At 60.4% G+C, this 57,671-nt stretch carries 50 protein-coding genes and 1 riboswitch; of the genes, 16 read left to right on the plus strand and 34 right to left on the minus strand.

Annotated features, from left to right (window positions below; all coding sequences use genetic code 11):
* From BLP23_RS25705 to BLP23_RS25760, 12 genes are all read right to left on the minus strand, one after another.
* Positions 1–1,388: ATP-binding cassette domain-containing protein (locus BLP23_RS25705; protein WP_092587579.1), on the minus strand; the 1,388-nt coding region annotated here is incomplete at its 3' end.
* Positions 1,389–1,417: 29 nt separating this feature from the next.
* Positions 1,418–2,173 (minus strand): DUF1028 domain-containing protein, encoded by a 756-nt coding sequence (locus BLP23_RS25710; protein ID WP_092587580.1) that lies wholly within the window; start codon positions 2,171–2,173, stop codon positions 1,418–1,420.
* A gap of 3 nt (positions 2,174–2,176) precedes the next feature.
* The gene (locus BLP23_RS25715) at positions 2,177–3,961 is read right to left on the minus strand and encodes a gamma-glutamyltransferase family protein (protein WP_092587581.1); all 1,785 of its coding nucleotides are present in this window, start codon (positions 3,959–3,961) and stop codon (positions 2,177–2,179) included.
* 12 nt (positions 3,962–3,973) lie between these two features.
* Positions 3,974–4,846, minus strand: a complete 873-nt coding sequence (locus tag BLP23_RS25720; protein WP_092587582.1) for an ABC transporter permease — start codon at positions 4,844–4,846, stop codon at positions 3,974–3,976.
* Positions 4,843–5,790, minus strand: coding sequence for an ABC transporter permease (locus BLP23_RS25725; protein WP_092587583.1), 948 nt, complete (start codon positions 5,788–5,790; stop codon positions 4,843–4,845). Before BLP23_RS25725 ends, BLP23_RS25720 begins: the two co-directional genes overlap by 4 nt.
* Before the next feature lie 66 nt (positions 5,791–5,856).
* Positions 5,857–7,362 carry an ABC transporter substrate-binding protein gene (locus tag BLP23_RS25730; protein WP_092587584.1) on the minus strand — a complete coding sequence of 502 codons (1,506 nt, stop codon included), beginning with the start codon at positions 7,360–7,362 and terminating at the stop codon, positions 5,857–5,859.
* A gap of 66 nt (positions 7,363–7,428) precedes the next feature.
* Entirely contained in the window at positions 7,429–8,160 is a 732-nt protein-coding gene (locus BLP23_RS25735) for a FadR/GntR family transcriptional regulator (RefSeq protein ID WP_092587585.1), read from the minus strand.
* Positions 8,161–8,313: 153 nt separating this feature from the next.
* The gene (locus tag BLP23_RS25740; protein WP_092587586.1) at positions 8,314–9,714 is read right to left on the minus strand and encodes a CehA/McbA family metallohydrolase; all 1,401 of its coding nucleotides are present in this window, start codon (positions 9,712–9,714) and stop codon (positions 8,314–8,316) included.
* 11 nt (positions 9,715–9,725) lie between these two features.
* Positions 9,726–10,826: an ABC transporter ATP-binding protein gene (locus tag BLP23_RS25745; RefSeq protein WP_092587587.1), complete on the minus strand. Its 1,101-nt coding sequence runs from the start codon at positions 10,824–10,826 to the stop codon at positions 9,726–9,728.
* A gap of 16 nt (positions 10,827–10,842) precedes the next feature.
* Positions 10,843–11,673 carry a carbohydrate ABC transporter permease gene (locus BLP23_RS25750; RefSeq protein WP_092587588.1) on the minus strand — a complete coding sequence of 277 codons (831 nt, stop codon included), beginning with the start codon at positions 11,671–11,673 and terminating at the stop codon, positions 10,843–10,845.
* A complete protein-coding gene (locus BLP23_RS25755) occupies positions 11,673–12,581 on the minus strand; it encodes a carbohydrate ABC transporter permease (RefSeq protein ID WP_092587589.1) in 909 nt (302 codons plus the stop codon). The genes BLP23_RS25750 and BLP23_RS25755 overlap by 1 nt, the downstream gene beginning before the upstream one ends.
* Before the next feature lie 80 nt (positions 12,582–12,661).
* Positions 12,662–14,023: an extracellular solute-binding protein gene (locus BLP23_RS25760; RefSeq protein ID WP_092587590.1), complete on the minus strand. Its 1,362-nt coding sequence runs from the start codon at positions 14,021–14,023 to the stop codon at positions 12,662–12,664.
* 301 nt (positions 14,024–14,324) lie between these two features.
* On the opposite strand from BLP23_RS25760, the gene BLP23_RS25765 reads away from it, so the two are divergent.
* The 10 genes from BLP23_RS25765 to BLP23_RS25810 all read left to right on the plus strand — a co-directional run bounded on the left by BLP23_RS25765 (position 14,325) and on the right by BLP23_RS25810 (position 24,513).
* Positions 14,325–15,365, plus strand: coding sequence for a LacI family DNA-binding transcriptional regulator (locus BLP23_RS25765; RefSeq protein ID WP_092587591.1), 1,041 nt, complete (start codon positions 14,325–14,327; stop codon positions 15,363–15,365).
* Between the two features lie 11 nt (positions 15,366–15,376).
* Positions 15,377–17,302, plus strand: a complete 1,926-nt coding sequence (locus BLP23_RS25770; RefSeq protein ID WP_092587592.1) for a DUF5054 domain-containing protein — start codon at positions 15,377–15,379, stop codon at positions 17,300–17,302.
* Positions 17,303–17,517: 215 nt separating this feature from the next.
* The gene (locus BLP23_RS25775; RefSeq protein ID WP_233426817.1) at positions 17,518–18,261 is read left to right on the plus strand and encodes a GntR family transcriptional regulator; all 744 of its coding nucleotides are present in this window, start codon (positions 17,518–17,520) and stop codon (positions 18,259–18,261) included.
* Positions 18,258–19,094, plus strand: coding sequence for a 5-dehydro-4-deoxy-D-glucuronate isomerase (kduI, locus tag BLP23_RS25780; protein WP_092587594.1), 837 nt, complete (start codon positions 18,258–18,260; stop codon positions 19,092–19,094). Before BLP23_RS25775 ends, kduI begins: the two co-directional genes overlap by 4 nt.
* A 5-nt stretch (positions 19,095–19,099) precedes the next feature.
* Entirely contained in the window at positions 19,100–19,855 is a 756-nt protein-coding gene (gene kduD / locus BLP23_RS25785; protein WP_022717600.1) for a 2-dehydro-3-deoxy-D-gluconate 5-dehydrogenase KduD, read from the plus strand.
* Between the two features lie 63 nt (positions 19,856–19,918).
* A riboswitch (TPP riboswitch) is annotated at positions 19,919–20,030 on the plus strand.
* A 92-nt stretch (positions 20,031–20,122) separates the two neighbouring features.
* A complete protein-coding gene (thiC, locus tag BLP23_RS25790) occupies positions 20,123–21,949 on the plus strand; it encodes a phosphomethylpyrimidine synthase ThiC (protein ID WP_092587595.1) in 1,827 nt (608 codons plus the stop codon).
* Position 21,950: 1 nt separating this feature from the next.
* Entirely contained in the window at positions 21,951–22,934 is a 984-nt protein-coding gene (thiO, locus tag BLP23_RS25795; protein ID WP_092587596.1) for a glycine oxidase ThiO, read from the plus strand.
* Complete coding sequence (gene thiS, locus BLP23_RS25800; protein WP_092587597.1) at positions 22,931–23,128, plus strand: sulfur carrier protein ThiS; 198 nt, start codon at positions 22,931–22,933, stop codon at positions 23,126–23,128. The genes thiO and thiS overlap by 4 nt, the downstream gene beginning before the upstream one ends.
* A 3-nt stretch (positions 23,129–23,131) precedes the next feature.
* Positions 23,132–23,905 (plus strand): thiazole synthase, encoded by a 774-nt coding sequence (locus BLP23_RS25805; protein WP_092587598.1) that lies wholly within the window; start codon positions 23,132–23,134, stop codon positions 23,903–23,905.
* Entirely contained in the window at positions 23,902–24,513 is a 612-nt protein-coding gene (locus BLP23_RS25810) for a thiamine phosphate synthase (protein ID WP_092587599.1), read from the plus strand. The genes BLP23_RS25805 and BLP23_RS25810 overlap by 4 nt, the downstream gene beginning before the upstream one ends.
* A gap of 179 nt (positions 24,514–24,692) precedes the next feature.
* Here BLP23_RS25810 and lpdA read toward each other — a convergent pair whose 3' ends face one another.
* The 7 genes from lpdA to BLP23_RS25845 all read right to left on the minus strand — a co-directional run bounded on the left by lpdA (position 24,693) and on the right by BLP23_RS25845 (position 32,788).
* Complete coding sequence (lpdA, locus tag BLP23_RS25815; RefSeq protein ID WP_092587600.1) at positions 24,693–26,090, minus strand: dihydrolipoyl dehydrogenase; 1,398 nt, start codon at positions 26,088–26,090, stop codon at positions 24,693–24,695.
* A gap of 5 nt (positions 26,091–26,095) precedes the next feature.
* Positions 26,096–27,355, minus strand: a complete 1,260-nt coding sequence (locus BLP23_RS25820) for a dihydrolipoamide acetyltransferase family protein (protein ID WP_092587601.1) — start codon at positions 27,353–27,355, stop codon at positions 26,096–26,098.
* Between the two features lie 3 nt (positions 27,356–27,358).
* A complete protein-coding gene (locus BLP23_RS25825; protein WP_092587602.1) occupies positions 27,359–28,372 on the minus strand; it encodes an alpha-ketoacid dehydrogenase subunit beta in 1,014 nt (337 codons plus the stop codon).
* A 1-nt stretch (position 28,373) separates the two neighbouring features.
* Positions 28,374–29,606, minus strand: a complete 1,233-nt coding sequence (locus BLP23_RS25830) for a 3-methyl-2-oxobutanoate dehydrogenase (2-methylpropanoyl-transferring) subunit alpha (protein WP_092587603.1) — start codon at positions 29,604–29,606, stop codon at positions 28,374–28,376.
* Positions 29,607–29,671: 65 nt separating this feature from the next.
* The gene (locus BLP23_RS25835) at positions 29,672–30,799 is read right to left on the minus strand and encodes an acyl-CoA dehydrogenase family protein (protein ID WP_092587604.1); all 1,128 of its coding nucleotides are present in this window, start codon (positions 30,797–30,799) and stop codon (positions 29,672–29,674) included.
* Positions 30,800–30,811: 12 nt separating this feature from the next.
* Positions 30,812–31,999 (minus strand): acetyl-CoA C-acyltransferase, encoded by a 1,188-nt coding sequence (locus BLP23_RS25840; protein WP_092587605.1) that lies wholly within the window; start codon positions 31,997–31,999, stop codon positions 30,812–30,814.
* Positions 32,000–32,020: 21 nt separating this feature from the next.
* Complete coding sequence (locus BLP23_RS25845; protein WP_092587606.1) at positions 32,021–32,788, minus strand: 3-hydroxyacyl-CoA dehydrogenase; 768 nt, start codon at positions 32,786–32,788, stop codon at positions 32,021–32,023.
* A 144-nt stretch (positions 32,789–32,932) separates the two neighbouring features.
* Between BLP23_RS25845 and BLP23_RS25850 the strand changes: the two genes are divergently transcribed.
* Complete coding sequence (locus BLP23_RS25850; protein ID WP_208603203.1) at positions 32,933–33,991, plus strand: AraC family transcriptional regulator; 1,059 nt, start codon at positions 32,933–32,935, stop codon at positions 33,989–33,991.
* Here the strand turns inward: BLP23_RS25850 and BLP23_RS25855 are convergent.
* Positions 33,969–35,231 carry a glycerate kinase type-2 family protein gene (locus tag BLP23_RS25855; protein WP_092587607.1) on the minus strand — a complete coding sequence of 421 codons (1,263 nt, stop codon included), beginning with the start codon at positions 35,229–35,231 and terminating at the stop codon, positions 33,969–33,971. The two genes, BLP23_RS25850 and BLP23_RS25855, sit on opposite strands and share 23 nt — an antisense overlap.
* A gap of 207 nt (positions 35,232–35,438) precedes the next feature.
* Positions 35,439–36,296, minus strand: coding sequence for a helix-turn-helix domain-containing protein (locus BLP23_RS25860; protein ID WP_092587608.1), 858 nt, complete (start codon positions 36,294–36,296; stop codon positions 35,439–35,441).
* Positions 36,297–36,445: 149 nt separating this feature from the next.
* On the opposite strand from BLP23_RS25860, the gene BLP23_RS25865 reads away from it, so the two are divergent.
* A complete protein-coding gene (locus BLP23_RS25865; RefSeq protein ID WP_092587609.1) occupies positions 36,446–37,348 on the plus strand; it encodes a DMT family transporter in 903 nt (300 codons plus the stop codon).
* Between the two features lie 44 nt (positions 37,349–37,392).
* Here the strand turns inward: BLP23_RS25865 and BLP23_RS25870 are convergent, their stop codons facing one another.
* The 3 genes from BLP23_RS25870 to BLP23_RS25880 all read right to left on the minus strand — a co-directional run bounded on the left by BLP23_RS25870 (position 37,393) and on the right by BLP23_RS25880 (position 40,933).
* A complete protein-coding gene (locus BLP23_RS25870; RefSeq protein ID WP_092587610.1) occupies positions 37,393–39,156 on the minus strand; it encodes an adenylate/guanylate cyclase domain-containing protein in 1,764 nt (587 codons plus the stop codon).
* 206 nt (positions 39,157–39,362) lie between these two features.
* Positions 39,363–40,310, minus strand: a complete 948-nt coding sequence (locus tag BLP23_RS25875; RefSeq protein ID WP_233426818.1) for a pyridoxamine 5'-phosphate oxidase family protein — start codon at positions 40,308–40,310, stop codon at positions 39,363–39,365.
* A gap of 11 nt (positions 40,311–40,321) precedes the next feature.
* Entirely contained in the window at positions 40,322–40,933 is a 612-nt protein-coding gene (locus BLP23_RS25880; RefSeq protein ID WP_092587723.1) for a glutathione S-transferase family protein, read from the minus strand.
* Between the two features lie 123 nt (positions 40,934–41,056).
* On the opposite strand from BLP23_RS25880, the gene BLP23_RS25885 reads away from it, so the two are divergent.
* Positions 41,057–41,974 (plus strand): LysR family transcriptional regulator, encoded by a 918-nt coding sequence (locus tag BLP23_RS25885; RefSeq protein ID WP_092587611.1) that lies wholly within the window; start codon positions 41,057–41,059, stop codon positions 41,972–41,974.
* Between the two features lie 60 nt (positions 41,975–42,034).
* On the opposite strand, the gene BLP23_RS25890 is transcribed toward BLP23_RS25885, so the two are convergent.
* The 9 genes from BLP23_RS25890 to BLP23_RS25935 all read right to left on the minus strand — a co-directional run bounded on the left by BLP23_RS25890 (position 42,035) and on the right by BLP23_RS25935 (position 52,186).
* Positions 42,035–43,522 carry a sulfatase gene (locus BLP23_RS25890; protein WP_092587612.1) on the minus strand — a complete coding sequence of 496 codons (1,488 nt, stop codon included), beginning with the start codon at positions 43,520–43,522 and terminating at the stop codon, positions 42,035–42,037.
* 81 nt (positions 43,523–43,603) lie between these two features.
* Positions 43,604–44,425 carry an inositol monophosphatase family protein gene (locus BLP23_RS25895; RefSeq protein ID WP_092587613.1) on the minus strand — a complete coding sequence of 274 codons (822 nt, stop codon included), beginning with the start codon at positions 44,423–44,425 and terminating at the stop codon, positions 43,604–43,606.
* Positions 44,425–45,429 (minus strand): LacI family DNA-binding transcriptional regulator, encoded by a 1,005-nt coding sequence (locus tag BLP23_RS25900; RefSeq protein WP_092587614.1) that lies wholly within the window; start codon positions 45,427–45,429, stop codon positions 44,425–44,427. The genes BLP23_RS25895 and BLP23_RS25900 overlap by 1 nt, the downstream gene beginning before the upstream one ends.
* The gene (locus tag BLP23_RS25905; RefSeq protein WP_092587615.1) at positions 45,413–46,192 is read right to left on the minus strand and encodes a glycerophosphodiester phosphodiesterase; all 780 of its coding nucleotides are present in this window, start codon (positions 46,190–46,192) and stop codon (positions 45,413–45,415) included. The genes BLP23_RS25900 and BLP23_RS25905 overlap by 17 nt, the downstream gene beginning before the upstream one ends.
* Positions 46,192–47,247 (minus strand): ABC transporter ATP-binding protein, encoded by a 1,056-nt coding sequence (locus BLP23_RS25910; protein WP_092587616.1) that lies wholly within the window; start codon positions 47,245–47,247, stop codon positions 46,192–46,194. Before BLP23_RS25910 ends, BLP23_RS25905 begins: the two co-directional genes overlap by 1 nt.
* Entirely contained in the window at positions 47,247–48,089 is an 843-nt protein-coding gene (locus BLP23_RS25915; protein ID WP_092587617.1) for a carbohydrate ABC transporter permease, read from the minus strand. Before BLP23_RS25915 ends, BLP23_RS25910 begins: the two co-directional genes overlap by 1 nt.
* A gap of 2 nt (positions 48,090–48,091) precedes the next feature.
* Positions 48,092–49,393: a carbohydrate ABC transporter permease gene (locus BLP23_RS25920; protein WP_092587618.1), complete on the minus strand. Its 1,302-nt coding sequence runs from the start codon at positions 49,391–49,393 to the stop codon at positions 48,092–48,094.
* 55 nt (positions 49,394–49,448) lie between these two features.
* The gene (locus BLP23_RS25925; RefSeq protein ID WP_092587619.1) at positions 49,449–50,795 is read right to left on the minus strand and encodes an ABC transporter substrate-binding protein; all 1,347 of its coding nucleotides are present in this window, start codon (positions 50,793–50,795) and stop codon (positions 49,449–49,451) included.
* Positions 50,796–51,496: 701 nt separating this feature from the next.
* Positions 51,497–52,186: a TetR/AcrR family transcriptional regulator gene (locus BLP23_RS25935; protein ID WP_092587621.1), complete on the minus strand. Its 690-nt coding sequence runs from the start codon at positions 52,184–52,186 to the stop codon at positions 51,497–51,499.
* Between the two features lie 145 nt (positions 52,187–52,331).
* On the opposite strand from BLP23_RS25935, the gene BLP23_RS25940 reads away from it, so the two are divergent.
* The 3 genes from BLP23_RS25940 to BLP23_RS25950 are packed head-to-tail and all read left to right on the plus strand — an operon-like array spanning position 52,332 to position 55,265.
* Positions 52,332–53,339: an efflux RND transporter periplasmic adaptor subunit gene (locus tag BLP23_RS25940; protein WP_092587622.1), complete on the plus strand. Its 1,008-nt coding sequence runs from the start codon at positions 52,332–52,334 to the stop codon at positions 53,337–53,339.
* 7 nt (positions 53,340–53,346) lie between these two features.
* On the plus strand, positions 53,347–54,588 hold the full coding sequence (locus BLP23_RS25945; protein ID WP_092587623.1) for an ABC transporter permease: 1,242 nt from the start codon (positions 53,347–53,349) through the stop codon (positions 54,586–54,588).
* A complete protein-coding gene (locus BLP23_RS25950) occupies positions 54,585–55,265 on the plus strand; it encodes an ABC transporter ATP-binding protein (protein WP_092587624.1) in 681 nt (226 codons plus the stop codon). The genes BLP23_RS25945 and BLP23_RS25950 overlap by 4 nt, the downstream gene beginning before the upstream one ends.
* Before the next feature lie 282 nt (positions 55,266–55,547).
* Here BLP23_RS25950 and BLP23_RS25955 read toward each other — a convergent pair whose 3' ends face one another.
* A complete protein-coding gene (locus BLP23_RS25955; RefSeq protein WP_407691808.1) occupies positions 55,548–57,485 on the minus strand; it encodes a PBP1A family penicillin-binding protein in 1,938 nt (645 codons plus the stop codon).
* Positions 57,486–57,671 lie beyond the last annotated feature (186 nt).

The following is a 57,671-nucleotide window of genomic DNA, read 5'->3' on the forward strand; positions in this document are numbered from 1 at the left end:
CAGATGCGCTGACGCTGACCACCGGAGAACTCGTGCGGAAAGCGCGACGCCATATCGGCTGAAAGGCCGACCTTTTCCAGAAGGTCGGCAGCCTTGTTGCGCGCCTCGACGCGGCTCGCGAGGCCGTGCTCGATGATCGGCTCTGCCACCGCTGCACCCACAGTCATCCGCGGATTGAGGCTTGCAAACGGATCTTGAAAAATCATCTGGATGCTGCGCCGCATGCGGCGCAGGCTCGATGAATCAAGGGTTGTCACATCACAGCCGTCAAGGATGACCCTTCCCGCGTTCGGTTCGACGAGGCGGGTGATGGAGCGGCCCGTGGTCGATTTGCCGCAACCGGATTCGCCGACAAGCGACAGGGTCTCGCCCTGAAAGAGATCGAAGGAGACATTCTCGACCGCATGGATGGCGCCGGTCTTTGCGCCGAAAAGCCCGCCGCGAACAGCAAATCGCGTGGTGAGGTTCTTGACCTCGAGGACCGGCGTCTTGCTGACGACCGTATCGGCCACTGCTTGCGGCTCGCTCCGCTCACCAGTCGCGGTATCGACAACAGGAAACCGGAGCGGCCATTTTTGTCCGGCCATTGAACCGAGTCGCGGCACGGCGGAAAGCAGCGCGCGCGTATAATGGTGCTTGCCGCGCCGGAAGATGTCACTGGTCGGGCCTGTCTCGACGGCCTCGCCGCGATACATTACGATCGTCCGGTCCGAAACTTCGGCGACGACGCCCATGTCATGGGTGATGAAGAGAACGGACATGCCTTCCTCTTCCTGCAGCGATTTAATGAGATCGAGAATCTGGCCTTGGATCGTCACGTCGAGCGCCGTCGTCGGCTCGTCGGCAATCAAAAGTTTCGGCCTGGAGGCAAGCGCCATGGCAATCATCACCCGCTGGCGCATGCCGCCGGAAAACTGGTGAGGATATTCGTCGAAGCGCGAGGAAGCATTCGGGATGCGGACCTTTTCCAGAAGACGGATCGTTTCACCCCGCGCCTCGGACCGGGTCATCTCGCCGTGACATGTGAGCGCTTCTGAAATCTGCCGGCCGATCGTGAAAATCGGATTGAGGCTCGTCATCGGCTCCTGGAAGATCATTGCGGCGTCGTTGCCGCGCACGCGCCGCATCTCCCTGTCGGAAAGTGCAAGGATATCCTTGCCGTTCAGGACGATCTTGCCGTCGATGCGGCTCTGGTTCCTGGCCAGCAGTCGCATGATCGAGAGCGATGTGACGCTCTTGCCGGAGCCGCTTTCGCCCACGATGGCCACCGTTTCACCTGGCATCACATCGAAGGCGATGTCGCGGACGACCGGCTTCCACTGGCCATCGAGGAGGAACGATGTCGTCAGGCCCTTGACCGAGAGCACGGGTTTTGCGGCTTCGCCCATTTCGTTTCCCTGCTTTATTGTTTCGCGTTTCAAAGCTTGAGCGGCGTTGCAAAGGAGGCCGAAGCGCGGCCTTCGGCGATACGTGCAGCTTCAAGGGTGGCGATCTTTTCGTCGATCACGCGGCGGTCAATCAATCCGCTCGGGTTCTGGCGCGTCGCCATCGTCTCGGCGACATGCAGATAGCGCTCCTGGGCGACGGCATAGAGGCGGCGAAGTTCGCAAATCGGATCGCCATGGTCGTCGACGCGGATATTGAGCCAGGCGTAATCCTGATCGCGATAAACGAGCAGGGCAGCCGATTGCCTGCCGCGCTTGTCTCCGCCTGCATCTTCGCCGGCCTGCATGGCCTCGAGCAGCCGCTCGGCGAGCGGCAGCCGGGACGTCTTGCGATAGCTGGCGAGCGTCTTTTCGAGCACCTGCGGTCCGCTCAGCATATTTCCGGCGACGGATATGTCGTCGCCAATAAGATGGCCTGCCCAGTCGATACATCGGGCGCCCGTAAAAGCTGCACTCCGCCCCTTGGCGTCGACTAAATGGAACTGCCGATGATCGCGGCCTTCGTCGCGGGCGGTCAGTTCACGCAAGATATCCGCCGGAGCCTGTCCTGATGCAAGTGCGGCAAGCCCGTCGATGCCGTAAAGCGGGCTGACGAAAGCCTGCGTCGCAACCGCGCCGATGCGGCCGCGAATATGCGGGACGAGGCCGCCCACGGCGAAGAAGCGGCTGGCAACGGCAATGCCCAGGTGGCCGGTTTCAGGATCGCGGGCAATGATCGACCAGGTCATGGCTTATCTCCCCACAGCATAGGCCTGCATCAGGCGCGGCGTTGCGGCTGCCCGCATCAGGCCATCGGCGTCGCGGCGCGCAGCGGTGAGGCGGCCGACGGTCCATGGGTCGGCGACCGTCAGATTATGACCCTTCCTGCGCAGCGCATCGAGAACCTCGGTGCCGAAATTCGCCTCCGCCATCAGGCTGCCCGGCTCGCGGGTACGCGGATAAAAGGAGCCCGGGAAATGCGATGTGTGGAAGAGAGGCTGATCGATTGCAGCCTGCAGGTTCATCCTGTGATGCACATAGCGCATGAAGAAGGAGAGCTGCCATTGCTCTTGCTGGTCGCCGCCGGGAGTGCCGAAGGCGAGCGTGGGCCGGCCTTCATAGAGAGCTAAGGATGGCGTCAGCGTCGTGCGTGGACGCTTGCCTGGCGCAAGCGACGTCGGCAGGCCGGGCTTTAGCCAGAACATCTGCGCGCGCGAATTCAGGCAGAAGCCGAGGCCTGGCACGATCGGTGAGGACTGCAGCCAACCGCCTGACGGCGTGACGGAAACCATGTTGCCCTCGCGGTCGATCACATCGATGTGGACGGTGTCGCCGCGCTTTTCGGAAAGATGCGCCATGGTCGGCTCGTAGACTGCGCCTGTCTTCGAGGTGACGTTGAGCATGTCCATGGTGCGTTCGTATTGGGCTTCGAAGCCGAAAATGCGCCCGGGGCGCAATTCAAGCGATGCCTCGGAGGTTATCAGCTTCCGGCGCCCGTCCGCGTAAGCATCCGAGAGCAGATGCTCGATCGGGATTTCCGCGAACTTCGGGTCGCCATAATAGATTTCACGGTCGGCAAAGGCGAGTTTCATCGCCTCGGTGAGCGTGTGGACGAATTCGGCGCCGGCCGGGTCCATTCCGGCGATGTCGATCTCCTTCAGAAGCGAGAGCGTCTGCAAAAACACCGGGCCTTGGCCCCATGGGCCGGTCTTTGCGACCGTCCAGTCGTGATAATGATAGATCAGCGGCTCTTCGATCGCAGCCGACCATTTTGCCATGTCGTTCGCGCTGATGACGCCCTTGTGCCGACTGCCGCTTGCATCCATCACCTCTGTCGAGCCAGCATATCTGTCAATCGCTTCGGCAACGAAACCGCGATAGAACGCATCGCGCGCAGCTTCGACTTGCGCCTCGCGGTCTTTTTTTGCTTCGGCTTCTGCGATGACGCGCTTCCAGGTTTCGGCAAGCACCGGGTTCTTGAAGTTCGAATGCGGCGCCGGGACCGAACCGCCGGGCAGCCAGGTTTCATGTGACGTCGGCCACTCTTTTTCGAAAAAGGATGCAAGGCCGGAGATGGTCGAAGACACGCGCTCAAGGACAGGGTGACCGTGCTCGGCATAATGAATTGCCGGTTCGAGGATGTCGCGGACGGTCAGGCGCCCATAATCTCGAAGCATCAGCATCCACCCATCGAAAGAGCCTGGAATGACGGTCGCAAGCAGGCCGTTGCCGGGGATGAGGCTCAGACCTTCAGATGTATAGTGCTCGATTGTGGCGCCGGCCGGGGCCGGCCCCTGCGCACAGATGACTTCGACCTTGTCCTTCTTCTTCGAATAGAAGATCGCAGGCATGTCGCCGCCCGGTCCGCAAAGATGCGGTTCGAGGACCTGCAGCACGAAGCCGGCGGCGACCGCTGCATCAAACGCATTTCCGCCTTTTTCGAGTATGCTCATGCCAACGGCGGAGGCGATCCAGTGGGTTGACGTGACGACGCCGAAGGTGCCCAAAATCTCAGGACGGGTGGTGAACGTGGTCATTTCAGAATCCTTTCATGCTTCGCGCGGGTCGAGCGCATCGCGCAGGCCGTCGCCGAGAAGGTTAAAGCCAATCACGACAAGGAAGATTGCCGCACCCGGCCACATCGCCATCCAGGGCGCCTGGGAGAGGAAATTCTTGGCAACGTTGAGCATCGAGCCCCAGCTGGGGGCAGGCGGCTGCTGACCGAGCCCCAAAAAGGAAAGGCTCGCTTCGGCGATGATCGCTGTCGCGATCGTCAGCGTCGCCTGCACGAGGATCGGCGCAAAGACATTCGGCAGGATATAGCGGCTGATGATGCTAAAATGTCTAAGCCCGATGGAACGGGCGCCCTCAACATATTCCTCCGTCTTGACGGCAAGCACCTGGCCGCGGGTCAGCCGGATGAAAATCGGCATGGCCGAAAGACCAATGGCGATCATCGCATTCGTCAGGCTTGGGCCGAGGAACGCCGCAAGTGCGATCGCGGTAATCAGAAATGGCATGGCGAGGAAGGCCTCGGTGACGCGTGAGATGATCTGGTCCGTCCACCCGCCTAAATAGCCGGAGATGAGGCCGAACGGCACGCCGAACACAACCGCAATCGCCACCGAGAAGACACCCGCCATCAGCGAGGCCTGTGCGCCCCAAACCATGCGGGAGAGAATATCACGGCCAATGTCATCGGTTCCGAGCCAGTGGGCGGCTGACGGCGCCTTGCGGATCGCAGACCAGCTGGTCGCGTTAGGGTCCGGGATCGGCAATAGCGGCGCTGCTGTCGCGAGAATGGCGAAGAAGGCGATGATCGAGAGGCCTGCAATCGCCCCCTTGTTCGCCTTCAGCTTGCGCCAGGCTCGGCTCGGCGGGCGCTGATCAGTTGCAATAGTGATCTGGTCGAGAGCGGTCATAGGGCGGCCCTCATTCGCGGGTTGAGAAGGACATAGACGATGTCTGCTAACAGGTTCATCAGAATGAAGCCGATTGCAGTGCAAAGCACGACGCCCTGGACGACCGCGTAGTCGCGGTTGAAGACGGCATCGACGATGAGTTTGCCAAAGCCGGGGATGGTGAAGATCTGTTCGGTCAAGACCGCACCTGCAAGCAATTCGCCGAAGAGCAGTGCACTCAGCGTGACGATCGGCAGGACCGCGTTGCGAAAGCTGTGTTCAAGCACGATGGAGCGCTCGGAAAGCCCCTTCGCCCGGGCGGTGCGGACGTAATCGGCGCTGAGCACGCTCAACATTGCAGAGCGGGTGTGACGCATCAGCGTGGCGGCGAGTGCGTTGCCAAGCACAAAGGATGGCATCAACATCGTTTCAATTGAGCGTAGCGGGTTGCTGAAGAAGGGTTCGTAACCGGAAGCGGGAAGCCAGCCGAGCTTCACCGAGACCAGCAGGATCAGCATGATGCCGAGCCAGAAATTCGGAATCGAGAGACCCGAAAGTGCGATAAGATTTGCGAGGTAGTCGAAGGCCGTATTTTTCTTGACCGCGGCTAAAATCCCCATCGGCACGCCGATGGCGAAAGCGAAAATCATCGACATGATCGCAAGCTGGATGGTCACTGGCAGCTTTTCGGCCACAAGTTCCACAACCGGCTGGTTGGTACGCAGCGATATGCCAAGATCTCCCCTCAGAACTGAGCCGAGCCACGAGACATACTGATAGGGTACCGGGTCGTTCAGCCGGTATTTTTCGCGCAGGTATTCGATCACCTGCGGATCGCGCTCCTCGCCTGCCATGGCGAGAATGGGGTCGCCCGGCAAAAGCTTCTGCAGCGAGAAGACGAAGATCGAGATGATCAGTAGTGTCGGAATGGCGACCAGAAGCCGCTTGGCAATGTAGGTATACATGAGCAGGTCCTGACACGGCACCGGGAGCATGGCGGATACTGGTCCGCCATGCGGGGTCTGTTCGGATCAGCCGGCTTTCTTCACGCCGGCGAGGCGGATCATGCCGTCCGGCGAGGGGACGAAGCCGGTAATGTTTTTATGCAGCGCCCAGATCCAGGACTGGTGGCCGAGATAGATGATCGGCAGGTCTTCGTTGAGAATTGCTGCGACGGCGTCATACTTCTGCTTGCGCACGGCATCGTCGGTCGAAGCACGGGCCTCATTCAGCAGCTTGTCGACTTCAGGGTTGCAATATTTGGTATCGTTGATTCCGCCCTTGCAGGTGATGAACTGGTGGATGTTGCCGTCGGGATCGACGCGGCCGGACCAGTCGGAGCGGCTGAGCTGGTAGTTGCCTGCCGTCTGCTCGGACAGAAGGGTCGCAAACTCCGTCGATTTCAGACTGACGTCGAACCCTGCCTCGGCGACCATCGACTGGACGATCTGCATCATCTGCGCCGCGACCGGGTTGTTTGGGATCTGCATTTCTACGGGCACGCGATCGAAGCCGGCTTCCTTTACGAGCGCTTTCGCCTTGTCGAGATCGCGGACAGGAACTGGAATGTCCTTGTCGAACCATGGGCTATCGGGCGGGAACGGCTGATTGCCACCCACAGCAGTGCCTTCGTAGACGATCTGGTTCAGCGCCTCGCGGTCGATCGCAAGCGAAAAGGCTTGGCGCAATCGCTTGTCCTTGCCGAACGGATTGTCGGCGCGCGGGCCGTTGGCGATGTTCGCATAGAGCGCCATGTAGCCGATATTGACCACGTCCGCGTAGGTCAGGCTCGCATCCTCCTTGACCGAAGCTGCGTCGGTGGCGGCCAGTCGCTCGATCATGTCGAGGTCGCCGGAACGAAGGTTGGCAAGGCGCACGGTCGTATCAGGGATCGGCAGGTAGGTGACCTTGTCGATGAAGACATTGTCCTTGTTCCAGTAATCCTTGAACTTCTCGAGCACGATGCGGTCCTGCTGCACGCGTTCGACGAACTTGAAAGGACCGGCACAGACCGGCTGATTGCCGAAATTCGCGCCGAGCTCCTTTGCCGCCTTGGGCGAGACAATTATGCCGGCTCTGTCTGAAAGCTGGGCAAGCAAGGTGACGTCCGGGCTCTTGAGCGTGAATTTCACTTCATAGGGCGCGACTGCTTCGACTTTTTCAACAGAGGCGAGCTCGCTCTTGCGGCGCGATTCAGGCAACGTCATGTTGCGCTCAATCGTCGTGACGACGGCTTCGGCATCAAGCGGCGTGTCGTCATGGAATTTTACACCCTCGCGCAGCTTCATGGTCAGCAGCTTGCCGTCGCCGGACCAGTTCCACTCGGTCGCAAGCTGCGGCACGATTTTCAGGTCGGGTGTAACATCGACCAGCTTGTCGCACATTGCCGTGTAGACGATGCGGCCCACGAAGGTGCGTGACTGTGCGGGGTCAAGCACGTCGGCATCATCCTGCAGACCGATTTTTAGTTCGGCAGCGAAAGCGGGTAGCGCAATCAGCGCACCCGCAAGAAGGGTCGTCACGAATCTGATCGTCATGCCATACTCCTCTGTTGTTCTTTGCTTCATGAGGGCGCGGTATCTGCCTCTCTGCGTCCGGCTCGCTTAGGCGAGTTCTTGTTTGGTCTTCGGTTCGTGGTGGTCTAGCGAGGTAATGCGGATCAGGCTTTCCTGGAGTGTCAAGAGATGTTGGCGCATGGCCTCACCCGCCTTGGCAGGGTCGCGGGCGACGATCGCCTCGACGATTGCGGTATGCTGGCCATAAGTGACCGTGCGCGTCTTGCTGGCGCTGCGGGCGCGCTCGCGGATCGTCTGCCAGGCCTCGTCCTGACGCACCCTGTTGATGACATCAAAGATCGCCAGGAAAAGTTGGTTGCCGGCACACTGGGCGATCTGCCGGTGCAGTGCGCCATCCCAGAGTTCGCGGCCGTCGGCATCGGTGCTTTCGTAGATCTTCTTGACGAGCTCATACATGCGCTCGATATCGGCGGCCTTGGCGCGCATGGCGGCAAGCTGGGCCAGCTGCGGTTCAATGCGCAAACGCACTTCCATGACTTCCATCAGGTCGGTCCCGGCGACGATCGAACCGACATGTTCGCTCCAGCCATCGGGACGTCGCCCGGCAAAGGTGCCCGAGCCCTGACGCCGCCAGATTAACCCCTCGGCTTCCAGGACTTCCAGTGCACGGCGCACGGCGCGGCGGCTAACGCCAAAGGTTTGCGAAAGCGCGCGCTCCGTCGGCAGCTTGCCATCCGCATCCAGACCGTCGGAACGCAGCAGCGTCCGGAGCTTGTCCAGTGCAAGGTTCGAGTTTCCGGCGGCTTCGTCCATTGGCAAATGGTCCGTACCAATTGATTATTGGTTCAATCCAGACCAAATTGGCCGACGCGTCAAGCGAATTTTTGTGCAGATTCTGCAATGCACAAAGTTTGAGCGGTTTGGCTTGCCTTGCACGGTATTTGGGTGGTCCTGCTGGGCACATGCGCCAAATCAGGCTTCTATATAGACGGGATTGCTGAGCGCTCGGCGCAATGGCTGGCTGCGGATATCGGAACCGTGAAGCTGCCATGGCAGGCTCCGGCCGGATATGGCCGCCTCGAATTCCGACAAAAGCCGTGCGCGACTCGCCTCGGCGATGACTTCGGCGCGCAGAAAAGCCTGCGGCTTACCGGAAAAGCGGCCCGTCCACGCATCGTCCTCAATCGGCTGATCGTCAAGCACGCCGGTGGCGTCCAGAAACACGAGGCGATCGCCTTTTGCGCCACCCACCTCTGCTTGCGCAAAAACCGGACCGGATGCTGTTTCGCCCATCGGTTTGCCGTTGACGGTAAGAGCCAGGTGGGGGCCGGATGGACTTTCGGTGATGTAGCCGCGGCCTGCCTTCATGGCGGCAAGGATTGCCTCTTCGGAGAGTTCTTCAAGCCAAAGGACGGTCGTCGGGCGGGCAAGGGCAAGCGGACCTTCCGGCATCAGGCGTGCGGGCTGGTGGAAATCGCTGCCGCCGATGGCGGAAATCTTCAAGCCGGAAGAAAGGCGCTGGTGATAGCGTTCGAGCGATATCCAGTTCCAAGCCATCCAATTGGACTGCCAGACCTCCATGCAGTCGGTCTCCGGAAGCTCGTAGTCCCAAGGGATCGTCGGCTTGTCATGGTTGATGGACAGAAGGCCCCCGCGCTCATGCACCAGACGCGCAAGCGTATGGGCGTCCCCTGGCTTCGTCATGCGGAAATCGATCCAGTCGTCGACGCCGAAGACATTGGCGTGGCCGGCGCCGGTCGTCACTTCCATCGCGCGAACGAAGACGAGAGCGGCTGAGGAATTCGGATGAAAATAGCGCCGCTGGGCGATCGTGTTGTGGTCGGCGATCGCAAGGAAGTCGAGGCCGGCCTGTTTTGCTGCTTCATGCAGTCGTTCTGGGGAGCCGGCGGCATCGGAATGGTAGGTATGACAATGAAGATCGCCACGATGCCAGCCGGCGCCCTTGCGCACCGGGAACGTGCGCGATGGAGGCGGTTCCAGTTTGCGCTTCGCCCTGTCGTAATCGATCGTGAGGAAGACATCGACACCTTCTGCCGGGACCTTGTAAAGGCCGAGCATCACCTGCCAGCGGCCCGCTGGCATCTCGCCATGGAGATAGCCGGGCGTGGCATCGTCCGTCGCAACGAAGAAGCGATCGCGCGCCCCGCCGCTCCAGCCTCTGAATCCAGCGGTCGATGGATAGTCGGTGGCGCGCGGATCAAGCACGCCGAGGTCGACAATGCAATTCTCGGCCTTGGCATATCGCATTGCCACGTCGATCCGCGTCGTCCCTACGGGAACGTCGAAGGCTACGTAGAAATAGGGGTTGTCAACCTGATCGGCGTGGGAGACATGGACGGCGATTTCGCGCATTCGATGCCTGCCTACTCGCCGATGACGGGAATGCGTGCACCGGTGGCGTCGAAAAGTGTCACATTTGCAGTATCGAAGGAAAGCGCCACGCGGTTGTCGACCTTGATTTCGTCGTCGGTGAAGATGCGGGCCGTGACGCGTCCTGAGTCCTGTCGCTCCATCGTCACCAGGCTTTCCGGCCCCATGTTTTCATTCGCAAAGAGCATGCCGGAAATGACGTTCACATCGCCCGAGCGTGCGATGCGCAGATGCTCGGGGCGGATGCCCAGCGTCATCGTTTTTGCGTCTGCCGCGCGTGCGATGGCTGCGGAGACCGCAAGGCCTTCGAGCGTCAGCCCTTCGGCGCGAAGCTGCAACCTGTCTTCTGCGACCATGGCTTCCACCGCAACGAGGTTCATTGGCGGATTGCCGACGAAATTCGCGACAAAAGTGGTTGCCGGGCGGCGGTAGATTTCGATCGGCGGGGCAAATTGCACGATACGCCCCTTGTCCATGACCGCGATGCGGGTCGCAAGCGCCATGGCCTCGGCCTGATCGTGGGTGACGTAGACGGCCGTCATGCCCATGTCGCGCTGCAGATGATTGAGGAAGCCGCGGGCCTCGAGGCGAAGCTTGGCGTCGAGGTTCGAGAGCGGCTCGTCGAAAAGATAGACCTGGCTTGGATAGACGAGAGCTCGGGCAAGCGAGGTGCGCTGCTGTTGCCCACCGGAAATCTGGCTCGGCAAGCGCTTGAGGAGATCGCCGATCTTAAGCACGTCGGCGACGTCCTTGGCCCGGGCATGACGCTTGTCTTCCGCCTCGCCGCGGACCTTCAAGGGATAGGCGATGTTGTCGGCAAGGTTCATGTGCGGATAAAGGGCGTAGTCTTGGAAGACCATCGAAATCTTCCGGTCCTTTGGGTGAAGAAAGGTGACGTCCTTGCCGCCGATCAGCACCTTGCCGGAGGTCGGCGTTTCCAGGCCGGCAATCATGCGCAAGCTGGTGGTCTTGCCGCAGCCTGAAGGTCCGAGCAGGCAGACGAATTCGCCGTCGGCGATCGAAAAGCTGATGTCTGGCACGGCGTTGAAGGCGCCGAAGCTCTTGGAAACGTTCTGGAATTCGACAGAGGCCATGAAACTGAACTTCCAATTACGATTTGATGCCGCCGAAGAACCGGAAGCCGAATTTCCAGTTTACGAAGAGGTAGAGCACGATGACTGGCAGCGAATAGAGAAGAGAATAGGCGGCAAGCAATGTGACAATCGGGGTGCCGGCTTCGGAATAAAACGAGTAGATCGCCACGGAGGCGGGCATCAGACTGTCGCTCCGCAGCAGGATGAAGGGGATGAGAAAGCTGCCCCAGATATTCACGAAGGCCCAGACGACGACCACGACAATCCCGGGCCGGATGACGGGCAACGCCACGTCGAAGAAGGCCTGAAGCGGCGATGCGCCGGCGACCATGGCGCTCTCTTCGTAAGAGCGTGGGATTGCGTCGATGAAATCACGCAGGATGAACATCGCTGTCGGCAGCAGCCCGCCCGCAAAGACAAGGATGACAGCAAGGTGCGTGTCGATGAGACCCGCCGCCGATACGATCAGGAAGATCGGCACCATTGCCGCCGAACCTGACACCACGGAAGAAAACAGTAGTAGGATATATGTGACCGCGCCCTTGCCCGGGACTGAGGAGCGGGAGAGCGCATAGGCTGCGAGCGTTGCGGCAGCGCCGACGAAGACGACGCCGCCGAAGGCCTGGACGAGACTGTTGAACAGCGCTTGCATGGCGAAGCTGTTTTGGAAGACGGTTGCGAAATTCGCCAGCGTGAACGGCCTGGGGATGGCAAGGCCGAGCTCGGCGCGCGCGTTGAACGGCGCAAAGGCGAACCAGACGAGCGGTAGCGCGAAAATCGCCCCGAGCAGCGCGGCAAGAGCCGAAAAGCCCAAGCGCCGGACATAGACTGCGCGCGATATCTGCATCACTCGGCCTCCGCCGTCTTCTTGCGGGCGATACGCAGATAGGCGAGTGCGAATACCAGATTGATGAGCATGATGACGACGCCTACGGCGGCACCTTTGCCGAATTCGAAATCCTTGAAGGCGATCCGGTAGGTATAGATGGAAAGAATTTCGGTGCGGTAGGATGGCCCCCCGTTTGTCAGCAGGAAGGGCGTGAAGACGTTGAAAGTCCACATGGTAATCAGGATGAGGTCGGTAACAACATGGCCGCGGATCAGCGGCAGGGCGATATCGCGCAGCTTCTGCCAGGAGGTTGCGCCGGCGACATCGGCGGCCTGGAAATAGCTTGGCGGAATCGATTGGAAAGCCGAGTTGAAAAGCATCATCGAGAAGGCGGCGCCGCGCCATGTGTTGAAGAAAACGATGACCCAGAACGGCTGCTGCAGCAGCCAGTCTCCCGGCGGCAGGCCGAGACTGCGCATGATCATGTTCAGCGTGCCGTAGTCATAGTCGAGGAAGGCAAACCAGGCAAAGCCGATCACCACTTCCGGAAGGATCCAGGCCGCAATCACGGTCGTCTGCAAAAAGGCTTTGACGGAGGGTGAGACGGACTGGCTGAGCCAGGCAAGCACGAGGCCGAGCAGCGCCTGGCCGACGAGTGCCGACAGCAACACGAACTGAATCGTCAGGACCAATGAAAAGCCGAACTGGCCGCGCGTGAGGAAGGTCGCCGGATTAAAAAGCGCGACGTAGTTCTGCAAACCGACGAAATCCGGATCGAGCGCCGTTTTTCCGAGCAGCGTCCGGTTCGTGAAGGAAACGAAGATTACCCAGAAGAAGGGGATGATGACGAAGACGCCAACCAGTGCGGCGGCGGGTGCCAAAAAAACCGCGCCCGCGCGCGTGGAAAGCAGGGAGAACTTCTTCATGCTTGAAAACCCGATGACGGTTTGCGGCGTCCGCTTGATTGGACCCGGCCGTAAATCCGGCCGGGTCCAGTTCCGACCGGTCAGAGACGGCTGATTGTGTTTTCTTCGCCGACGATGGCGACAATGGCGGCCTTGTACTGGGCCATCGCGTCTTCAGGCGACATTTCGCCGGAGACGACGCTTTCCGTCATGCGCTGGATTTCCGTGGATACCTTATTGTAATTGGCGTCGTTGGGACGCGCCGTCGTGATCGGCAGCAGCGTTTTTGCCGTTTCCGTCAGGAAGGGCGAGTTCGGGATTGCGACGTCGTCACGGATCCGGATCGCCGGCTGGATCTCCTGGAACGCTGTCAACTGCTCCTGACTATTCATGAAGGAGAGCAGTTCCCAGGACTCCTTGGGCGCATCCGTATGCGGGTTGATGACGAAGCCCGTTCCACCGGAGATGGTGACGAAATCCTGGCCGCGCAGGCCCTTGCCCGGCTGTGCGGCCGGCATCTTCTTCCAGGTCATGACCTTGTCGCGGTCGGCGACGGCAAATTCGGCGCCCGGTGCCGTCACCGAGCGGTAGAACCAGTCTCCTTCGACGAGCATCGCCGTCTTGCCGTCGCGGAAATTTGCAAAAGTACGGTTGCGGCCGTCTGCCAAGAGCTGGGCGCGTTGATCGCCAAGTTTGTCGTCGACATAGATGGTCTTGTAGAGCCTCAGCGTATCGAGAATGCCTTGGCTGGCGACGATGTATTTTCCATCTTCGTCGGTAACCTGCTCGCCGGTGCCAAGAAGCGCCATCCAATAACCTTGCATGGTCGTTGCTTCGCCCATGGAAACGCCGGCATTCAGCTGCAGTGGAAAGGAATCTGGATCGGCAGCCTTGACCTTGCGCGCAGCGTCAAGCAGTTCGTCCCAGGATTTCGGCTGCCAGCTATCTGCATCAAGACCGGCCTTCTGGAAGAGATCCCTACGCACAAAAATCATGCGTGCATCGGTGCCGAGTGCAATTCCGTAGGGCTTGCCCTGGTAGCTCATCAGAGCCTTGGTGCCATCGGCGATATGGCTCCAGCCATCCCAACTGGCTACGTCCGGACCTGCTATTTCTTCAAGCGGCTTTAAAAGCCCGCCCTGAACGAAGCTCGGAATGAGGAAGCCGTCGAAAGCTGAGACGTCGGGACCCGCGCCGGTCGAAAAGTCGAGCGCCAGTTGCTGCGTCAACTGTTCATCTTCGCCGCCGAATTGGGTCAGCTTGACAGTGACGTCCTTGCCTTGCGCCTTCATCTTTTCGGTGAAGGCCGGGATGATTTTCTTTTGGATCCATTCGGCCGTACCGCTGTTCACGCCGCCGACGACGCAGCGGCAGGTGATGTCGAGATCGGTGGCTATGGCAGAGCCCGACAGGGCAACGGCCGCCGAAACGCCAAGCAATAAAGACTGTATGCCCTTGCGCATTGCAATTCCTCCCTAGAATTTGGCCCGGTTGTCAACCAGGCGCTTTTTGGGTTCGGTGCATCGGAACGGACCGGATCCTCCTCCGAGCCACGCCCACCTCGTCCGGTCATCAGAATGAACACGCTTTCATTTTTGTCAACACTGCGGGTTACTCGCGCTGGAATATTCGATGGATCAAAGTAGAACAAGGCAGCAGAGCTGCGCATTCCCGCGAAAACTGCATCATCATGCTTGACGATTTGCCGCTCTGAAGTGCACGATGAATGAACACGTTTTCAATTCCAGCCCCAGATGTCCTTTCATGAGTGAACGCAGCGACAGAAAAATGGCACGTGCGACGGCTGATCTGGTAGCGCGCGAAGCCAATGTTTCGCGGGTTGCCGTTTCGCGCGCGTTCAACCCAAATGCATCTTTGAAGCCCGAAAAGCGCGACCGCATTCTGCAGATTGCTCGGGAGTTGAACTATACGCCGGATATGGCGGCCCGCTCGCTCGTCACGAGACGATCGCATCTTGTCGGCATGATTGTGCCCGACGTGTGCAGCCCCTGGGAAAGCCAGGAAATCGATGCATTGACGACGGCCTTGCAAGCGGAGGGTTTTGCCACTTTGCTGTTCAAGGCGAAGGCCGACTTGAGCATGGACCAGACCTTGCTCACCTATATGCGCGGTTTCAATCCGGATTCGGTCATTGCCTTTACGGAGAATGTGGAGCCGGACGTGCTTTCGGGATTTCTCGATCGCGCAGTGCCGATCTACATCATCTATGATGATGCACAAGAGTTTGGCGGAAAGCCGTCCGCTAGCCTCTACGACCGGTTGGTCGTGCGGCAGAAAGAGGGCATCGAGCAGGCCGTTGCGTTGCTGCAGGGCTATGGCGCCCGCCGCGTTGCCTATCTTGGCGGAAAGCCGCAATCGCTCGCCAATACCGAGCGTGAACGCATCATCACGCAGGTTCTTGCTGGGCGGGGCATGGCGCCGCCGATCGTCGTGCCTGGCGACTACACCTACGATACCGCCTATCGCGCGACGGTTGGCCTCTTCCGTGTCGGCGATGGAGCCGATGCCATCTTTGCCTCCAACGACGTCGGCGCGTTCGGCGCAATCGATGCGTTGCGTCACGAGCTTTCCTTGTCGGTGCCGGGCGACGTCAAGGTCGTCGGCTTCGACGACATCCCACAGGCGCATTGGAAGAGCTACAATCTCACGACCGTCCGGATCGATCTGACAGATCGGGTCCGGGCGCTCGTCCGGCTGATCCTCAGGCGGCTCAAGACGCCTAACGCGGGACCCTTGATCGAGACACTGAGCACCCGCCTCGTCGTGCGCAGCACGGTGGGCTGAATGGAACGTTCATGACACAAAAGCGTGTGCATCTGGTCTTCAAGACCCATCTCGACATCGGTTTCACCGACCATGCGGAAAAGGTCCGCCGCCAGTATCACGAGCGCTTCATTCCGGAGGCGATCGAGACGGGCGAGCATTTTTACGCGGAAGATCCAGCTGATCCGAAGTTCATCTGGACCACCGGTGCCTGGTTGATTTGGGACCATCTGAATTCGTGCCGGCCGCAAGAGGTGGCGAAACTGGAGCGGGCAATCGAACGCGGTCTCATCCGTTGGCACGGCCTGCCATTCACCACGCATACGGAGTTGATGTCGCCCGACCTTTTCCGGGCCGGTCTTTCCTACTCGCAGGAATTGGATCGGCGTTTCGGCAAGAAGACGATTGCAGCGAAGATGACGGACGTGCCGGGACACACGCTCGGCATGGTGCCGCTGCTTGCCGTAGCCGGCATTCGTTTCCTGCATCTCGGCGTCAATACTGCTTCGCCGCCGCCGCAAGTGCCTGATATCTTTCGCTGGCGCGCGCCCGGCGGCGAAGAGATCGTTGTGATGTATCAGCGTTCCTATGGCGAAACATACTTCCCGGACGGTGTTTGCGAAGGTTTGGGCTTTGCGCACACCAGCGATAATATCGGCCCGCAAAGCGTGGCGCAGACAGTCGACGTCTACCGGCAGATGCACCAGCGTGATCCCGATGCGATCATCCGTGCAGCGACGCTTGAAGACTACGGGACGCTTCTTTGGGAAGAACGCGAACGCTTTCCCCGCATGGAGCTCGAGCTCGGTGACAGCTGGATTCACGGCATTGCCAGCGATCCGCAGAAAACCGCGCAGTTTCTCGCGTTGCAGCGGCTCTATGACCGCTTTGCAGTTGAGGGCCTGAATTCCGCCCGACTCGCATTCGGCCGCAAGCTTACTATGGTTGCGGAACATACCTGTGGCGTCGACATCAAATCCTATCTCCGCGACGACCAGGCCTGGTCCCGCGAGGATTTCGAAACAGCCCGGGCGCGCGACTACCGGTTTGCCTATGCCGAAGCCTCCTGGAATGAGCAGCGCTCCTATCTTGATGAAGCCGTGCGGCAGCTGGATGGTGCCGATGCCAAGGCCGCAAAGGCCGCTCTAGCCGAGCTTTCCGCGCCCGTCATGATCTCGGGGGGCGAGCGCCAGCAGCGCCTTTCGGCCGGCGGTTGGGCCATTGATCTTGATCCTGTAACCGGCGACATTTCCGCTCTTACGGCGCCTTCCGGCAAGAAGATTGCCGGTCGCGGCGGATCGCTGATTGCCTATCGCTACGAGAGCTATGACGCCAGCGATGTCGGCCGGCATATGGATACATATCTTACGCATCGTCAGGAATGGGCGATCCTCGATCACGACAAGCCGGGGCTTGCCAGGTCCGGTGCTGCGCTGTCGAGAACCTACATGCCTGCCTTGAAGGGCGCTGGTCGAGCAGGGGTGCTGCTTGCGATGCCCGATGAAGCGGTCTGCCGATACGGCGCGCCGGAGCATGTTGCGCTGCAATTTTTGCCACACGGCGATGTCCTTGAGTTTCGGCTGACGATGCATTCAAAAGCGGCGAACCGCATGCCGGAGGCAAGCTTCCTTTCCTTCACGCCCGAGGCAAAGTCCGAATGGAGCTTGCTCAAGATGGGGCTCTGGCACAAAAGCGGCGATATTGCTCGAGGCGGCGGCGCTCAACTCCAGGCTGTTAGCGGGGTTCGTGGCGATATAGATGGGACTGTGCTGTCCATCGAACCATTCGACACGCCGCTCGTCGCACCGCAAAACTGGGATTTTATGACGTTCTGCAAAGCGTTGCCTGACTTTGCCGACGGCGTGCGCTTCAACCTGCACAACAATAAATGGGGTACGAACTTTCCCATGTGGTGGGAAGGCGACTTTTCGGCGCGCTACCGCGTCAGTGTCACCTAAGAAGCCAGCCTCCTGGTTGCGTACATTTGCCGCTTTCACGCGGTCCTCTCTAGCCGCTTTTTGATCGAGCGATTTTCCGTTTGCCCGAGGTCGGATACTAATATACTACTTCCGCCGAAGCCTGCGGGAGGGCAATCGGTGCAAGTCAGTCGATATTTCAAACTGCGATTTGACAATACGCGTGGCCAATGAGCGAAGCGCGCAAGAGGCGCTCCTTGGCGGGCGTAACTCAACTTTCCCACCAGCGTGCCACAGCTCCTCGCGCCGCAACCCTGGTCTATGATGTTTTGCGCGACGACATCCTCTCGCTTCGGCGCAAGCCCATGGACTTGTTGAGCGAGAAGGAGTTGGAGGCGCACTTCGGTGTCAGCCGAACGCCGATCCGCGAGGCGATCTTACGTCTTTCCGACGATGGCCTCGTCGATATCTTTCCCCAATCCGGCACGTTCGTCTCGCGCATTCCGCGCCGCGCGCTCTATGAAGCCATCCTGGTGCGCAAAGCCCTCGAGATAACCACCGTCGGCCATGCCGTCGACAAGATGACGCCAGCCGGCATCCGTCTGCTCGATCGCAATCTCGACGATCTTGGCGCCTGCCTTCGCAATGGCGACGTGACGGCATTCCACCGGCTTGATATCGACTTCCACAAACTGATCAGCGATATCGCCGGCTTTTCCGGCATCTGGGCAATCATCGAACAGGTCAAGGGGCACAGCGACCGTTACCGCCTCCTGACGTTGCCGCAGGATGGCCGTCTCGCCCGCGTCATCGAGGAGCATTCGACCGTCATCGGTTGTATGCGCAAGGGCGACAAGAAGGGTGCCGTCGAGGCCATGGACCTCCATCTCGGCAGGCTTCTGCACGAAGTCGAAAGGGCCGAAATCTGGGACCCGAACTACTTTATCGAGGATGCGAAGAAACCTGTGGTATACACTGAAAATAAAGGACATTTTCAATGAAAGTCGACGTAAGACACGCTTCCCATCCCGAGGCCGTCCGCGCCTACGACACCGACACACTGCGACGCCACTTTCTTGTCGACACCGTCTTCGAAGGTGGCGAAATCAGGCTTACCTATTCGCATTACGACCGCATGGCGGTCGGTGGCGCAATGCCGCTCGGCGCCGCACTCACGTTGACGGCGCCAAAGGCAATCGGCCAGGAAACCTTCCTTGCCGAACGCGAGCTCGGTGCGCTGAACATCGGGGGAGCAGGCCGCGTCCGGATCGACGGCAAGGCGTACGATGTCGCGAAATACGATTGCCTATATATAGGCAAGGGCGCGGTGGACATCCGATTCGAAAGTGCTGATGCCGGTAACCCCGCCAAGTTCTACCTCGTTTCGACGCCGGCACATCAACCGCATCCTACGGTGCTGTTGACGCGCGAACAGGCTCGGCATCTAACGTTTGGCGAAACGGCAACTGCCAACAAGCGATCAATCTTCCAGTTCATCCATCCCGAGGTGTGCCAGTCCTGCCAGCTCACCATGGGCCTGACGATGCTGGAGCCGGGCAGCATCTGGAACACCATGCCGAGCCACGTCCATGATCGGCGCATGGAAGCTTACCTATACTTCGATCTCGATGCCGATCAGCGCATCTTCCATTTCATGGGCGAACCGCAGGAGACCCGGCACATGCTGGTCGCAAACGAGCAGGCGATCATCTCGCCCCCGTGGTCGATCCATTCGGGTGCTGGCACCAAGAATTACAGCTTCATCTGGGCGATGGCCGGTGACAACAAGAGCTTCACCGACATGGATCAGATACCGATCGCAGATCTAAGGTAAGTCCAATGGCAAACCCATTTGATCTTTCCGGCCGCGTGGCCATTGTCACCGGCGCCAATACTGGCATAGGGCAGGGCATTGCGATGGCGCTTGCGCAAGCAGGTGCCTCGATTGCCGCCGTCGGCCGCTCGTCCATGGATGAAACCGAGGCGATGGTCACGGAGGCTGGCGCGCGCTTCCATGCCATCAAGGCCGATCTTGGCACGATCGCGCCGGTAAAGCGTATCGTCGCCGAAACGCTCTCGGCCTTCGGTGCACTCGACATCCTCGTCAACAATGCCGGTATCATTCGCCGCGCCGATGCGATCGACTTCACCGAGGAAGACTGGGACGCCGTCATCGACACCAATCTCAAAACGGCCTTCTTCCTCTCTCAGGCCGCCGGCCGCCACATGATCGAAAAGGGCAGGGGCAAGATTATCAACATCGCCTCGCTGCTGTCGTTCCAAGGCGGCATCCGGATTCCGTCCTATACGGCCTCGAAGAGCGGCCTTGCCGGTGTCACGAGGCTGCTTGCCTGCGAATGGGCAGGCAAAGGCGTCAATGTCAACGCCATCGCACCCGGCTACTTTGTCACCAACAACACGACGGCGCTCCGCGAAGATCCCGACCGCAGTACCGCCATTCTGGCACGCATCCCGGCAGGACGGTGGGGAGTGCCCGCCGAACTCGGCGGTGCGGCGGTGTTTCTCGCTTCATCGGCGTCCGACTACGTCCACGGCACCGTGCTGCCGGTCGACGGCGGGTGGCTGGCACGCTGACTGCAAGGCAGCGTGACGTGAGCCGCTCGTCTTGACACCGGCGACACCCGACCTTAACCTTTGAACATTCACCAGGGGGGTCCCGACAAGGGGCTGAGATACTGCTGTCGCGCGCAGTGACCCGTTGAACCTGATCCAGTTCATACTGGCGTAGGGACGGTGCGAGCGCTCGAAAGGCCTGGAATTCACGTGTGGAATCCAGGCCGGCGTCTTTCCATCATTCCGGCTGAGGACTGGGTCTCCAATCACAACTTGGAGCCTCAAACCATGAATATTGCCGCAAAGACCATTACCCCGACCGTCACCACCGGCCCGTTGCCGGCATCCCGCAAAGTCTATGTTGCGGGAGATATCCATCCCGGCATTCGCGTGCCTATGCGCGAGATCAGCGTTCATCCGACCGCAGGCGAGCCGCCCGTCGCCGTCTATGATTCGTCTGGTCCCTATACGGTCGAGGGGGCCGATATTCGCATCGAAGAGGGCTTGCCTCAGCTTCGGCGCGACTGGGTGCTGGCCCGCGGCGACGTCGAGGCCTATCAGGGTCGGCGCGTGCGCCCGGAAGATAATGGTTTTGCCAGCGGTGAGCGCTTGACGCCCGAATTTCCCGGCCAGCGCCAGCCGTTGCGGGCCAAGAACGGCAAGGCCGTCACCCAGCTTGCCTATGCGCGTGCCGGCATCATCACGCCGGAAATGGAATTCATCGCCATCCGCGAAAATCTCGGCCGAAAGGCACAAGGCGAGGCCATAATGCGCGACGGCGAAAGCTTCGGTGCCCATATCCCCGACTATGTCACACCTGAATTCGTCCGGCAGGAAGTGGCCGCGGGCCGCGCGATCATTCCCGCCAACATCAATCATCCCGAGGCCGAACCGATGATCATCGGCCGCAACTTCCTGGTCAAGATCAACGCCAATATCGGCAATTCCGCCGTCACCTCGTCGATGGCCGAAGAGGTCGAAAAGATGGTTTGGGCAGCGCGCTGGGGTGCCGATACGGTCATGGACCTTTCGACCGGCCGCAACATCCACAATATCCGCGAATGGATCATCCGCAATTCGCCATTGCCGATCGGCACCGTGCCGCTCTACCAGGCGCTGGAGAAGGTCGAAGGCATTGCCGAGAACCTGACATGGGAGGTCTATCGTGACACGCTGATCGAACAGGCCGAACAGGGTGTCGACTATTTCACGATTCATGCCGGCGTGCGGCTCCACTATATCCCGCTGACCGTCAACCGGGTGACCGGAATCGTCTCGCGCGGCGGCTCCATCATGGCGAAGTGGTGTCTGCATCACCACCGCGAGAGCTTTCTTTACGAGCATTTCGAAGAGATCTGCGATATCTGCCGCGCCTATGACGTCTCCTTCTCGCTCGGCGACGGTCTGCGGCCGGGCTCGATTGCCGATGCCAATGACGCAGCGCAGTTCGCCGAGCTCGAAACCCTTGGCGAACTGACGAAGATTGCCTGGGCGAAGGATTGCCAGGTGATGATCGAAGGGCCAGGCCATGTTCCGATGCACAAGATCAAGGAAAACATGGACAAGCAGCTTGCCGTGTGCGGCGAGGCGCCTTTTTACACGCTCGGGCCCCTGACGACGGATATCGCACCCGGCTACGACCATATCACCTCAGGCATAGGGGCTGCGATGATCGGTTGGTTCGGGACGGCCATGCTTTGCTATGTCACGCCAAAGGAGCATCTGGGGTTGCCCGATCGGAATGATGTCAAGACCGGGGTCATCACCTACAAAATCGCAGCACATGCCGCCGACCTCGCCAAGGGACATCCGGCCGCGCGTCTTCGCGACGACGCACTGTCGCGCGCCCGCTTCGAGTTCCGCTGGGAGGATCAGTTCAATCTCTCGCTGGATCCGGAAACGGCCCGCAGCTTCCATGACGAAACGCTGCCGAAAGAGGCGCACAAGGTCGCGCATTTCTGCTCGATGTGCGGCCCGAAATTCTGCTCCATGCGAATTTCGCACGACATCCGCGCCGAGGCGCAGAAGGAGGGCTTGGATGCGATGGCGGCAAAATTCCGCGAGGGTGGCGATCTCTACGTTCCCCTCGAAGCGCTTCAGCATACGGGCGACTGAGATGCGCGTGCTTGTCAAAGGGGCCGGCGTTGCCGGCCTCGCGGTTGCCCATGCGCTTCACGCCCGCGGTGCAGATGTGACGGTCGCGGATCCGAACGAGGGTTTCAGGGGTGCCGCATCCTGGTTTGCCGGCGGGATGCTGGCGCCCTGGTGCGAGCGGGAAAGTGCTGGCGAGGCTGTGCTTTCACAGGGCCTCGATGCCGCCGACCGGTGGGAGATGATGGTGCCGGGAGAAGTGCGACGCAATGGCACGCTGGTGGTGGCGCCGGCCCGCGATCTTGGTGAACTGCAACGCTTCGCGAGCCGCACGACCGGTTGTGAATGGCTCGATGGGAAGGCCATTGCTGGGCTTGAACCCGCCCTTGCCGGGCGCTTCCGGCAAGGTGTGTTCTTTCCTCGCGAAGCCCATCTTGATCCTCGCCGGACGCTCGCAAGGCTGCGATTGAGGCTTGCAACGCAGGGCGTGTCGTTCATTCAAGATGCCGACGAGGCGAGCTTCGACGACTGTGTCGACTGCACGGGTGCGGCGCAGATTGGCAAGGCCGGCGGGCTGCGCGGCGTTCGCGGCGAGATGCTCTATCTCAAGACCTGGGAGGTGGACCTTGCCCGCCCGGTTCGCTTGCTGCATCCGCGCATCCCGCTCTACATCGTCCCCCGCGGCGACGGGCTTTTCATGGTCGGTGCCACGATGATCGAAACCGATTTCGACGGGCCGATTTCGGCACGCTCGTTGATGGAACTGCTGAACGCCGCCTACGCACTTCATCCGGCCTTTGCGGACGCAACCGTCGTCGAGACCGGGGCCGGAATCCGCCCCGCCTTCGCCGACAACTTTCCCCGCGCCGTCCGCGACGCAAACACAGTATTTGTCAACGGCTTGTATCGTCACGGTTTTTTGCTGGCACCGGCAATAGCGGCCGAAGCTACGGAGCTTGTATTCGGCAAACTCCAACACGTAAGCCAACGGGAAGGAATGTTTTCATGAGACTGATCATCAATGGCGAAGCTCAGAATATCTGTGCCAATACGCTTTCCGAGCTGCTGAGCTTGATGGACTACGAAGGCGAGTGGCTCGCGACCGCCGTCAACGGCGAGCTCGTCCACCGGGAGGATCGGGCTGACCATGCGCTTGACGAGAATGACCGGATAGAAATCCTGACCCCGATGCAGGGAGGTTGAACCATGCTCACCCTTTATGGAGCCGAAATTGCCTCGCGCCTTCTTCTCGGAACGGCCCGCTATCCCTCACCGGCAATCTTGACCGAAGCCGTCCAGCGATCTCAGACTGCAATCGTCACCGTTTCCTTGCGCCGTGAAACCGCCGGCGGCCGCAACGGTGGTGCATTCTTCGACATGATCCGGTCGCTCGGCGTACGTGTGCTGCCCAATACGGCCGGCTGCCATGGCGTCTCCGAAGCGGTGCTGACGGCGAAGATGGCGCGCGAGGTGTTTCAGACCAGCTGGATCAAGCTTGAGGTGATCGGCAATCACGATACGCTGCAGCCCGATGTCTTTGGGCTGGTCGAAGCCGCGCGTATCCTCTCGGGTGAGGGCTTCGAAGTCTTCCCCTACACGACCGATGATCTTGTCGTGGCGGAACGCTTGCTGGAGGCGGGGTGCAAGGTTTTGATGCCCTGGTGCGCGCCGATCGGCAGTGCCGCCGGGCCGCTCAATCTCTCTGCCCTTCGGGCGATACGCGGGCATTTTCCCGAAGTGCCGCTGATCGTCGACGCCGGCATCGGCAGGCCCTCGCATGCAGCAACCGTCATGGAACTCGGCTTCGATGCGGTTCTTCTCAACACCGCTGTGGCGGGCGCCGGCGATCCCGTCTCCATGGCCGAGGCTTTCGCCAGGGCGATTGAGGCCGGCCATCAGGCATTCGGTGCCGGTATGCTGGAGCCGCGCGAGATGGCCGTGCCCTCGACACCGGTGATCGGTAGGGCGGTCTTTGCATGAGGCTCGATCCCTTCTATCTGATTGTCGACAGTGCACAGTGGATCGCCCGCTTGGTCCCGCTCGGCGTCAAGCTGGTTCAACTCCGCATCAAGGACCGGACGGAGGCGGAAATCCGTGCTGATATCCGCAACGCAAAGACGATCTGCTCCGCAAATGGATGCCAGCTGATCATCAACGACTACTGGCAACTGGCGATCGAGGAGAGATGCGATTTCCTCCATCTGGGACAGGAGGATCTGGCCGGAGCGGATCTTCCCGCGATCCGTCGGGCCGGTTTGAAGCTCGGGCTCTCGACCCATGACGGTGCCGAGCTGGAGACAGCGCTCGCCGCAAAGCCGGACTATGTCGCGCTTGGTCCAATCTATGCGACGATCCTGAAGCAGATGAAATGGGCGCCGCAAGGGCTGGAACGGCTCAGCGAATGGAAAACACGCATCGCCGGCCTGCCGCTTGTCGCCATCGGCGGGCTGAATGTCGATCGCATCGACGGCGTCTTTGCCCATGGCGCAGACAGCGCGGCCGTTGTGACCGACATCACGCTGAACAGCGATCCAGAGGCAAGAACCAGACAGTGGCTTAAGGCCACCGCCAGATGGAGAATCTCATAGATGTCATGATCGGGACGACTTTACCAAAAGCCGCGAGAAACTCACATGACGTCTGCCCGAGCGAAAACCACTCTTGCCGTGCTCATAGGACGCGCGGAAATGGAAGATGCAAGAACTGGGCTGTGACATCGGCGCGCTAATCCGACCATCGCAATCTACGGACCGTCTGCAACTGCGCGTCAGATGTGCAATGCATGGCCAAGTGCCTTAAGGGCTGCTTCCTGGATGGCTTCGCTGCGCGTCGGATGGGCATGGATCGTACCGGAGATATCCTCCAGGCGCTCGCCCATCTCCATGGCATGTGCGAAGGTGGCCGAAAGCTCCGAAACCCCGGCGCCGACGGCCTGAAGGCCGAGGACAAGATTGGTGTCGGCGCGTGCCACGACGCGCACGAAGCCTTCGTCCGAATGCGTCGTCATGGCGCGGCCGTTGGCGCTGAAGGGAAACTGGCCGACGCGGATCTCATAGCCCTGAGCACGGGCCTCGCCGGGGGAAAGACCCGCCGTCACGATCTCGGGGTCCGTGAAGCAAACCGCCGGAATGCAGCGCTTGTCCCAGGCACGCTTCCGGCCGGCCACAATCTCGGCCACCATTTCGCCCTGCGCCATGGCGCGGTGGGCAAGCATCGGCTCGCCGGTGACGTCGCCGATCGCATATATGCCGCGCATCGACGTGCGGCAGCGCTCGTCGATGCGCAGGTAAGGCCCCGAACGATCTAGATCGAGCTCTTCCAGCCCCGATCCTGCGGTTTTCGGTTTGCGTCCGACGGTGACCAGGATGCGGTCGGCCGGCAGCTGCTGTTCCTGACTGTCCGCCGTCTCGACAAAGAGTGCATTTCCGTCGCCAGAGAGACCCTTGGCTTTTGCACCGGTCAGCACGTGAATGCCGAGTTCTCCGAGCTTGCGCAACACAGGGCGCACGAGATCGGCATCATATTGCGGCAGGATCTGCGGCATCGCTTCGACAACGGTTACCTCGGAGCCCATCTTGGCAAAGGCGGTGCCGAGCTCGAGGCCGATATAGCCGCCGCCGACAACCACAAGCCTCTCCGGCAGATCCTTAAGCGACAGGGCCTCGGTTGAGGATATGACGCGGCCACCGAAGGGAAGACCTGCAAGCTCGACCGGCTCCGAGCCGGTGGCGATGACCACGGTGTCGGCGCGAATGATCTGCGCGCCGGTTTCCGTCTCCACCTCGACGGTCTTGCCGTCGCGAAAAGCCGCGCGTCCGTGGACGATCTTGACATTCGCCTTATGAAGCAGCGTTGAGACACCGCTGGTGAGCCTGCCAACGATACCATCCTTCCAACCGATGGTTTTCGCCAGGTCGATGGCAGCGTCCCCCACACGGATGCCGATCGGGCTCCTTCCGGCAGCCATACGGCGGACTGCGGCGAACTCTTCTGCCGCATGAATAAGCGCCTTGGACGGAATGCAGCCGACATTGAGGCAGGTTCCGCCCGGTTTGCTTTCCTCCACGATGACGGTGTCGATGCCGAGCTGGCCCGCCCGGATCGCGCAGACATAGCCTCCAGGACCGGCGCCGATGACGAGGAGCTTGCAGACGATCTCTTTCATAAAACTCAGCTTTCGATGAAAATGAGTGCCGGAGTTTCGAGAAGAACCCGGACGCGCTGGACGAAGGTGGCAGCATCCCATCCGTCTACGATGCGATGGTCGAAGCTTGAGGAGAGGTTCATCATCTTGCGCGGCACGAACTGCGTGCCGTCCCAGACCGGACGGACGGCGATCTTGTTGACGCCGATGATGGCGACTTCGGGATGATTGATCACAGGCGTCGAGACGATGCCGCCGAGCGCGCCGAGCGAACTGATGGTGATCGTCGAGCCGCCGAGCTCATCACGCGTCGCTGAACCCGTGCGCGCCGCCTCCGCAAGCCGGTTCATCTCGCTGGCGCAATCAAAGATGCCGCGCGCCTCTGCATGTCGCACGACAGGTACCACCAACCCGGCGGGCGTTTGCGCGGCAATGCCGATGTGGACGGCCGCATGACGGGTGAGTACGCCTGTGTGATCGTCGAAGGTGGCGTTGAGGTTTGGCTGTCCGGCAACCGCCTTGACGATCGCCCGCATCAGGAACGGCAGGACGGTAAGCTTCGGCTGTTCCGGCCTGCGGTCGTGGTTCATGGTGGCTCTCAGTTCCTCCAGAGCCGTCATGTCGATCTCCTCGACATAGGTGATGTGGGGAATGCGGGAGGCCGACAGCGACATCTTCTCGGCAATGCGCCGGCGAAGGCCGGTAAGCTTGATCTCTTCCGTGGCAGTCTTTCTTCCTGGAACCGCTTGCGCCGGGAATGAGGCCGCGCCGTGCGCGAGAAACTGGTCGATATCCTCGCGCAGGATACGGCCGGCAGGACCGCTTCCCGTCACCTGCCTGAGATCGACGCCGTTTTCCCGGGCAAGGAGCCGGACGGCAGGGGAGGCGAGCGGCTTTTCGGCGGGCATCGCAGCAACTGCACGAGGCGCAATACCGGCTTTTGGTACCGTTGCCTTTGTGAGGTCTAATGCAGGCAACGGTGGCTCAGGAGCTTTCGCGGGTGGTACAGCCGCAGGGATTTCGGTCTTACTCTCGCCGCCTTCACCGGCCGTTTCGATGCGCACCAGCGGCGCCTTTACGGCGATCCGGTCGCCGATCTCTGCACCGAGCCAGACGACGGTGCCGGTAACGGGAGAAGGGATTTCGACCGTCGCCTTATCCGTCATGACGGCGGCGATCACCATGTCCTCGCGCACGGGGTCACCGGCCTTCACGTGCCATTCGACAAGCTCAGCCTCGGCCACGCCTTCGCCGACATCGGGCATCTTGATCGTGAACTCGCCCATGGCTTACGTCTCCATGACTTCTGCAAGTGCCCGCCCGACACGCGCAGGCCCGGGGAAATAGTCCCATTCCTGTGCGTGCGGATAGGGCGTATCCCAACCGGCGACACGCATGACCGGCGCTTCCAGATGGTAGAAACAATGCTCCTGCACGAGCGACACCACTTCGGCGCCAAAGCCGGACGTAAGCGTTGCCTCATGGACGACGACGCAGCGGCCGGTCTTCGTGACCGACTGTACGATGGTATCGAGATCGAGGGGCAGGAGGCTCCGCAAGTCGATGACTTCGGCATCGATGCCGGCATCTTCCGCAGCTGCAAGCGCCACATGCACCATGGTACCATAGGCGATGACGGTCACGGCTGATCCCAACCGCCTGATCTCGGCCTTGCCGATCGGGACGGTATAATGTCCGTCAGGTACTTCGCCGAGGTCATGCTTCGACCAGGGAGTGACAGGGCGCTCATGATGACCGTCGAAGGGACCGTTGTAGAGCCGCTTCGGCTCCAGGAACATCACCGGGTCCGGATCCTCAATGGAAGAGATGAGTAAGCCCTTGGCATCAAAAGGATTGGAAGGCACGACAACCTTCAGGCCGCAGACATGGGTAAAGAGCGCCTCCGGGCTCTGGCTGTGCGTCTGACCGCCGAAGATACCGCCGCCGGTTGGCATACGCAGCACGATCGGGCAGGTGAAATCGCCGTTCGAGCGGTAACGGATGCGGGCGGCCTCCTGAGTGATCTGGTCGTAGGCAGGATACATGTAATCGGCAAATTGGATTTCGACGCACGGCTTTAGCCCGTAGGCCGCCATGCCGATCGCCGTTCCGACGATGCCGGATTCACTGATCGGCGTATCGAAACAGCGGGTCTTGCCGTATTTTGCCTGAAGCCCTTGCGTACAGCGGAAAACACCGCCGAAGTAACCGACGTCCTCGCCGAACACCACGACGCTGTCGTCGCGGGCCATTGATACGTCCATGGCACTGCGCACGGCCTCAATCATCGTCATTCTGACCATCTCAGTAACCCGCTTTCTGCCGCTGGCGGCGAATATGCGGCGGCATCTCGGCATAGACGCCCTCGAAGATGTCGCGCACGGAAGGCCTGCCCCCGGCATGCAGTGTGCCGTGCTGCTCTGCCTTTCTCTGCGCCTCGATGACCTCGTCGATGATCTCGGCCTCCGCCTGAAGATGACGTTCTTCGGACCAGACGCCCCTGACGATCAGATGCTTCTTCAGGCGAAGAACCGGATCGCCAAGCGGCCAGGCCTCAGACTCGGTCTTCGGACGATAAGCGCTTGGATCGTCAGACGTCGAATGGGCGCCGACGCGATAGGTCACATATTCGATCAGCGTCGGGCCGAGGTTCCGCCTGGCGCGCTCGGCTGCCCAGCAGGCAACGGCATAGACGGCGAGATAGTCGTTGCCGTCGACACGCAGCGCCGGGATCCCGAAGCCGAGACCGCGGGCAGCGAAAGTACCGGAGCCGCCGCGGGCGATGCCCTGGAACGTCGAGATCGCCCATTGATTGTTGACGATATTGAGGATCACCGGAGCTTTGTACGTGGAGGCGAAAACCAACGCGGAGTGAAAGTCGGATTCGGCTGTCGAGCCATCGCCGATCCAGCCGGCGGCGATCTTGCTGTCGTTCTTGATGGCCGACGCCATCGCCCAGCCGACTGCCTGAACATATTGCGTGGCGAGATTTCCGGAGATCGTGAAGAAACCGTGGTCTTTCGAGGAATACATGATCGGCAGCTGCCGGCCGTGCAGCGGGTCGCTCTCATTCGAGTAGATCTGGTTCATCATCTCGACCATCGGATAGTCGTCGGCGATCAACAGTCCCGCCTGGCGATAGGTCGGAAAGTTCATATCGCCCTTGCGCAACGCCTTGCGGAAGGCGCAGCTGACAGCTTCCTCCCCGAGATGCTGCATATAGAAGGATGTCTTTCCCTGGCGTTGCGCCATCAGCATGCGGGCATCGAAAGCCCTGAGCTTCATCATGTGGCGAAGGCCGATGAGCAGTTCGTCGTCAGAAAGCATGCCCGACCACGGGCCGACTGCCTCACCGTCGCGATTAAGTACGCGGATGATCGAATAGGCGAGCTCGCGGATGTCCTCTGACGCGACATCCACTTCAGGTCGCGGTACCGCGCCTGCCTTGGCGATCTTGACGTTGGAAAAATCAGGCTGGCCGCCCGGACGGACGGCGGGTTCGGGGACGTGCAAGCTCAGTTGAGCGAATTCCGTCATATGGTCTCATTCCTCCCTTTGCCGCCCGCTCCTCTCCTCCAGGAAGCGACGGCTCATCCTTGGTGTTACAGATTGCGCGCAATCACCATGCGCTGCACATCGCTCGTTCCCTCATAAATCTGACAGATGCGGACATCCCGGTAGATCCGCTCGACCGGATAATCGGCCATATAGCCGTAGCCGCCATGAATCTGGATCGCGTCGGAACAGACCCGCTCTGCCATTTCGGAGGCAAAGAGCTTCGCCATCGACGCTTCCGAAAGACAGGGCAGGCCGCCTTCGCGCAATGCCGCTGCATGGAGGACGAGCTGGCGCGCGGCCTCGATCTGCGTCGCCATGTCGGCAAGGCGGAAGGCGACGGCCTGGTGCTCGATGATCGGTTTGCCAAAAGCGACACGCTCGCGCGCGTAGTCGCGCGCCGCCTCATAGGCCGCGCGTGCCATGCCAACCGCCTGCGCGGCAATGCCGATCCGCCCGCCTTCGAGATTGGCAAGCGCAATCCGGTAACCTTCCCCCTCCGCGCCGAGCCTTTGCTCGGCGGGGATCCGCATGCCGTTGAAGGCGATCTGGCAGGTATCGGTCGAATGGAGGCCAAGCTTTTCTTCGACACGGATGACCTCGTAACCGGGTGTATCGGTCGGCACGATGAAGGCGGTGATACCCTTCTTGCCGGCTTCGGGATCGGTGACTGCGAAGACGATGATCATCTGGCCATTTTTGCCCGACGTGATGAACTGCTTGGCGCCGTCGAGCACATAATGATCGCCGTTGCGGCGCGCGCGGCTGCGCAGGTTTGAGGCATCGGAGCCTGCCTGGGCCTCGGTCAGTGCGAAACCTCCGATCCATTCGCCGCTCGCAAGCCTCGGCAAGAAGTGCTGCTTCTGTTCTTCATTGCCGAATTTCAGGATCGGCACACAGGCAACCGAGCTGTGGACGCTCATGATGGTCGAGCACGGACCGTCGCCGGCGGCGATCTCTTCGAGCGCGGCAGCATAGGCGACAGTGCCGGTGTCGGAGCCTCCAAAGGCTTCCGGAACGAGCATGCCGAGCAGGCCGAGCTCGCCCATTTCCTTCAGTTCCTCGCGGGGGAAGGCGTGATCGCGGTCGCGGGCGGCTGCGCCCGGGGCCAGGCGCTCGCGGGCGAAATCGCGCGCGAGATCGCGAATTTGCTGCTGTAGGTCGGAAAGAATCATCTGCTTCCTCCCTTAGTGCCGTTCGAGGGCGACTGCAGTTGCCTCGCCGCCGCCGATGCAAAGTGCGGCCATGCCGCGCTTCAGGTCGTATCGCTTAAGAGCCGCAAGCAGCGTGACAATGATACGTGCTCCCGATGCACCGATCGGATGGCCAAGCGCACAGGCGCCACCATGCACGTTGACCTTGTCGTGCGGCAGATGGAGATCGCGCATCGCAGCCATGGCGACGACGGCGAAAGCCTCGTTGATTTCGAAGAGATCGACTGTATCAAACGACCAGCCGGCGCGATCGGAAAGCTTCTCAAGAGCACCGACCGGCGCCGTTGCAAAGAGATTGGGGGCCTGCGAATGGGTAGCCTGGGCAGTGATCGTGGCAAGCGGCTGCAATCCGCGGCGTTCGGCCTCCGAGCGGCGCATGAGGACGAGGGCGGCCGCACCATCGGAAATCGAGCTTGAATTGGCAGCGGTCACCGTCCCGCCGTCGCGGAAGGCAGGCTTCAGCGCCGGAATCTTTTCAAGTTTTGCCTTGCCCGGCTGTTCGTCATGGGCAACCGTCAGTTCGCCTTTGCCGGTCTTGATGGTCACCGGTGTGATCTCTTCATCGAAAAAGCCGGCCTCGATCGCCTTTTGCGCCCGCGTCAGCGAGGCGATTGCATAATTATCCTGTGCGGCGCGTGTGAATTGATAGGCCTCGGCGCAGTCTTCCGCGAAAGTGCCCATCAAACGTCCCTTGTCGTAAGCATCCTCAAGCCCGTCGAGGAACATATGATCGACAACGCGCCCGTGGCCGAGCCGGTAGCCGCTACGTGCCCGATCGAGGAGATAGGGCGCATTCGTCATGCTTTCCATGCCGCCGGCGACGGTGATCGAGGCATTTCCTGCGGCAATGAGGTCATGAGCAATCATCGTCGCTTTCATGCCGGAGCCGCACATCTTGTTAACGGTGCTGGCGCCGGTCGAAAAGGCAAGGCCAGCGCCGATGGCCGCCTGCCTCGCCGGCGCCTGGCCCTGGCCGGCCGGCAGCACGCATCCGAACACCACTTCATCAACGGCCCCGGCCTCGACGCGGCTGCGTTCAAGTGCGGCTCGTATTGCGGCGGCTCCGAGCGCGGGCGCCGTAGCATCCTTGAGCTCGCCCTGAAATCCGCCGATCGGGGTACGTGCCGAGCCGACAATCACGACAGGATCCTGCGATGGCATTTTACTCCTCCCTGACGGCGCCTAACGGGCGCCCATCCGCAATGCGCCGTCGAGGCGAATGACCTCGCCGTTTAGCATGCTGTTTTCACATATATGGCGCACCAGAGCGGCGAATTCAGCAGGCCGGCCGAGCCGCGGCGGGAAGGGCACGCTCCTGCCGAGTGATTCGCGAACCTCAAACGGCATGCCTGCCATCATCGGTGTTTCGAAGATGCCGGGAGCGATTGACACGACGCGAATACCGTGGCGGGCAAGCTCGCGGGCAATTGGCAGCGTCATAGCGGCCACACCACCCTTGGAGGCGGAATAGGCCGCCTGGCCGATCTGGCCGTCAAAGGCGGCAACCGAGGCGGTATTGATGATGACGCCACGCTCGCCTTCGCCATCCGGCTCCTGTTGCTGAATGGCGGACGCGGCAAGGCGGGTCATGTTGAAGGTGCCGATCAGATTGATGGCGATCGCGTGCGAAAAGCTCTCGAGCCGATGCGGCCCATCACGTCCAATGACCTTTTCGGCCGGGGCAACGCCGGCGCAATTGACGAGCCCACGCAGGCCACCGAAGGTATCGAGCGCAGCGGCGACAACGCGCGCACCGTCCTCCTCGCTGGTCACGTCGGCACACACGTATGAAACCTGCGCGCCGAGCTGTGCGGCGACCGTCTCACCTGCCTCTTCATTAAGATCCGCAATGACGACGCACGCCCCGTCTTCGACCAGCATCCGCACGGTTGCTGCGCCAAGACCGGACCCGCCGCCTGTGACGATGAAGGTTCCTCCACGAATCAGCATGGATCATCTCCCACAGCCCTACGATGCTCCTCTCATGTAGCGCCCAGCCAGAATAGCACGGACTTTATGTCGTCCCACTATTGCAAGCGATGACAGAACTGCTTCATATTTTTGGACAATTTTACCACACGCAGAGGAAAGGCGATGACTGAACTCGAAAGGCGCATGATCGCACCAGGATTCGTCGAAGAGGCACTCGAAAGCTTGCGCCGGATGGGAAAACCGACAGCCCCGCTCATTGCTGCGCTCGGACTGCCTCAGCGTGTCGACCAGCCGATATCGGCCGAGCGCTACGGTGCACTGTGGCTCGCGATTGCGGCCGAGCTCGATGACGAATTCTTCGGAATGGGCGCAAGGCCGATGCGCAGCGGAAGTTTCACGCTGCTCTGCCACTGCGTGCTGCACGCACGAAGCCTCGGCCAGGCGTTACGCCGGGCACTGCGCTTCCTCAATGTCGTCCTGGAGGATCCGCGCGGCAAACTCGTCGTCCGTGACGGCCTGGCTGAGATCGAGCTTGCGGACGCCGGCGGGCCTCGCTCGGCTTTCGCCTATCGCACCTACTGGATCATTTTGCATGGTATCACGTGCTGGCTGGTCGGCCGCCGGATCCCCATCCGGCTTGTCGATTTCCGCTGTGATGAGCCAAAACAGGGAGCCGATTACCGGCTCTTCTTCGGTGCCCCGGTCGGATTCTCTCAACCGGTCAGCCGGCTGGGTTTCGACAGTGCCATGCTGGACCTGCCGGTTTCGCGGACCGAGCAGGCACTAAAACAGTTCCTGCGTGGCGCACCGGCGAACATCCTCGTGCGCTATCGCTATGATGCTGGGTTCGCTTCCAGTGTCCGCCGGAGACTGAGCAGGCTGCCGCCGGCTGCCTGGTCGAATTTCGTGGACCTTGCGGCCGACCTGCGAATGCCGGCTTCCACCCTGCGTCATCGCCTGAGTGACGAAGGGCAAAGCTATGCCGGCATCAAGGATGATATCCGCCGAGATATGGCCGTCGACATGCTGCTCAATACGCCAAAGACGATCGGCGACATTGCCACACAACTCGGCTATTCCGAACCCAGCGCATTTTTCCGGGCCTTCCGCAAATGGATGTCGACGAGCCCGGATGCTTTCCGCCGGGAAAGCAGGCAAGCGGTGCAGGCAATTAAGACGCCGGCGCCTGGCTCAGTCATCAGCGAACCAAGATCGCCCTGAAATCGTTGACGTTGGTGCCTGTCGGGCCAGTCTCGAAGAGGTCGCCGATGGCCTGGAAGGCCGAATAGCTGTCGTTGCCATCAAGCAGGCGGCGGGGATCGAGGCCGCCTTCGCGCAGGCGCCTGACGGTGGTGCCGTCGGCAAATGCGCCGGCATTGTCTTCCGAGCCGTCGATACCGTCGGTGTCGGCTGCCAGGAGATAGATGTCGTGTCCGTCGATCGCGAGTGCCGCGGCAAGCGCAAATTCCCCGTTGCGCCCGCCTCTGCCACCTTTGGCACGCAGTGTCACGGTGGTCTCGCCGCCCGAGAGGATGACGGCCGGCTTTTCGAACGGTCGGTTGCGGACAAGCACCTCACGGGCGATTGCCGCGTGCACCAGTGCAGCATCACGGGATTCTCCCTCGATCGAATCCGACAGGATCACGGGGGTGATGCCATTGGACTTCGCCAGTTGAGCGGCGGCCTCGAGCGATACGCCGGCCGAAGCGATGATGTGATGTTCGTGTCCTGCAAAGATCGGATCGTCCGCAAGGGGGGCGTCTGCGGCCGGTGAGCCCAGGTGATCGAGCGCTGCCTTCGGAAGCTGCAGGCCATATTGCCGGACGATCTCGATCGCCTCATGCCGGGTGGAGCGATCGGGAACAGTGGGACCTGAGGCGACATGGGCGGGATTGTCTCCCGGGATATCCGAGACGATCAGGCTGACGACGCGCGCTTTCGTGGCCGCCGCGAGCCGCCCGCCCTTGATGGTGGATAGATGCTTGCGCACGACGTTCATCGCCGAGATCGGCGCTCCGGAGGCCAGCAGCATTTCATTCAGCGCGATTTCATCATCGAGTGTCAGGCCTGCGGGTGGTGCGGGCAGAAGGGCCGAGCCGCCGCCGCAAATCAGCGCAATCACCAGATCCTCCGGCCCCAGATGCTTTACCGTCTGGACCAGCCGCTTCGATGCGGAAAGACCTGCGGCATCCGGCACCGGATGGGCGGCTTCGATGATGTCGATCTTTTGTGTTTCGCAGCCATAGCCGTAGCGCGTCACGACCACGCCAGCAAGCGGCGCGTCCCAGACGCTTTCAAACGCGCGAGCCATTTGTGCTGCTCCCTTGCCCGCGCCGATCACCACCGTTTTGCCTTTTGGCTTCGCAGGCAGATGCGCCTTGATACCCGACAGGGGATCGGCGGCACGGACAGCGGCGTGAAAAAGCGATGTCAAAAAAGTGCGGGGGGAAGAAACAGCCACAAGTAAATCTTTCGAATCTGCACTGCCGGACGTGTCGACGCACCGGCATCTCCTTCGCGGCAGCTTCCAAGAGATTGGTCTCTTAGGCAAGGCAGGTTCGGGCGATTTCGTGTATCTGCGATAAGACATCGATCGCATGATCCCAGGCGAGGCCCATGCGACCTTGCAGCGTCGTTGGCCTGTCGGCACGAACGCCCTTGCGTGGTGTCAGACGCGGATAGCCGATGGGCTCGTGCCAAATTTCGCCTTGAAGCTTGCGGCGAAATGCGCCGGTGTCGAGAATCCGCAGGCAGCTGCGATTTCGGTGATACTGACCTTGCCGGCGCGGACGATTTCGTAAGCCACCGCAAGCCGCCGCTCCTGCACGAAACGGTGAGGCGTCTGGCCCGTGGTCACTTTGAACATCCGGGCGAAGTGATAGGAGCTGAGGCCTGCCTCCGCGGCAAGCCGGTCGAGGCTGAGGTCGCCAGCGAGATCGGCATCGATCAATTGTGTGATGCGTTTCAAATTATGGGGCGAAAGCCCGCCCTGGAGCACGAAGTTGCTGGATCGCACCGGACCGTTCTTGCGCAGCACTTCAAGCAAGATGAGATCAGCTGCCTGGGCAAGCAAAAGGCGGTTGGTGCTCTCCGACCAATCATTCGGGAGGATCGCCCGGTTGATGATGTCCGCAACGAAGCCATCGGAGAAGAAACTCAAGTCGGGAAGCGTCAAGGTTCGGCTGTCGCGATCGAAGACCTCGCCGGCCAGCCGCTGGAACCGGCTCTGAGAGATGTAGATATGACAGAAATAGACGTCGCGGAGGACATGCCAGGCGCTGTCACCATCTGCCGGTAACAGACAGAGCGCTCCCGACGAGCCTATCCCCGACTGCCCGCTGTCCATGCGGCGCACGGTACCATCCAGATAAAGGCTAACGGTGTGGTGCCCGGGATCGCGATAGGAAAGGCGGCTGTTGGCGAAGTTTCGCCATTGCGCAATCGTCAGGCCGCCGCCGAGATCAACCTGCCGCAGCAGCTTGGCGCCCACACCTTCCAAAGCGGATGAAATCGATCCCGTTTGCATGCTTTCTCATAAGGCCGCGGCGGCATCTCCTGCAACTGGGTACTGCCGAAGACCGCAAGATTTCGATAGTCGCGCAAGTCCATGATAGCGGCAGGTGGTGCAGCGCCATAGAAGACGCCGTTCAATGCCTCCGACAGGAAAGACAGCTCATGGCGCCGCTTCTCTTCGTTCTCACCGTCCTTATCTGGGGCACCACGTGGTTTGCGATCAAGCTGCAGGTCGGCATTGTGCCCGCGGAGGTTTCGATCCTCTACCGTTTCGCGCTCGCAGCCATTGTGCTGCTTGGATTGCTGGCGCTGCGCCGGCGCCTGCCGCAACCGCCATTGAAGCATTGGCTAACGGTCGGCGCTCAGGGCCTTTGCCTGTTCTGCTGCAATTTTCTCTGCTTCTATTATGCCGCCGGCATGCTGCCGAGCGGCATCGTCTCGGTCGTTTTTGCAATGGCAACCCTATTTAACGCGGCGAACGGCTGGCTCCTTCAAGGAAATCGCCCGAGCGGCCGTGTGATGCTGGCAGGCGCCGTTGGACTCGTCGGCCTGATGCTTCTTTTTGCAGATGAGATGCGCGCTCTCCACACCACGCCTCAGGGCGGACTTGGCCTTCTGCTGGCACTTGCCGGCACCTATTGCTTCTCGCTCGGCAATTTCCTCTCCGCTCGCCATCAAAGGCTGGGGCTCGATCTTTCGTCGACGACGGCCTATGCGATGGTCTGCGGCGTGGCAGCGCTGGGCACCATTGTACTTGTCCGCGGCCTGCCTCTTACTTTCGATCCATCGCCGGTCTATACGGGCGCGCTGCTCTATCTTGCGATCCCGGGAAGCGTCGTCGGCTTCCTCGCCTATCTGGCCCTCGTTGGCCGATGGGGGCCGGCGCGCGCCTCCTATGCGACAGTGCTGTTTCCGCTCGTCGCCTTAACGGTCTCGACACTCTTTGAAGGCTATGTCTGGACCGCCGAGGCCGTGCTCGGCCTCATCTTCGCGCTTGGCGGCAACGTCATCATGTTCGGCAGGCCCATCAGGCTGCAGCGAGCCGCACCAGCAAGCCCGACGTGAGTGCTGGATCTGGCAGGCGGTCCTGCCGCTAGTAAATCCGCAATTTAAACTGCCTTTGGTGATGTGTCGTCGCGGTTGTTTTCCGCTTTGACGAGGCCGTCGCGAAGGTGTTGAACATCGGATTCCTGAGCGTAGTGCATCGTTGCAAGAAATGACGGTATGTCAAATTGCGGGGCAAGCGCTCTTACTTTCTCGAGATGACCTTTAGCGGCGATTTCATCACCGAGCCAGCCGTAGCATGCAGCGACGAAGGCGTGCTGGACCTGGTCCATAACTGACAGATGCATAAATGCTTCGATTGCCTCGCCGTACTGATGCGCGGCAAAATGTGATTTTCCAAGGTGGCTCCAAAACCGCTCGGGGTGATGAGGATTGAGCCGCATTGCTTTACGGATCCATTCTATCCCCTCTTCGGGCCGCCCGAGCCACGTCAAAAGCTCGCCTTGCTGAACCACCACCAGGTCATAATTTGGATTGAGGGAAAGCGCGCGCTCCTGGTGATACCGCGCTGTGGTCAAGGCATTGTTATTGACGTTCACCGCTGCCAAAATTCGGTGGACGTCAGCGTCGTTGTCATCCAGCGCCAGGGCCCGATCCAACGCGGCAACGATCTCATCCCAAACTGCATCCTTGTCTTCGCACCAGCCGTTGACCCATGCTTGGCCCAGAATGCACGCACGCCACGCATGGGCATGGGCATAACCTGGGTCTAGCGCGACGGCCCTGTCTATAAGCAATTGCGCCTGCTGATTGTCCGAGACAGTGCCCTTGTGATGCAGCACCTTGGCGGCAAGCGCGCACTCGTACGCGGCCATATTCGCTGGTTTTGTTCGTGCAAGCTGGTCGCGTTGGGCTGCTTCGACGCGACCGGGCAAAGTGGCCACTATCGCGCCCGTCACCTCGTCCTGTATCGCGAATATGTCGTCAAGCTTCCGATCGTATTTGTCTGCCCAGATATGAGCATCGCTGATTGCATCGATGAGCTGCACGGTCACACGAACCCTGTCGCCTATCTTGCGAACGCTTCCCTCCACCAAGTACTGAGCCCCAAGCTTTTCCGCGACTTCGCGTACGTTCACGGCGCGGTTTTTATAAACAAAGCTCGAATTGCGCGAAATGACGAACAGCTCGTGACGGCGGGATAGTTCGGTGATGATGTCTTCAGTAAGACCATCGGCGAAAAACTCCTGATCGGGGTCGCCGCTCATGTTGATAAATGGCAGCACAACGATCGAAGGTTTCGCGACAGATCGGTTCGCATCCGATCCGTCCAATCGAGCGGGGAGGGTGGACGCTTCGAGCCCGAGGCGAAAGAGATGAACCGGACGGCTTATATTTTTAAGCGTCTTTTCTCCCAGATCCTCGATGGCGACTTCGAGCCGGTCGACAATTTGTGTCGCTACGGCCGCGGTGATGCAGACGCCGCCGACATCTGCCAATTGTTCGATCCGAGAAGCAATATTCACACCGTCACCAAAAATATCCTGCTCGTCAAAAATGATGTCGCCGAGGTTGATCCCGATCCTGAATTCGATCCGCCGATCTTGGGGCACGTCCGAATTGCGCCGCTTCATACGCTGCTGGATCTCCACGGCGCACTTTACCGCATCAGAAACGCTCTGGAATTCGACAAGCATGCCGTCACCGGTCGTCTTAATGATGTGACCCTTGTTCTTCGCAATCGCGGGGTCCATCAGCTCGATTCGGTGAGTTTTCAAGCGGGCCAGTGTGCCTGCTTCATCGATCTCCATCAGCCGGCTGTAGCCTGCCATGTCGGCCGCCAGGATCGCGGCTAATCTCTGTTCCATTTCATGTGCCAACAAACAAGAATGACGTTCTTTCGCGAGAGCGCTAACCCAGAGTACGATAATCTCCCGGTTCGGACGCCCGACATTCGATTTTACAGCACGTCGAGGAAATCGACTATCTAAATTAGTTGATGCTTTTATACGTGGGGCGCCACCGGAGATGGGGACGGCAATTGCCGATTGCGACGCTCTTGCACTGGCGACTGCTACCAAGTGCCGGTGGCGAGTGCGAACGGTGACCATTCGGCAAAGTCGTAGCGGATCGGCAGTGCGTCAGCGCGCCAGACAACACGGCGTGGACGAAAACGCCAGTAGCGTTCGGCCCCATCTAAGGGCTTGACGCAAGGGTAATCGAACAACAGCTCCGCCTCGCCGGTCAGTTGCAGGAGGTCGCCGGTCGAAAAGTCAAAAAACGCAAGCCCGGCGCGCGGATTGAGCATGATATTGCCAAGTGTGTTGAAGAAGTGGTTGCCGGTGAAATCGGGAATCGTCAGCCACCCGTCTTTGCCGATATGGACAAAGCCCGAACGACCGCCGCGATGCGAGACATCGACCTGTCGAGCTCCGGAAACGTCTGCATAGGTAGCGACGAAAAGCGTATCCGCCTGCTCCACCAGTGCGCGGGCCGCACCGTCAAGCGTAGAACTTTCACGCGGTGGCACACAAGAGGGTCGCGTCGGATCGCGAACGAACCGGACCTGCCGAAGCTGGATGTATTTCGGGCAGTTGCCGAAGCTCTGATCGACCAGAACATCGAAGCCGCCCGCATGCCGGTGCAATGTGCCGTTCAAGCGGTTGCGGCGGCGCGTGTCGAGATCGATGCCAAGAAGGGCGAGAGGGGAGCCGTGGTCCATGCCGGTTTCGGCAGGATCGGCAAACTCCCTTTCCAGGTCGACGCAGAGCCTGGCGGAATCCGGCGCATGGAGAAAGCCCGGCCGACCGGAACGAAGAGTGGCCCAGACGTCTCCGTCTCGGTCCACGGCCCCCAAGACCACCATCGGCAGCAGCGGATAAAACTCCCTGTGCTGGTCGATCAGATGATCGCGCACGACGCGGCGCCCGACCTCATCCATTCGCGCTTGGACGCCGAGCCGCGTCTGGAGAGCGATTTCACCATGATGCCATGGCGACGCAAACAAAGTCGGGCTTTCCACAGCAATACTCCTCAAGCCGCAAGGCCGACTGGGGTCTTCTGGAAGTCAACAAAGCCGGGCAGCGCCTCGACACGGTTTAGCCAGGCGCGGATGTTTGCATAGTCTTTGAGATCCACGTCGCCCTCCGGGGCGCGGGCCACGTAGCTGTAAAGGGCGACATCGGCAATCGTCGCTCGGTCGGCAGCGATCCAGTCGCGGCCTTCCAGCTCAGCCTCTATGAGCACTAGTATGGCATGAGCGCGAGGGATGGCCTCTTCCGGGCGATAGGGTGCCTTGAAAACATTGATAAGCCGCGCCTGCGCCGGACCATGCGCGATCTGACCGGCCGCCACTGATAGCCATCGCTGGACGGCGGCGGCACCTTTGGAATGTTCGGGAAGCCAGTCGTTCCGTCCTGCCTTCTTCGCAAGATAGACAAGAATGGCATTGGAATCGCAAATGATGGTGCCGTTGTCGTCGAGCACCGGGACCTGGCCGAACGGGTTCAGCTTGAGGAATTCAGCCTGCTTGTGCTCCCGTTTCGCCAGATCGACGAGCACGAGCTCGTGGTCGATGCCAAGCAGGGAGAGAAAGAGCCGCGCACGATGGGCGTGGCCCGACAGCGGATGATAGTAGAGCTTCATGTCAGCCTCCTGAGTCATAAGATCGGCTGCATGATGATTATTAAGATCGATGATGGTAAGAGTGAAAAGTGACACTAAACCATTTCATATCCTGAAATAATAAACTCGGCCCAGGAGAGGTTGATGGACCGGTGGCAGGCGATGCGGGTATTCGTACAAGTGGTGGACAGCGGCGGTTTTGCGCTGGCCGCTAAAGTCCTGCATATGAGCCCTCCGTCGGTAACGCGAGCGGTATCCAAACTGGAAAGCTTGATCGGTACGCGCCTCCTCGTGCGCACGACCCGTTCGCTAAAGCTGACGGCAGCTGGCGAAGGTTATATGGCCGACTGTCGACGGATTCTGGCGGAAATTGCCGAGGCGGAAGCCAATGCGGCGGGCAGCTTCACGCATCCGGCGGGATTGCTTACCGTGACGGCGCCTGCGCTTTTCGGGCGCATCCACGTGCTTCCTGTGATACTCGATTTTCTCGATCTTTATCCTGCCATGCAGATCAAAACCGTGTTCGTCGATCGCGTCACCAACCTCGTTGAGGAAGGTCTGGACGTTGCTGTGCGTATCGCATCACTTCCCGCCTCCGGCCTCGTCGCGCGTCGGATCGGGTCTATCCGGCAGGTGCTTTGCGGTTCGCCCGACTATTTCGCCCGTGAGGGCGAGCCGGAAAGCCCGGAGGATCTTGCGGGTCACAGAATGATCGGACGCGACGGGCTTTTTGGCCATTCCGAATGGCTGTTCGGAAAGGACAGTAGCATTCGCGTGCCCATCAGCGCCAGGCTCATCTGCAACACGAATGACGCAGCGATCGCGGCCGCTGTGGCCGGCTGGGGGCTTTCCCGCTTCCAGTCCTACCAGGTGGCGCCCGAGATACAGGCCGGGCGTCTCAGGATCGTGCTTGCAAAATACGAACGCGAGCCGGTGCCGGTTCACATCGTTCATGCGCAAGGGCGCATGGTTTCCGCCCGGGTGCGTGCCTTCGTGGATTTCGCGGCGGAACGCTTGCGACGCCGCGCGGGCGTGAATGCAGAGCTTTCGAAAATCAGATGAACGCCAGCGAAAAAAGCACGCCGCGAGATACTCACGGCGACGTCCGGGCGATGACGTCACTCATAGTTCGAGGCGCTTGAAGGCTTCCGCAGGCGCATCGTTTGATCGCATGAGGGCTTTCATCAACTCAAGCATGCAGCGTTCCCGAGCGGGATCCTGAAGGGGCCACTCTTGCCCGGGATCGGTTGCCAGATCATAGAGACGCGTTTGTTTCTCTAGCAATGCTCCAGGCCCATAATTGTCGAACATCGGCGATCTTTCGGTCACCGGCACCCGCAGCAGAGGAACATTCTTGGTCCACGAAAACGGCTTGGCCAAAGTCGCCGCTGACAGTTCTTCCGGCGTGAATGGCCGCGTTATGTGCGTAGGCATAACTGTATACTGATAGATATCCTGCTTCAGGAGATCGGCTGGAAACCTGTGGTATGTATAGCGGCCATCGGTTACGTTGACTGCGCCGCCGAAATAGCCAAAGATAACCGCGTCCTTGGAATTCGGCTTCAGAAGCGACTGCCCTTCTGTCTCTGGCGGGGCATCTACTCCAAATATATCGAGAAATGTCGGCCCCACGTCGATGGACTGGGTCAGCCGGTCGATCCTTCCCGCAGCGGGCCTGCGCGGATCATGGATGAACAAGGGGATGTGTACGATCTCCTCGTACATGTTCATGCGGTTCTTGGCCCAAAAATCGTGTTCCCCGAGAAGGAACCCGTGATCGGTCGTGACGATGAGCGCGGTGTCTTTCCACATGTCGTGTGTATCGAAGTAATCGAGCAGCTGGCCGAGCAAAAAATCGCATAGTGACACGATTGCGTAATAGTTGGCTCTGAGTTCATCAGCTTCTTCCGGCAGTTCCTCAACCCGTCCATAGCGGGGCCAATCACGGATTGGCCCATTCCATCCGGTCTTGAAAGGTTCCTTGAAGCGCTCCGGCGCGAAGAAGGGTTCGTGCGGATCGAATGTTTCGATCTGCAGTAGCCAGTCATCAGCCTGGCGATTGAGGTCGAGAAACTCCAAACCATGCGCAAAGCACTGCACAGAGGGGAAGTCCTTTTCTTGCCTGATGAATTCTCGATTGATCATGTAGGGCCCGTACTTGCTGATCGGGCCGCCGCCGGTCTGGGCTTCGTGATATTTTTCCCGTAGACGCTCCCAATGAGGCTGCACCATCGCCTTCCACGGATCCGACTCCTGACCTCGCACGAACTCGAAGGTCGAATACCGATTGTGATAGGTCGCGCCGCCGTCTTCCCAATAATGGTAGTGATCGGTGATCAGGTGGCTATGCACGCCATTCTGCTTGAGAAGCTCGGGAAAGGCATTGTCAAATGGTTCGAGGGGCCCCCAACTGCGATGCAGAAAAGTCAGGCGTCCTGTCAGGAGATCCCGCCGTGCCGGCATGCAGGGCAGGGAGCCCACATAATGCTTGTCATAGACCATCGAGCGCCCGGCAAGGCGGTCAAAGTTCGGCGTTGGTATTCGAGTTCCGCCGTAACAGCCGAGCATGTGGCGATTGAGGGAATCGAAGAGAACAAAGACGGTTTTCATTGGCAAACTCCTCTTACGCGGTTGCTCCTGACGACAAGCGCAGCCCGCCCGCGCCCGGGCGGGCGTTGCGCGGCAGTCCGGTCAGTCCGTCATCGGCGCCAGGCCCTCGATCTCCATGATGAATTCGAATTCGCGGGCAAGCCCCGGCGAATAGGCGACGATCGGGCCGCCTTCGAACAGAAGAGTGCGTAACGCGGGCATGGCGACTTTCGCGCCCGCTTCGCAAGCGATCAGCGCGCCTGCGAGCATATCCCATGCGTTCAGATGCCGCTCGTAATAGAGATCGGCCGCACCCTCGGCGACACGTAGGAGGTCGATCGCGGCCGCGCCCATGCGGCGGTAGTCCATGCCGCGCTCATGTAAGCGCCGGGAGACGGCAAGGTGCTCGTCGAAGCTCGTTTTGCGCGAATGGCCGAGAATGCAGATGGCATTGGCCGGATCGTTCGTCGCCGCAGCACGAATGGGTGTTTCCTCGCGAAACGCGCCCCTGCCACGGATTGCCGAGACGACGGAATCCTTGGCGGCATCGTAAACGACGCCGATCTGCAGGCAGCCTTCGGCGCAAAATGCGATCGATACGCCCCAGTGGCGGAAGCCTCTAATGTAGTTCGTCGTACCGTCGATCGGATCGACCACCCAGGTTCCAGCGCTGCCGGCTCCGCCGCCGGTTTCCTCGCCCACAAAGGTGTCTTGCGGGAACAGCCCAAGCAGCCTGTCGCGAATGGCCCGCTCGGCATTGCGGTCGGCGACGGTCACGAAATCCTGCAGGCCCTTGTTTTCGACCTTGAGTTCCGAACCCATTTCCGCACGGAAGCGGGCCGCCTCGCGCCCGACATGGCGGGCGATGTCTACCGCCGCCGCAGCGCGGGCCTCTAGGGCGGAGGGATCGAATGCGGACCTCATCAGGCAGTCCTTCTCTTGATCAACGAAACGGGCGTGAATTCGACGCGCGCCGTCATATCCGGCTGAGCCATCCGGCTCATCAGCAGGCCGATTGCCCGGTCGGCCTGCAGGTCGCAAGGCTGGCGGATGGTTGTGAGCTCATAGGCAGCCCAGCTTGCCTGGGGAATATCGTCATGGCCGATCACGCGCATGTCGGGTACGTCTTCGCGGCTGCGGCCCGACATCAGACGGTCGATCACGCCGCAGGCCATGTAGTCGTTGGCGCAGAAGACGCCATCGAGTCCCAAGGAAATGAGCCCGGATGCCGCGTCGAAGCCGCTTCGATAGTCGTTTAGCCCGACGGTGAAGAGCTGCGCCTCGAGGCCGCGCTGGCGGCAGCGGGCAAGGAAAGCCTCGCTGCGGCGGCGTGCCGTGTAGGAGACGGAGGACGCGGCAATTGCGGCGAGACGCCTGGCGCCGTTTTCGACCAGGTGATCGGCGGCCAGATTTCCGGCGGTCTGGTCATCGGAAATGATGCGGTCGACAAAGGGAATCTCGTCGCCCTTGTTGATCAGCACGATCGGCACGCCCTCGGCGGCGCACTGCTCGCAGATTTCCGTCGGCGGAGCGTCCGATGTCACGATTACGCCGGAGACGGCATAATGCAGAAGCTGGCCGATGACGGTCGAGGTATCCGCCTCTTTGGAGGTCGGCAACAGAATAGGACGGAAATTGCGGAAAATGAGCGTGCGCGCCAGATGCTCGATCTGAAGCGTGCGGAACGGGTTGTCGAGCCCGGCGGCGACGACGCCGACGAGATCGGAGCGCTTGTTCGTCAGGCTCCGCGCGAGGTAGTTGACGCGGTAGCCGAGCTCCTTGGCTGCTTGATAGACCTTTTCGCGGGTCTTCGGCGAAACGCTCGCATCGGGCGTGAAGGCGCGCGATACGGCCGCGCGCGAGACCCCCGCAACTCGCGCCACGTCGAAGGACGTTACTCTGCGCGGTCCTTTATCCTTGTCTGCCAAACTTTCTTTCCCCACCCGGCACGGTGCGCATCATATCCGGCAGATCCGTGCAGATACCAAGCACCGGCAGCTTCATGATCTCATCGAGGATCGGCCGTCTTTCCTCATGCCACAAAACGATCTCGCGGCCGCTTGCGAAGGCGCGCTCCATCAGCACCGGGGTCACCAGATCTTGCGGCCGCTCGCCGGCGCGCTCCCAGCACAGATGCAAGATATCGGCATCCGCCTCCTCGCCGATCACGTGCGGATTATCGCCGACGCGAACAAGCACAGACAGCGGATAGTCGCAACCGGCTTCGCGAAGCTCGCGGACCTGTGCGATGTCGAAGGAGCCGAGGCAGGCGAAGCGCTGGCCCTTTTCGAGCAGTTGCTGCCAGCAGCGAAGGCCGCTTCCCGGTGCTTTCAGCTCAATATAGAGCCCGGTTCCGGTCTGGCGGCCAAGGGCGGCGACCGCCTCGAAGGTCGGGACGTCGACGCCGTCCTGTGCGGCAAGCTCGGTTGCGACCATCTCCGAAATACGCTTGTCCACGCCGAAGACGCGCTCAAGATGGTCGTCATGGGAAACGACGACTACGCCGTCCTTGGTCAACTGTGTGTCGAGCTCCCACATTTCTGCCCCGAGGTCCGCCGCCAGACGGAAGGCGGCGAGCGTATTTTCGCGGGCATGCCCGCTTGCGCCACGATGACCGATGCACAGAGGCAGCCGGCCCTTGCAGGCGGGCCAGCCATAGCGCTCGAAGAAGGCCGAGAAATCACGTTGCATCAGAGCCTCCGTCCGTCTTCGTCGAAAATGAACACGTTGCGGCTGTCGATTGCCCAGGTGACCTCGTCGCCGATCTTGATGTCGTGGCGGACCGGCTGGATGGAGCGCAGCAGCGGTCCCCCGGCAAGCCGCACGTCATAAAGATTTTCACGGCCCTGCGTTTCGGCGAAGTTCACGACGCCTGTGACCGGCACGTCGCCGGTTGGATTGTAGTGCTCCGGGCGCACGCCGAGCATCAGCTTGGCGCCATCGGAGGCGTCCACCGAAGCGGGGAGTGGAACTTTGATCTCGCTGCCTGGAATGGAGAATGCACCCTTTGCCGCCACGCCGTGCAGGAAGGTGATCGGCGGGTTTCCCAGGAAGCCGGCAACGAAGGCGGTGCGCGGGTCGCTATACATCTCTGCCGGTGTTGCGATCTGTATGATCTCACCTTCTTTCATGATGGCGATGCGGTCGCACATGCTCATGGCTTCCACCTGGTCGTGGGTGACCAGGATCGCGGTGATGCCCGTCTCGCGCTGGATGCGACGGATTTCCGAGCGCATCTCCAGCCGGAGCTTTGCGTCGAGATTGGCGAGCGGCTCGTCGAGAAGCAGGACGTCCGGTTTGCGGATCAGCGCGCGTGCGAGCGCCACGCGCTGCTGCTGCCCGCCGGAAAGCTCAGAGGGGCGGCGCCCCATCAGGTTGCCGATCTGCACGAGAGCGGCGATGCGGTCGACCTCCTTGCGGATGTCGGCTGAGGGCATTGCCTTGACCCTCAGCGGAAAGCCGATGTTTTCGGCAACCGTCATGTGCGGATAAAGCGCATAGGACTGAAACACAACGCCGACATTGCGCACCTGGCTCGGAAGATCGGTAACATCGCGGTCGCCGAAGAGGATGCGGCCCCCAGTCGGCCGATGGATGCCGCAGATGGCAAAGAGCGTCGTCGACTTGCCGCAACCCGAAGGACCGAGCAGGGCTAGCATCTCGCCGTGGGCCACTTGAAGGTTCATGTTCTCGATGACCTTGGTGGTGCCGAAGCTCTTCGAGAAATTGTCGAGGAGTATACGCATCAGCCTTTGCTCCCGCCGCCATAGATATTCATGAGATATTTGTGGAAGAATCCATAAAGCAGCAGCACCGGGATGACGTAGAACACGCCGACCGCCTTGAAGGTGCCGAAGTCGAAATTGTTGTCATCGGCAATCAGTCCCGAAAGGTAGACCGAGAGCACCTGTACCTGACCGCCTGGGGCCAATACCTGCGGCAGGATGAATTCTCCCCAGCCTGAAAGGAAGGAGAAGAGCGCCAGCGCCATGATCGCCGGACGCACCTGAGGCAGCACGAGACTGCGCCAGACCCTAAAGCGCGAGGCGCCGTCGACGACACCGGCCATTTCTATCTCCCAGGGCACGCTGTCGTAGAAGCCTTTCATCAGCCATATGCCGAGTGGCAGGTCGATCGCGGCCTTCACAAGGATGACGCCGATCAGTGAATTATAGAGACCGACCATCTGCAGTACGATGAAGATCGCGATGATGAGCGTGACCGACGGGAAGGCATGCAGCACCATGACGCCGGCAAGGAAGAAGCCGCGGGCAGGCACGTTCAACCGCGACAGCACATAGCCCGCCATGGAAGAGACGAGCAGCACGACGGCCGTCGTGCTCGCCGTGAAGATCAGCGTGTTCAGCGTCACCAGCCAGATGTTCGGCCTTCCGGGCGGCGTCTGCCAAAGGAATGCCCAGTGCCGCAGGGTAAGCGTATCGGGCATCAGCGCCGCCGGTTGCTTGTCGGTGATCGTATCGATGAAGAGATAGGCATACATCAGCACCAGCGGCAGGCTGACGATGGCGAGCGCCAGAATGACCGGCCAGGTGCGGTAGTTCGCCGAGGGCTGCGATTTCTCCGCCATGATCAATCCTCGATGAGCGGCCGCGCAACCAGCGTGGCGTAATTGAAGACGCGCAGATAGGCGAGCGACAGGATGATGCCGATAATCACGAGGACGAGTGCCATAGCGGCGCCAAGGCCATATTCCAGATTACCCGCGTAGTTATTGAGCGCCGTGTGATAGGCGGCAAGCGACCAGACTTCGGTCGCCTTGCCCGGCCCGCCGCGGGTCGAAAGGAGGATTTCGTTGAAGGAGGCAAGCAGCGACAGCGTCTGGTAGCAGGTGACGAACAGGATCGGCCAGCGCATCTGCGGCAGGATGATGTAGCGGATCTGCTGCCAGCGGCTGGCGCCATCCACCTCGCTTGCGAAGAACTGGCTCTTCGGGATCGCCTTCAGCGCCGAGGAAAAGACCAGCATGCCCATCGAGGCGCCGATGAAGCCGTTGATCAGCACCACGAAGAGCCAAGCGTTATAAGCATTGTCGAGAAGATAGTTCTTCGGCGGGTAGCCGAACTTGCCCATGAAGGTGGAGATAAAGCCGGTATCCCAGGCGAGCCATTTCCACATCAGCACATAGATGACGACGGGCGTGATGCGCGGCAGGAGCCAGACGGACCGAAAAATCGTTGCCGGAGCGTTCGGCATGTAGTGAGTCCAGATCGCGAGGAGCATGGCGTAGCTCGTGTTGAAGATCACGAGCACGAGGGCGACGTAGAGCAATGTGTTGAAAAGGATCTGCGCCATATCCGGTGACGAGGCGATGCGCGAGAAGTTCTCCGTCGTCCACCTCCAGCCGGTATAGGTCGCGCTGGCGAGGCCTTCCTTCTGTTCCGGCGTCATCTTGAGGCCGAACTTGTCGAGCGAGGCGAAAAGGTCCTCCTTGCTCGAGAAACGCAGATTGGCAACGGAGCGGTTGAACTGCTCGGAGATTTCCTTGACGTCCCGGGTCGACGGCCGGTCGTTAAGATCCTTGATCATGCGTTCGGCTTCGCGGCGCGACGAGAAGACCTCACCGAGATGTCTTTCGCGCAGCTCCATGGCGATGCCAGGCTCAAGCGCAAGGCCCTCGACGTCCTTGATGCCCTCCTCGTCGATCGCGTAGCGCGACGCGGTAAGCTGCTGCACGACCTCCGGCATCTCGTCCTTGAGCGCGATGATCGAATTTGGGGCGATCTGGTAGGCGCCGCCCGAAATTCCCGTGGCGGTCGTCATGTTCGTGAAGGAAAAGACGGCGGTTAGGACGACCGGCATCAAGAAGAACAAGACAATCATGATCGCGGCCGGCGCGATCATTATGAGCCCGAGCGTTCTGGACGATCTCATGAAAGCCTCCGCAAAATGTCCGGGCGGGTGGGGCCGCCCGGAGGCTTGCTTGCGCTCAGCGGATGATGATTTTGTCGCCGAGCGTGCTCTTCAGCTCGCCTTCTACGTCGTTGACGGCAGCATCGACGCTCTTGGCGCCTGTCCAGGAGGCCTCGAGGCCCTTCCACATGATGTTCCAGTAGGTGCCGAAATCGGCATTGTTGGGCATCGCGTTGGCGTAGGGCAGAAGCCGCTCGGTGGCTTCGCGCGTCCAGCGGTCGGAGGAGTAGAGCTCGATCTCGGTTTCCGATTTCGAAATGCCGAGATGAGCGGACTTGACCGCATGCAGCACATTGATGCGCGGCTCGGAGGCGATCTTGATCAACTGGGCGGCGATCTCGGTGTCGTCCTTGTCGTGGCCCGAGGTCAGAAGATAGACGAGCGGATGCGTCAGCGTGTTGGCTTTGCCGCCTTCGCCGGCCGGGATCAGCGTGAAGATGACATTACCGAAAAAGTCCTTCAGCCCTTCCTGGTTGACGTAGCGGGCATAATGCCAGGTGCCGCCGTGCCAGATGCCGGCCTTGCCGGATGCCACTTCCTTCCACCACTGGTCGGCCGGCATCCCGATATGGTTCTTCTTGGTGACGCCGTCTTTTACAGCGTCGGCGAAGAACTGGTACGCGCGCTGCATCGCAGCTTTGTCGAAGACCAGCTTGCCGTCTTCTTCCATCGTCCCGCCGAAGCTCGTGTAAAATTGCCAGAAATCCGGACCGTTGGTGTAGCGCGGGTAGAAGCCATAACCTGGCTGCACGATGCCCTTGTCCTGCATCTTCTTGGCGTCTTCCAGCAGGTTCTTCATCGTGTAGCTGCCGTCCTGGACCTTCTGCGGCAGAGCGTCGAGATCAGCATCGGTATAGCCGATCGCCTTCATGTGAGGCTTCCAGAAGAACATCGGGCGGGACTCGGCGTCCTGCGGGATGCCGTAGACCGTGCCGCTGAAGGAGGCAATGTCCATCAGGTTTTCATAGATGTTGTTAAGCGGCCAGGAATCGAGGTCGACATAGTCCTCAATCGGCACGATCAGGCCGGACTGTGCCCAGGGGCCAATGTCCTCGTGGCCGGTGACGACGATGTTCGGAGCGGTTTTCGCCTCGGCGGCAAGCGTCATCGCCTGCTTGAAGTCCTCCCAGCCGCTATAGGCCTTTTTCTCGACCTTGATCTTGAGATCTTCGCCCTTGATAGCGGCTTCCCGCTGGAGCTGCTCGGCTGCAATATCGATTGCGTCGAGGCGATAGACGTCGTTCGGGCCTGTGCCGCCGGCCCAGACCGTAACGGTCAGATCCTTGGCAAAGGACAGGGCGGTCGTCGTGGCTAGGATGGCGGCGGCGACGGTCATGCACTTCAATGTCGGCAAAATAGTCATCTCTTCATCTCCCCAGAGATTGGTGCGAGCCTCTTGGCGGGCCATCACCATTGCTGACGGCCGGCCCGGAGATCCCATGAAAAGCGCGAACGGTTTCCGCTCTAGGGGATCTGCGTAACGACCGCGTGACAATATTGAGCACGTGTGCAAAATTATTATGACTCGGCGGAAAAACATTGCAAGCGACGTTTCGCAGCGCGCCGAATCCGGCTTTGCAAAACCCTTCGAATGCGAGTGGAACGTTCTGCGCTGTGGATCGGTCACATGCCGTTTGCAAGTTCACCGGCCCCCAAGCGGGATTCCAGCGGAGGCTTTTTGAGAGTTCAACGATACGGGCGTGCCAGCACCTTCCCGGTGCTTGTTCTGCGCAATCAAACACGCATCATGGACCTGCAGTTTTCTTGAAAATACTGTTGCATGCTGGTCCGGCTCCGCAACTTTTTGATGAACCCTCGGATTTGTCGCCGGAGGAACTTGACGGTCGAACCGGCGGCGGCCTGGACTTCGTATCGGCAATGGGTCCGAATCCTCCTTCGACAGGCGAACAGAATCGAACTGCGAATATTCCAAACCATCCGGTCGCCTTGCCGAAAACCCACAGTTTCCCGGTGGCGCAGCTTTCCTATGCCGGTCCCGACCGCTTGTCTGGCAAATCTCATCCGGCAGGTTGGCCGGCAACGTTTTGCGCAACGTTTCCAATTTTATCGAGAGTCATCAAGCAAAGCTCGGACAAAGCTCGTTTCAGCTACTTCGATCGTTCCCTCGGGCAACTTCAGGACGCGATCGATGGCAGTACCATAGAACCTCAGGCGATCGTCGAGCATCTTCACGGCCTGCTCGACATTGCCCTCGCGGCTCCTTATCAGGGCCTCGCGCATCACGCTGCTGAGGGAAAGCCGAAAGAGGAGAAGCATCTCTGCGAACGCTTCGGGGTCTGGCGCATCGAAGAGACCCTCCTTTGTTCCCTCTCGGAGAACATCGGCCAAAAGCGGAACCACGATGCGGGTCACAGCCTGATCGATGCGGTGAAACAGCACGATGTTTTCCGGGCGGAAGATGACATCGAATACTGTTCGCAGTTGCGGGCCAAGCTCGACCTTGAGGCGCCGCGATCCGGCGAACAAAGTGTTCAGCCGTCCCACGGCGTCGAGCTTAGGATCGTCGAGGAGCGGTCGAATCTCTTCAAGGCTTTCGCGGGCAAGGCGGGCAGCGAATGCTTCAAGCAGCGCCTCCTTGGAGGGAAAATAGTGATAGAAGGCACCCTTCGACACGCCTGCTTCGCGAATGATGTCGTTAATCGTGGTATTATCGTAGCCATGAGCGAAGAAGAGCCGCTGAGCGCAATTCAACAATTCGCCTGAGCGGATCTCTGGGGGTTTCTTGACACGCATCGCGGCGCTCGTTTCTTTCGTATGTTCCCCTGACTGGCGGAGCGGAATTCGATGCTGCGGCCGAATTCTTCAGCCTGCATTTATAGACCGACGGTCGGTCTAATGCTATAGGGTCGGGCAACAGCAGCAGTTCAAGGCAGATGGCGTGAGACCGTTCCGCTTGCTTTCCGTTGTCGTCGCTCTCTCCGTGGCAGGCGGTTTGGTCGCTTGGTATGTCTGGCACTCCATCCCCGTATCGGTCGTCGTGCCTGCGCGTGGTAGTGCCGCCGAAATCGTCTATGCCAGTGGCGTTGTTGAACCTCTGACTTGGGCAAAAGTCACGCCGCTGGTACGCGAACGGATCGTCGAGCAATGCAACTGCGAAGGTGCAACCGTAAAAACGGGCGACATACTTGCTCGCCTCGATGACAGCGAGGCGAGGGCGGCCCTTGCCGAGCTCGAGGCGCGGCTCGCGCTGGCGGAGCAGGAATTTCGGCGCTACAATTTGATGCTGGAGAAAAATACCGCAGCCCAGCAGTCAGTCGACCGGGCAAGCAGTGAGGTGCAGCAGCTCAAGGCGCTGGCGGTTGGCCAAAGGGCACGCCTTGACAGCTATATCATTCGCGCTCCGATCGATGGTGTCGTGCTTCGCCAGGACGGCGAAGTGGGCGAAGTCGCCGATCTCGGAACGGCGCTCTTCTGGGTTGGGGAACAAAAACCGCTGCTGGTGGTCGCCGACGTCAACGAGGAGGATATTCCGCGGCTCCGGCTGGGGCAGAAGGCCCTGCTCAAATCTGATGCCTTCAAGGATCAGACCCTCAATGCAACCGTCAGCAGCATAACGCCGAAGGGCGATCCGGTGACGAAGACTTATCGCGTGAAGCTGCGTCTTCCCGATGACACGCCGCTGATGATCGGTATGTCGACGGATGTGAACGTCATCGTCCGCGTCTCGGAAAATGCACTGCTGGTCCCCACCGTTGCGGTGCAGGCTGAGAAGGTCTTCACCGTCGAAGGAAACTCAGCCCGGCTGCGTGAGATCAAAGCCGGTATCCGCGGCCCGAGTGGCATCGAGATTAGGTCCGGTCTGGATGAACAGGCGCGCGTGATTTCACCGTTTCCGCAGGATCTGAAGGATGGGGCCTGGGTCACGATAACCGGTGCTGCGAAGTGAGGTTCTGATGCGGCTGATTTTCGAGATCGCCGTCACCCATATTGCCGGCCGGCGCCGGCAGACACTTGTTGCCGTGTTCGGCGTTGCCGTCGGTGTCGGGTTTTCCATCGCCATGGCGGCACTCATGCAGGGTGGACAGGACGATTTTGTGGAACAGCTGATCAATACCATGCCGCATGTCGAGATCACCGACGAGCAGCGAACGGCGCGGCGGCAGCCGGCCGAAACCGCATTCCATACGACGGAGATCTTCGGACTGAGGCCGCGGGAGGACCGCCGCGGCATCATCAATCCGACTGCCGCGCGCGCCTGGCTCGAGGCATGGATACCCGGCCGGCTTGCACCAGACCTGAAGCTGCAAGGTGTCATCCGTTACTCCAGCCGCGAGGTCGGAGCATCGGTGATCGGCATCGAACCGGTCGCCGAGCGCGGCGTTTCGCCGATCATCGGCGATTTCGTGGAGGGAAGTTTCGGAGCCCTTGCGGCAGGCGGGAACAATATCGTCATCGGCGATACGATGGCCAAACGCCTCGGCGCCGGGCTGAACGATACAGTTGCCGCGGTTTCGTCCGAGGGACTCACGCGCAATTTCAAGATCGTCGGCCTCTTTCATACCGGCACGACCGCCCGGGATGAGGGCGAAGCTTATGTTCTGCTGAAGAACGCACAGATCCTGAGCGCGCGCGCCAACGCCATCAATGAGATCCGCATCAAGCTTGCAAATCCCGATGACGCACCAGCGGTGGCGCGCCGGATCGAGGCCGAACTCGGCTATAGGGCCGAGGCTTGGCGGGAGGCCAATGAACCGCTCCTCGAAGCGCTCGTGATCCGCAATGTGATCATGTACACCGTTGTCGCAGCAATCATGCTGGTCGCCGGTTTTGGTATCTACAATATTATCTCGACGATTACTCACGAAAAGGCGCGCGATATCGCCATCATGAAGTCGCTCGGTTTTGCCGAGGCGGACATGCGGCGCCTGTTTCTGCTCGAAGGTGTCGCCATCGGGGCCGGCGGATCAGCGCTCGGTTGGCTGCTTGGCTTCTCGCTCGTCTATGCCTTGTCCCTGGTGCGCTTCGAGCTGGCTGCGACAGGCCAGGAAATGACACGTCTGCCGATTGCCTGGAGCATTCTGCATTACGCAATTGCCTCAGGTTTCGCGCTCGGTTCTGCGGCTTTTGCCGGCTATCTCCCGGCTAGGCGTGCAGCACGCCTTAATCCCGTGGATATCATAAGGGGTGCGACATGAGCGCCTTGATTGAAGCGAAGAACCTCACTCGCATCTTGACGGAAACCGTCCCCGTAACACTGGTCGAGGATGTGTCTTTGACGATCGGTGAGCGGGAATTCGTCGCAATCACTGGACCTTCCGGTTCCGGCAAGTCTTCGCTGCTCTATCTGCTGGGACTGCTGGACGAGCCGACGAGCGGCAGGCTTTCGATAGGCGGCAGAGACACCGATCCGATGGACCAAAGGGAACGCGCCGAAACCCGCCTGTCCATGCTGGGTTTCGTCTTCCAGTTCCATTTTCTTCTGCCAGAATTTACGGCGCGGCAGAACGTTGAGATCCCGATGCGCAAGCTTGGCCGTTTGAGCCGGCCGGCCATGCAGGCGCGGGCTGAAGAACTCTTGGCATCGCTTGGCCTTGCCGGCCATATCGACAAGAGGCCAGATCAGCTTTCCGGCGGTCAACGCCAGCGTGTCGCTGTCGCACGCTCGCTTGCGAATGATCCACCCATCCTGCTTGCGGACGAGCCGACGGGAAGCCTCGACAGTCAAAATTCCGAGCAGGTCTTTTCGATCCTCGAAGGGCTCGTGCGCGAACGCGGCAAGACGGTTATCGCCGTCACCCATGATCTCGATATGGCGGCCCGCATGGGGCGGCGCATTCATCTCATGGATGGCAAGATCGTCGCCCATCCTTGAGATCGGTGCGGGCGGAGGCATTTGGCCAGCCAGCAGCAGCGACTTGATGGCCTTCGCGACCAAGCCCAGCCATCGTTCGTCACGGCCAGTTCGATCCGAAGGCGACAACACGGCTCGAGACCAGCCTCACCAGCAGCAAGACAAGGTGAAACACGTACTTGCCAGTTGTTTGTGGTCGATGCGGCGGCAAAGAAGAAAGCCTCGAAGGCGGTCAATATTGCTGTCAGCTCCTCGTTCCTGCGTTTGTGCTTTGCGCTGCCAGGTCTCTGCGGTTAGGCTGGGCTATTTCTCGCATAGACGCCGAGCGCCATAATAGGGTTGGTAGGTACAGTCGGAAGCGCGGAACGAACGATAACTGCGGGAGCAGGCCGTGATATTGCAGGACGGTGCGGCGTTCTCTTGGCTTGTCATCATTCCTGTATCCGGATCGATCTGCGGTGCAGGCTCAGCCATCGCCGCCTGCATGAATTCCCGCCAGATGCGAGCCGGAAGTGCGCCTCCTGTGACACCTTTCATCGGCGCGTCATCGTCGTTTCCGACCCAGACGCCGGCGACCAGGGCGTCCGTGAAGCCGACGAACCAGGCGTCGCGGTTGTCCTGACTGGTACCTGTCTTGCCGGCCGCAAAGATGCCGGGATCGGCGTCGCGGCCCGTCCCACGCTCAACGACCAGCTGCAGTAACGCAAGAAGATCCGGCTGATACGCAGAGAGGTCGATAGACGCCGGCACTTGCGCACCCACACGGAAGCCTCTGGGCTGGCCAGATGCTTGAAATTCAACAATACCCCACGGCTCGACGGGCGCCCTTCCAAGGCGTACCGACGCGTAGGCGCCGGTCAGATCGAGCAAATTCACCTCCGAAGCACCAAGCGACAAGGCAGGCGCCGTCGTCAGGGCCGCGTTTATACCGAGCTCCTTGGCTGCCGCGGCGACACTGTCCAGTCCCACCTCCTGGGCAAGGGCTGCGGTGGCGGCATTCAACGAGCGAGCAAAAGCCTCCGCCAGCGAAACCCAGCCGCGGTAACCACCCCCGGAATTTTGGGGCGACCATCCGTTTATTTCGATCGGCCCGTCGAGGACCTGATCCGACAGAGAAAGCCCCTTTTTCAACGCAGCATAATAAACGAACAACTTGAATGTGGAGCCTGGCTGACGCATCGCCGTGACAGCTCTGTTGAACTGGCTGGTCTTGTAGTCGTGTCCGCCGACCATTGCGACAACCGCACCATCGGGCGTCATGGCGACCAGCGCCGCCTGCGATGCGCCGCGAGCCTTTCCCTCCTCATCGAGAGCCTGTCTCACCACCCGTTCGGCAATTTCCTGCAGGCGCGGTACCAACGTCGTGCGCACTGTCGTCGAGCCGGGAGAGGAGCCCGCGATCTCGCTCGCTTGTGGCGAAACCCAATCAGCGAACCAGCTGCCGGAGCGCGGCGTCGGTGTCGTCGGGTGCAGTTCGGCGAATTCATTCTTGGCGGCCTCGGCTTCTTGCGGGGTCAGCTTGCCGTTGGCGGCCATCGCGTCGAGCACTGTTGCCGTGCGTTGGCGTGCACCCTCGAAATTGTCGATCGGGTTCAACTGGCTCGGAGCCTTCAACAGACCCGCCAGCATCGCCGATTCTGGAATATCGAGCGCACCGACATCCTTGTTGAAGTAGATCCGTGCCGCTGCCGGCATTCCCGTAGCGCCGGAACCGAGGTAGACCGAATTCAGGTACCGCGTCAGGATCTCCTGCTTGCCGAGCTTCCATTCAAGCCAGAACGCGATCACCAGTTCCTGGATCTTTCGCTTCAGCGTTCGGTCACTTTCGAGATACTGCAGCTTGATCAACTGCTGTGTGATCGTGCTTCCCCCCTGGACGACCGAGCCTGCCTCAAAATTCCGTATTAGCGCGCGCGCAATCCCTTTGAGGTCGATGCCGTGGTGGTCCATAAACCGGCGGTCCTCGATTGAAAGCACTGCATCCACGAGGGGAGGGGGGAATTGTTCGTACCCTGCATAGGGTCCCTGATAAGGCCCCTGCCGAACGAGAGGTTCGCCGTCCGCCGTTTCCAGTACAATGACGGGCTTCATGGAACCATCGGCAATCTCTTGCCACGGCACGTCCTTCAACGCCCAAGTCAGAACGCCGGCCACGATCAGCAAGCAGAGCAACGCAGATAGCGCGACAAGCCCTTTCCATGACCGCAGTTTCAATGGACCGGCCCGCTTTATGCCGGTCATTCCGGCACGAAGGGCTGCCATGCGGGACCGCGCGTTGGAAGAAAGCGATGCAAAAGCAGCAGATACCCGCCGACGCTTCTCATTTGGCGCTCGAGTTCCAGACGTCTGTTGTCTTTTCTTGACGGCTGCGATGCCCTTTCTCATCCCGAACGGGCTGCTTTGCAAAACCGCACGGAGATCATGGCG

Origin of the sequence: Rhizobium mongolense subsp. loessense (genome assembly GCF_900099775.1) — a bacterium.
Taxonomy (GTDB): Bacteria; Pseudomonadota; Alphaproteobacteria; order Rhizobiales; family Rhizobiaceae; genus Rhizobium; species Rhizobium loessense.

Excerpts from the sequence above, each read along its gene's own strand:
- thiO (WP_092587596.1), top strand. The coding sequence starts at position 21,951 with ATGCGCGTGCTTGTCAAAGGGGCCGGCGTTGCCGGCCTCGCGGTTGCC.
- kduI (WP_092587594.1), top strand. The coding sequence starts at position 18,258 with ATGAAAGTCGACGTAAGACACGCTTCCCATCCCGAGGCCGTCCGCGCC.
- BLP23_RS25730 (WP_092587584.1), bottom strand. The coding sequence starts at position 7,362 with ATGACGATCAGATTCGTGACGACCCTTCTTGCGGGTGCGCTGATTGCG.
- BLP23_RS25910 (WP_092587616.1), bottom strand. The coding sequence starts at position 47,247 with ATGCGTATACTCCTCGACAATTTCTCGAAGAGCTTCGGCACCACCAAG.
- thiC (WP_092587595.1), top strand. The coding sequence starts at position 20,123 with ATGAATATTGCCGCAAAGACCATTACCCCGACCGTCACCACCGGCCCG.
- BLP23_RS25865 (WP_092587609.1), top strand. The coding sequence starts at position 36,446 with ATGGCGCCGCTTCTCTTCGTTCTCACCGTCCTTATCTGGGGCACCACG.
- BLP23_RS25750 (WP_092587588.1), bottom strand. The coding sequence starts at position 11,673 with ATGCAGATATCGCGCGCAGTCTATGTCCGGCGCTTGGGCTTTTCGGCT.
- BLP23_RS25830 (WP_092587603.1), bottom strand. The coding sequence starts at position 29,606 with ATGACGGAATTCGCTCAACTGAGCTTGCACGTCCCCGAACCCGCCGTC.
- BLP23_RS25825 (WP_092587602.1), bottom strand. The coding sequence starts at position 28,372 with ATGGTCAGAATGACGATGATTGAGGCCGTGCGCAGTGCCATGGACGTA.
- BLP23_RS25770 (WP_092587592.1), top strand. The coding sequence starts at position 15,377 with ATGACACAAAAGCGTGTGCATCTGGTCTTCAAGACCCATCTCGACATC.
- BLP23_RS25720 (WP_092587582.1), bottom strand. The coding sequence starts at position 4,846 with ATGACCGCTCTCGACCAGATCACTATTGCAACTGATCAGCGCCCGCCG.
- BLP23_RS25710 (WP_092587580.1), bottom strand. The coding sequence starts at position 2,173 with ATGACCTGGTCGATCATTGCCCGCGATCCTGAAACCGGCCACCTGGGC.
- BLP23_RS25850 (WP_208603203.1), top strand. The coding sequence starts at position 32,933 with ATGACTGAACTCGAAAGGCGCATGATCGCACCAGGATTCGTCGAAGAG.
- BLP23_RS25945 (WP_092587623.1), top strand. The coding sequence starts at position 53,347 with ATGCGGCTGATTTTCGAGATCGCCGTCACCCATATTGCCGGCCGGCGC.
- BLP23_RS25915 (WP_092587617.1), bottom strand. The coding sequence starts at position 48,089 with ATGGCGGAGAAATCGCAGCCCTCGGCGAACTACCGCACCTGGCCGGTC.
- BLP23_RS25920 (WP_092587618.1), bottom strand. The coding sequence starts at position 49,393 with ATGAGATCGTCCAGAACGCTCGGGCTCATAATGATCGCGCCGGCCGCG.
- BLP23_RS25745 (WP_092587587.1), bottom strand. The coding sequence starts at position 10,826 with ATGGCCTCTGTCGAATTCCAGAACGTTTCCAAGAGCTTCGGCGCCTTC.
- BLP23_RS25935 (WP_092587621.1), bottom strand. The coding sequence starts at position 52,186 with ATGCGTGTCAAGAAACCCCCAGAGATCCGCTCAGGCGAATTGTTGAAT.
- BLP23_RS25740 (WP_092587586.1), bottom strand. The coding sequence starts at position 9,714 with ATGCGCGAAATCGCCGTCCATGTCTCCCACGCCGATCAGGTTGACAAC.
- BLP23_RS25950 (WP_092587624.1), top strand. The coding sequence starts at position 54,585 with ATGAGCGCCTTGATTGAAGCGAAGAACCTCACTCGCATCTTGACGGAA.
- BLP23_RS25890 (WP_092587612.1), bottom strand. The coding sequence starts at position 43,522 with ATGAAAACCGTCTTTGTTCTCTTCGATTCCCTCAATCGCCACATGCTC.
- BLP23_RS25810 (WP_092587599.1), top strand. The coding sequence starts at position 23,902 with ATGAGGCTCGATCCCTTCTATCTGATTGTCGACAGTGCACAGTGGATC.
- BLP23_RS25895 (WP_092587613.1), bottom strand. The coding sequence starts at position 44,425 with ATGAGGTCCGCATTCGATCCCTCCGCCCTAGAGGCCCGCGCTGCGGCG.
- BLP23_RS25765 (WP_092587591.1), top strand. The coding sequence starts at position 14,325 with ATGAGTGAACGCAGCGACAGAAAAATGGCACGTGCGACGGCTGATCTG.
- BLP23_RS25885 (WP_092587611.1), top strand. The coding sequence starts at position 41,057 with ATGGACCGGTGGCAGGCGATGCGGGTATTCGTACAAGTGGTGGACAGC.
- BLP23_RS25955 (WP_407691808.1), bottom strand. The coding sequence starts at position 57,485 with ATGACCGGCATAAAGCGGGCCGGTCCATTGAAACTGCGGTCATGGAAA.
- BLP23_RS25880 (WP_092587723.1), bottom strand. The coding sequence starts at position 40,933 with ATGAAGCTCTACTATCATCCGCTGTCGGGCCACGCCCATCGTGCGCGG.
- BLP23_RS25845 (WP_092587606.1), bottom strand. The coding sequence starts at position 32,788 with ATGCTGATTCGTGGAGGAACCTTCATCGTCACAGGCGGCGGGTCCGGT.
- BLP23_RS25760 (WP_092587590.1), bottom strand. The coding sequence starts at position 14,023 with ATGCGCAAGGGCATACAGTCTTTATTGCTTGGCGTTTCGGCGGCCGTT.
- BLP23_RS25835 (WP_092587604.1), bottom strand. The coding sequence starts at position 30,799 with ATGATTCTTTCCGACCTACAGCAGCAAATTCGCGATCTCGCGCGCGAT.
- BLP23_RS25905 (WP_092587615.1), bottom strand. The coding sequence starts at position 46,192 with ATGCAACGTGATTTCTCGGCCTTCTTCGAGCGCTATGGCTGGCCCGCC.
- BLP23_RS25860 (WP_092587608.1), bottom strand. The coding sequence starts at position 36,296 with ATGCAAACGGGATCGATTTCATCCGCTTTGGAAGGTGTGGGCGCCAAG.
- BLP23_RS25840 (WP_092587605.1), bottom strand. The coding sequence starts at position 31,999 with ATGCCATCGCAGGATCCTGTCGTGATTGTCGGCTCGGCACGTACCCCG.
- BLP23_RS25715 (WP_092587581.1), bottom strand. The coding sequence starts at position 3,961 with ATGACCACGTTCACCACCCGTCCTGAGATTTTGGGCACCTTCGGCGTC.
- thiS (WP_092587597.1), top strand. The coding sequence starts at position 22,931 with ATGAGACTGATCATCAATGGCGAAGCTCAGAATATCTGTGCCAATACG.
- BLP23_RS25755 (WP_092587589.1), bottom strand. The coding sequence starts at position 12,581 with ATGAAGAAGTTCTCCCTGCTTTCCACGCGCGCGGGCGCGGTTTTTTTG.
- BLP23_RS25725 (WP_092587583.1), bottom strand. The coding sequence starts at position 5,790 with ATGTATACCTACATTGCCAAGCGGCTTCTGGTCGCCATTCCGACACTA.
- BLP23_RS25820 (WP_092587601.1), bottom strand. The coding sequence starts at position 27,355 with ATGGGCGAGTTCACGATCAAGATGCCCGATGTCGGCGAAGGCGTGGCC.
- BLP23_RS25805 (WP_092587598.1), top strand. The coding sequence starts at position 23,132 with ATGCTCACCCTTTATGGAGCCGAAATTGCCTCGCGCCTTCTTCTCGGA.
- lpdA (WP_092587600.1), bottom strand. The coding sequence starts at position 26,090 with ATGAAAGAGATCGTCTGCAAGCTCCTCGTCATCGGCGCCGGTCCTGGA.
- BLP23_RS25925 (WP_092587619.1), bottom strand. The coding sequence starts at position 50,795 with ATGACTATTTTGCCGACATTGAAGTGCATGACCGTCGCCGCCGCCATC.
- BLP23_RS25870 (WP_092587610.1), bottom strand. The coding sequence starts at position 39,156 with ATGGAACAGAGATTAGCCGCGATCCTGGCGGCCGACATGGCAGGCTAC.
- kduD (WP_022717600.1), top strand. The coding sequence starts at position 19,100 with ATGGCAAACCCATTTGATCTTTCCGGCCGCGTGGCCATTGTCACCGGC.